This is a genomic window from Pseudomonas sp. HP_14 (assembly GCF_055283875.1).
This window is the reverse complement of the sequence record NZ_JBTOQI010000006.1, coordinates 57,672-115,342: the sequence shown is the minus strand read 5'-3', so window position 1 is coordinate 115,342 and position 57,671 is coordinate 57,672. Positions and strand designations below refer to the sequence as shown.

Here is a 57,671-nt window from a genome sequence, read left to right as displayed (position 1 = left end):
GTGGAAAAACATGTCCGGCATCTTACCGGGCCGAGGCGCAGGGTTCAAAGGCTGAAGAACGCCATCGACGGATGCTTTGCGCACTAATCGAAATAATCCTCAATTGGCTGTTGGCACGTTCAAAAAAAAGCGTTAAGGTGGCGTCACTGTGTTGCTTGTGTCACTGAGAATCTCTACACGATGTTGAATTTCGATCCAACCATCTCCAAGAATTTTTCCTGCTCTTTGCACTCAGTCTCGGCCAGGGCACTTCCTGAGTCGCAGTTAACTTTGTCCAAGGAGATACACCATGTCTAATCGCCAAACTGGTACCGTTAAGTGGTTCAACGATGAAAAAGGCTTCGGCTTCATCACTCCACAATCCGGTGACGACCTGTTCGTACACTTCAAAGCTATCCAATCCGACGGCTTCAAAAGCCTGAAAGAAGGCCAACAGGTTTCTTTCATCGCTACCCGCGGTCAGAAAGGCATGCAAGCTGAAGAAGTTCAAGTTATCTAACTTGTACTGAATCGCTTAAAAAACCCCGCTTCGGCGGGGTTTTTTTATGCCTGTAGAAAAGTCGAGGCCCTGTAGGCGCTGCCGAAGGCTGCGAAGGTGGCCTCCTGGCAAAGCGCGTTCGCAGCCTTCAGCAGCGCCTACAGAATCAGATTCAATCGTCGCTAACAGAAATACTCGGCATCGCCGGGCTGGCCGCTTCCTGCAATACGATCCGCGCACCGACGTGGCGGGCCAACTCCTGATAAACCATCGCAATCTGACTGTCCGGCTCGGCAATCACCGTAGGCTTGCCACCATCCGCCTGTTCGCGAATGAGCATCGACAGCGGCAATGAAGCCAGCAACTCGACGTCGTATTGCGAAGCAAGCTTCTCGCCGCCGCCCTCGCCAAACAAATGCTCCGCGTGACCGCAGTTCGAGCAAATGTGCACCGCCATGTTTTCCACCACACCCAACACCGGAATGTTGACCTTGCGGAACATCTCTACGCCTTTTTTTGCATCCAGCAAGGCCAGATCCTGAGGCGTGGTCACGATGACAGCTCCAGCAACAGGAACCTTCTGCGCCAGCGTGAGCTGGATATCGCCCGTGCCTGGTGGCATATCTATGATCAGGTAATCCAGATCATTCCACGCCGTCTGGGTGATCAACTGCAGCAATGCACCGGAAACCATCGGACCACGCCAGACCATCGGCGTGTTGTCATCGGTGAGAAAAGCCATAGACATCACTTCGACGCCATGCGCCTCGATAGGCACGAACCACTTCTGATCCTTGATTTTCGGGCGGGTACCCTCAGCAATACCGAACATCACGCCCTGACTCGGACCGTAGATGTCCGCGTCAAGAATCCCGACCCGCGCACCTTCACGAGCGAGTGCCAAAGCCAGGTTCGCGGCGGTGGTGGATTTACCCACACCGCCCTTGCCTGAGGCCACAGCAACAATATTCTTCACATTGGCAAGGCCAGGGATCTGCCCCTGAGCCTTGTGCGCTTCAATCACAGAGCTGATATCCACGCGGGCGGATGCCACACCCTCCAGGCCTTCAATGGCGATCTGCAGCATCTGCGCCCAGCCACTCTTGAACAACCCGGCGGCATAACCCAGCTCAAGCTGGACGCTGACGCGCTCGCCTTGAATCTCAATGGCGCGCACGCAGCCGGCACTGACCGGATCCTGATTCAAATAGGGGTCGATATATTGGCGAAGGACGGCTTCCACCGCTGCGCGGTTAACAGCGCTCATGGGCTACTCCCGAATAAAGACAGACTAAAACAGGCGGCTATCCTAACGCTTCTGCGTGCCACCGACATGGTTTCGCTGCCCCTGCGGCAACAACACCTATTAAACGTCCTACTGTAGGAGCTGCCGAAGGCTGCGAAAGCAGTATCACTGGCACCAAAGATTCGCAGCCTTCGGCAGCTCCTACAGAAACCCTTTGCACGCCTGCCAGACACCTCAGGGGAAATTCCTACAGTCAGCACGGGGTGAAAAAAATCCCTCAGACCTTTATAGTGGCCGATCTCCGTTTCACTTCAAGTAGCCGAGCCCCATGTCCGAGCCACGCAAGATCCTCGTTACCAGCGCCCTGCCCTATGCCAATGGTTCGATCCATCTTGGCCATATGCTTGAGTACATCCAGACCGATATGTGGGTGCGCTTCCAGAAGCACCGCGGCAATCAATGCATCTATGTCTGCGCGGACGACGCACACGGCTCGGCAATCATGCTGCGCGCCGAAAAAGAAGGCATCACCCCGGAACAACTGATCGATAACGTCAAGGCTGAACACAGCGCCGACTTCAGCGACTTCCTGGTGGACTTCGACAATTTCCACTCGACGCACTCGGATGAAAACCGTGAGCTGTCGAGCATGATTTACACCCGCCTGCGCGATGCGGGCCATATCGCTACGCGCTCGATCACCCAGTATTTCGACCCGGAAAAGAAAATGTTCCTGGCCGACCGCTTCATTAAGGGCACCTGCCCGAAATGCGGCACTGAGGATCAATACGGCGATAACTGCGAGAAGTGCGGCGCGACCTATGCGCCGACTGATCTCAAGGACCCGAAATCAGCGATTTCCGGCGCTACGCCGGTCCTGAAAGATTCGAAGCATTTCTTCTTCGACCTGCCCGCCTTTGACGCCATGCTCAAAAGCTGGACACGCAGCGGTACCCTGCAGGACGCCGTAGCGAACAAGATTGCCGAGTGGCTGGATGCCGGCCTTCAGCAGTGGGATATCTCCCGCGACGCGCCTTACTTCGGCTTTGAAATCCCGGATGAGCCAGGCAAGTACTTCTACGTGTGGCTCGACGCTCCTGTCGGCTACATGGCCAGCTTCAAGAACCTGTGCGCACGCCGCCCGGATCTGGATTTCGACGCATTCTGGGCCAAGGACTCGACCACCGAGCTGTACCACTTCATCGGCAAGGACATCGTCAACTTCCACGCCCTGTTCTGGCCAGCAATGCTCGACGGCGCAGGCCTGCGCAAGCCTACCGGTATCAATGTGCACGGCTACCTGACCGTCAACGGCCAGAAAATGTCGAAATCACGCGGTACGTTCATCAAGGCTCGCACCTACCTGGACCAGCTGTCGCCGGAATACCTGCGCTATTACTACGCGGCCAAGCTGGGCAAAGGTGTCGATGACCTCGACCTGAACCTCGACGACTTCGTCCAGAAGGTCAATTCGGACCTGATCGGCAAAGTAGTCAATATCGCCAGCCGCTGCGCCGGTTTCATCCATAAGGGCAATGCCGGTGTGCTGGTGGCTGAAAATGCCGCTCCAGAACTGACCGATGCATTCCTTGCCGCAGCCCCCGGGATCGCAGAAGCCTATGAAGCCCGCGATTTTGCCCGGGCAATGCGCGAAATCATGGGGCTGGCCGACCGTGCCAACGCCTATATCGCTGACAAGGCTCCGTGGTCGCTGGCCAAGCAGGAAGGCAAGCAGGATGAAGTCCAGGCGGTCTGCGCACTTGGCGTGAACCTGTTCCGGCAATTGGTGATTTTCCTCAAGCCGGTGCTGCCGCTGCTGGCTGCCGATGCAGAGAAGTTTCTTAATGTCGCGCCGCTGACCTGGGACGACCACAAAACATTGCTGAGCAATCATCAGCTCAACCCGTTCCAGGCCCTGATGAGCCGTATAGATCCGGTCAAGGTTGAAGCCATGACCGCTGCTTCGAAAGAAGACCTGACTGCCAGCGCTACCGACACCGGCGCCGCTCCCGAGGGTAACGGCGAGCTCACCAAAGACCCGCTCTCCCCGGAGATCGACTTCGATGCGTTTGCAGCGGTGGATCTGCGAGTGGCGTTGATTCTCAAAGCCGAGCACGTTGAAGGTGCAGACAAACTGCTGCGTCTGACACTGGACATCGGTGACGAACAGCGCAACGTGTTCTCGGGCATCAAAAGTGCCTACCCGAACCCGTCAGAGCTGGAAGGCCGACTGACCATGATGATTGCCAACCTCAAGCCACGGAAGATGCGCTTCGGCATATCAGAAGGCATGGTGATGGCCGCAGGTCCTGGCGGCGAAGAAATCTACTTGCTTAGCCCTGATAGCGGCGCCAAACCAGGCCAGCGCATCAAGTAAGATCCGAGACAAACCCGATAACAGCCTTAACCGCTGTTATCGGGTTTGTGCCGTTTGCGTAAACCGATTGCTCGCCAGACAGTGTCCCTGCCCACTTACCGTTTACTGCACGTTCGCCTCTTCGGCAAGATCATGAACCTCATTCAAAGCGTCGACGCTCTGCTCCCTCAGACCCAATGCGGCAAGTGCGGCCATCCAGGCTGCAAGCCTTATGCAGAAGGCATCGCTCAGGGCGAAGCAATCAACAAATGCCCTCCGGGCGGCGACGAGACCATTGCAGCATTGGCGCAACTGCTCAATGTCTCGGCAATGCCTGTGGACTCAGCCCGCGGCTCTGCCCCCGCGCAAATTGCATTTATTCGCGAGGCTGAATGCATAGGCTGTACAAAATGCATCCAGGCTTGCCCGGTCGATGCGATCGTCGGCGCGGCGAAATTCATGCATACCGTGATTGTTGATGAATGCACCGGCTGCGACCTGTGCGTGGCGCCCTGCCCGGTCGACTGCATCGATTTACTGCCACTGTCGCCAACGGTCATTCCGATTGTCGGTGGATATGCTGTCACCGTACAGGAGCAACAGGCCCGAAGCCGTAAGCGCAACCACGCCCGGCGTCGCTTCGAGTCCCGCAACGCACGATTGCGCAACGAAGAGGACCTGCGGCACGCAGAACGCGTGGCGCGCTTGCAAAAGCCCTCAGCGGCATCTGAAGGCTCACGACCGCCCACCCGAACAGCAATGGGGCAGGCTCGCGCGCAAGACAGTGCCATAGATGACGAAGCATTGAAAAAAGCCAGAATCACTGTGGCAATGAGCAGGGCACAACTCAATAAGTCGCTAAAGGCATTTGGTCACCCACCCATCGCCGAGCAAGCTGCACGCCTGGTTCAATTGCAGCAGGAATATGAGGTTGCGGAGAAAGCCCTGACCAGCCTTCAAGCCGCACAGGAAAAGACGACAACGACAACAACGCCGTTACCCAAAGTGGATAACAGCGGCGTCAAACGTGCAAAAATTCAGCTGGCCATGGCCCGCGCCGCCTTCAGCAAGGCTCAGACAGCTGAAGTCTCGCCCGAGCAGATAGCGAGCCTTGAAGTCGCCCTTCAGCAGGCAGAGCAAACACTGCAGGCCGCTGAGCAGGCACTTTTACTATCAACTAACCCGCACGCTATCACCCCCAAGGAAAGCCTCGGTCCATGAATGCCGCAAAACGCCTGGAAATCTTTCGTCGACTCCACGAGGACAATCCGGACCCGAAGACCGAGCTGGCGTATACCACGCCTTTTGAGTTGCTGATTGCTGTAATCCTTTCGGCACAGGCGACCGATGTCAGCGTCAACAAGGCGACCGCGCGACTGTACCCCGTCGCCAATACCCCCCAGGCTATTTACGAGCTCGGCGTTGAAGGCCTTTCCAAATACATAAAAACCATCGGTCTCTACAACAGCAAAGCAAAAAACGTCATAGAAACGTGCCGAATGCTGGTGCAATTGCATGACGGAGTAGTGCCGCAGACACGCGAGGCGCTTGAGGCCTTACCCGGTGTCGGGCGTAAAACTGCCAATGTGGTGCTCAATACCGCATTCCGCCAGGTGGCAATGGCGGTAGACACTCATATTTTCCGGGTCAGTAATCGCACAGGCCTGGCACCTGGCAAAAACGTGGTAGAGGTGGAAAATCAGCTCATGAAGTTTGTGCCCAAAAATTACTTACTGGACGCTCACCACTGGCTGATCCTCCATGGCCGCTATGTATGCCAGGCCCGCAAGCCACGCTGCGGCAGCTGCAGGATCGAAGATTTGTGTGATTACAAGCTCAAGACATCCGACGATTGAGCAATAGAGAATAAAGCGCTCAATCGATTGAAAAAATCTTTTTTACCCGCTCGCAGATACTCGCTATAAGGTGCGCCAACGACAGCCTAAGTCTGGAGTCACCTTTATGAGCACTGACAAAGAGCAATTGGACGTAGACGACGATTTCACTGCGGTTGAATCAGATGATACCGAGCCAGCGCCGGTTGAACCCGCCAAGACCAATCTCAGCAAACGGCGCACTATCGATAACCTCCTGGAAGAAAGACGCCTGCAGCGGCAACTGGCTGATTACGACTACGATCTCTGAACCGCCCGTCCGCGTCCATGCGCTGCCATTTAATAGAAAGCCTCTCATGCACGAGAGGCTTTAGTGATCAGCGCTAAAACTGTCGCCCCGCACACCAGAAAAAATTAGCACTCCCCTTCAGACCAGGCCATTGCGCTGAGCAAGCTCTATCAGGTCGACCAATGAATGAGCATTGAGTTTCAGCAACAGACGAGTCTTGTAGGTGCTGACTGTTTTGTTACTCAAAAACATTCCATCTGCAATTTCCTTATTGGTTTTCCCCCGAGCCAACTGTTGCAACACCATCATTTCACGTCCGGAAAGACGATCAACCATGTCAGCTTCGCTCGCATTACCCATGCTCGACCGCACCGTATGCAAAGCCTGATTAGGGAAATAACTGTAGCCAGATAACACGGCCTTGATTGCGCTCAACAGCTCAGTGAGGTCCTGCTGCTTGCAGACATAGCCAGCGGCCCCGGCCTGCATACAACGCATGGAAAAATGCCCGGGAGCCTGAGACGTAAGGATCAGTACCTTGAACGGCAGCGTCATGGCGGACAGCCGGGCAATGACTTCAAGACCGTCCAGCTTTGGAATGCCTATGTCGAGAATTACGATATCAGGCAAATGCTCACGAGCCAGTTGCAAGGCATCCACGCCATTATCCGTCTCCGCGATGACCTCGTAGCCATGGCGCTCCATCAGCATGCGTACGGCAAGGCGAATGACGGGATGATCGTCCACGATCAGCACTTTATTCATGGGCAGTCCAATTTTCGCTATTCGAAGTTTCAGAGTAAGCACAATAGCTTAGTCGTTTAGTGCTTTGCATGACGCCACCCCCTCAGGACTGGCAGCCAAAGACCGTTCTTACAGCCACAACAGAATGCTCCTACAAAAAGCAGTCTTGATGCCGCTACATTACAAGTCATCACAAGACCACCGTGTGGGAAGTGACGCGTTAATTGACCTGTGCAGAAGTGACCCAGAACAGCGCGAATGAACTAATAGAATTATTATGATTGGGTCAAGCATTTTTCAAATACCCCTTTGGACTAATAAATAGATACCACAGCGATTAAATTAACCCTCCTCCCTGACACCCTCGGCAATACGGGATAGCCTGTCCAGCTGGCTAGCATCTAGCCACCACCCAGCCTGAAATACGTGAATCTCTTCCTACCCGATCACCCGAGTCACGCGTACCCAAAAAACATCACCTGTTACATTTACGTTACACCGCCAGCAGAAAAACGGGCCATGGCTACCCCCAACATGTCAGCCCCTTTTTGATTAAGCACCAAGGTTGTGCCAACAGGATATTTCGGCCCACATAAGACGCCGTTTAAAAACTACACACTTTGCAGCCTCTCTTTTGTAAATATATATATTTTGCGAAAATTCCTACGCACTTTTCGGAACTCGCTGTACGCCTGCGATAACACAGTACGATGGCTAGATAATTTGGCGGTACTTATGCACCGCACATTCTTAAATTAAATACCCCACGAAAGACTGCTGAAAAATCTGCAGACAGCGAACGAAATTTCTGACACATCATGATTTAAAACGGCTAATCCCGCCGAAAGCAAATACTATATCCCGGTACAAATCCACCCTCCCATTATCGAACAGGAAATGTACTACAACACTAACGGACGACAAAAAATACCCATGTAAGAAAAGCCAACCCCTTGAAAGTCAATCCATGTAACAGCCATTTTTTTACTTGCAAATTTTATTACCAGTCGTTACTTTTTCAAGAAACACCCACATGCAGGCCCGCCTATGAAACCCACTTAACAAATGATGCCACTTTGACTGACTACAACACTGTTGCTTTATATGGACGCCCCTCCAATAGAGAGCCGAAGGGATTCGAACAATATGAACATGCCCCCCTCAGAATCAGCGTTTCGCTGAACGCGCCAGGCCTAGGCTCGACGATTCTTTTTGAATGGGTCATGTGAACAACCATGTTCAAAAAGGGATATATCATGAACACTAAAACCTCCAGCGCCTGCCTTAAAGACGCTGACTCTATGGACCTGGCAGCAGCGGTTGAACAATTCGTCGCGCTGGGCGGCGTTATTGACATCGTTTCAGGAGATGAACAGGGCGCCTTGGCAGGGAGTCAAGAAAGCGCGGCGCTGCACGATGAGAATAAGCCCCCTGAAAAACTCAGCAAGTTAGAACACCTCAAAATCCTGATCGCGAAAGGCGCTGGCATTAGCGCTCTGCAATATTCATTACGCATGAATAAAAAGGACATCAAGCAGCTGGCCATCGAGAACGGACTGAAAATTACGTTTAGCCGACCGGTGGGTGAAATCAGTAGAGCACACCGCGCTGAAACCTCTGATATCGATGACACGGTGGCAGGACACGCCATGCATTATTCCAGCTTGGGATACACCGCTCAGGAAATTGCCAGCATTCTTGATTTAAGCGTCCGTCAAGTATGGAACATCGGAAAAGCCTATCGTTTCGAATTCAAAACAGACGATCGGGATCCAGCCCTTTGAGGGATCGATACATCATGCAATCAAACTACTTAAGGGGGGTTTGCCGCCATCACGGCGTCAATCAGATGTACCACTGTTTAAGCATCTCCAACACCAGGCCCATTCTGAAGAACGCCATGAAGCTAAACACCCGATTTATCAACCCAATCAGTATCATCGCCCTGTTTGCCGCACTCTGTGAAGCGTCAGCCACCACCGTGCTTCCCCACCTCGATGAGGAGAACCGTCAAGTCTATATATGGTTTCTGATTGCATTCCCTTCGACGCTGGTCATCCTGTTTTTTTTGACCCTCAATTTCAACAGCAGGGTTCTGTATCCACCAGCGGACCGTGCCGCGGAACAGCAGAAGCCCCCTGACAAACAGCAGGACACTCAAGACCTGTAAGCGCACTGCCTATACAGGTTGCACAGATTCTTGAAGGGAGGACATCAGAGTAGCGGCCTAAACGTGATTTATAAAAATAAAGCAACGCCAGCCACGGTTAAACTGTATGACACGCTAAATAATAGTTATGGGCATCAACTAATGAGCAAATCGCTGATATCAAACTGAAGGCGCGGGGATATAACACGCTGACTTTTTGGCTCGCCAAGCGCAACGTATTTACCGCTCAGCATGAGCAAATCAAGGAAGTATAATTCCAACTAGAACTCATCCCGCTATTAAAACATCACGACAAGACACAGGAGGACTGTCGTTTTTACCGCAACACAGACTGTGCCCACCAGCGGGAGATGGACCTGCCAAGCTAAAAGCCATTATCTGGATTGTGGAAAACAAGCCTTACTCAGGTATCGCCTTACCGATCAGACGAAGGCTTACCCCTATTTCAGACGCAGCACCGTGAGGTGCTGCATCTTCATTTCAGGACCAGACGTTAAAACAGCTTCCGGCCTTTATTTGCAGCGATACGCATACGCAACGCATTGAGCTTGATGAAGCCCGCTGCGTCAGCCTGATTGTAGGCACCGCCATCTTCTTCGAAGGTTGCGATATTGGCATCGAACAACGACTCGTCAGACTTGCGACCGGTGACGATCACGTTGCCCTTGTAAAGCTTGAGGCGCACGACACCGTTCACGTGAGCCTGCGATGCGTCGATCATTTGTTGCAACATCTGACGCTCAGGGCTCCACCAGTAACCTGTGTAGATCAGGCTGGCGTACTTGGGCATCAACTCATCCTTGAGGTGAGCGACTTCGCGGTCCAGTGTGATCGACTCAATGGCACGGTGAGCGCGCAGCATGATGGTGCCACCAGGCGTCTCGTAGCAGCCGCGGGACTTCATGCCCACGTATCGGTTTTCAACGATGTCCAGACGACCAATGCCGTGCTCGCCGCCGATGCGGTTCAGCGTTGCCAGCACGGTGGCCGGAGTCATCTCAACGCCGTCCAGCGCGACGATGTCGCCGTTACGGTAAGTCAGTTCCAGATATTGTGGGGTGTCCGGAGCCTTCTCAGGGGACACGGTCCAACGCCACATGTCTTCTTCGTGCTCGGTCCAGGTGTCTTCCAGCACCCCGCCTTCATAGGAGATGTGCAGCAGGTTGGCATCCATGGAGTACGGGGATTTCTTCTTGCCGTGACGCTCGATCGGGATCGCGTGCTTCTCGGCGTAGTCCATCAGCTTCTCGCGGGACAACAGGTCCCACTCACGCCAAGGGGCAATCACTTTTACGCCAGGCTTCAGTGCGTAGGCACCCAGCTCGAAACGAACCTGGTCGTTACCTTTACCGGTAGCACCGTGGGAAATGGCATCAGCGCCGGTTTCGTTGGCAATCTCGATCAGACGCTTGGCAATCAGCGGGCGAGCGATGGAAGTACCCAGCAGGTACTCGCCTTCGTAAACGGTATTGGCGCGGAACATCGGGAATACGAAATCACGCACGAACTCTTCGCGCAGGTCGTCGATGTAGATCTCTTTGACGCCCATGGCTTTTGCCTTGGCGCGTGCTGGTTCAACTTCTTCGCCCTGACCCAGGTCAGCCGTAAAAGTCACCACTTCGCAGTTATACGTGTCCTGCAGCCACTTGAGGATTACCGAAGTATCCAGGCCACCGGAATACGCGAGAACTACCTTGTTTACGTCCGCCATGCCATCACTCCACCGGGTTGTACGGAAAACCGGTGATTCTACCGCTCAAATGACGTGATTTACAGTAGCGCGACAGCTTCTGACGATGAAGCGACAGATTATGTCGACCTGGCGACGAGTGGCGACCCGACGTCAGATCTTGGCAGGGGCGGAGTTTACGGCTACCGGAGCAGGTCTTTCATCGGGTGCGATACGCTCCAGATGGATGTTTACCCGGCGGTTGCGCGCACGATTGGCGTTGTTGGTATTGGGCACCAACGGGTAACGCTCGCCATGGAAGCGCAAGGTGATCTGCTCTTCGGGAATACCTTGAGCCTTCAGGAAATCCATGACGGCCAGGGCGCGACGTCGCGACAAGTCACGATTGGTCAGACGATTACCGCTGTTATCAGAGTGCCCGTCCAGTTCGATGTGATTGACCGTCGGATCGGCCTTGAGATAGGCCACGATCGTTTGCAAGCGAGCCTTGGCCTGCGCGTCCAGATCGATGCCACCGCCCGGGAAGCCCACTTCGCCTTGCTTGACCTGATCGTAATTCATTGGCAACAGCTTGGTGACGCACAATTGATAGTCGCTGAAGGCTTTGTTGAACTTGACCGGCAACAGACGCACTTCTGTAGTACCGCTCGCATCACGAGAATAATGACGGATAACCGGGCTGCGGCCTTCCATCAGACCACTGATCAGCCGACCGGCCTGTACCTGCGAGCTGCTGAACGGAAACTCACCGTTGTTGACCTTGACCGAACCCAGATTGATATCACCGCGCCCTGGCTGCCATGGCGCAGCGGCAGCCAGCAAAGTCGCCGAACCACCGCCCAACATGCCGCCAGCCGACTTGATCCGGAACGTCGCCTGCTCACCCGCACGGCGCACGAACTCACCCGCACCGAAATCGGTGATGGGCTGGCTGAGGCGACACTCGAACTGATCGCCTTCCACTTTCCATTCGATGCTCTCCAGACGTGTCTGGAAAGTCATGGCCATGGCGGGGAAGCTGGCGAACACGCTGAGCAGGGCTAGATATCGCTGGCGCACGGGAGGCTCCACTAAAAAATTACCGCATTACAAAAAAGACTTCCTACAACGGGCTATCGGTAACTTCCTACAAAACTTGATAGCGAGTGCCTGAGAGAGTCTTTTCCGGTAGCATTCCCAGCGAGTTTGACCCGCCTGGAATCCCCAATGTCCGACCTCCTGACCCTTTTGCGTCCCGACGACTGGCACATTCACCTCCGCGATGGAGCTGTTTTGCCCCACACCGTTGCTGACGTTGCGCGCACTTTTGGCCGCGCAATCATCATGCCTAACCTGGTACCGCCCGTTCGCAACGCTCAGGAAGCCGACGCTTATCGTCAGCGCATCCTGGCTGCACGTCCGGCAGGGAGCCACTTTGAGCCGCTGATGGTGCTCTACCTGACCGACCTGACACAGCCTGAGGATATCCGCACGGCAAAAGCCAGTGGTTTTGTCCACGCCGCCAAGTTGTACCCGGCCGGAGCGACCACCAACTCCGATTCTGGCGTAACCAGCATCGACAAGATCTTCCCGGTCCTGGAAGCCATGGCCGACGTTGGCATGCCGCTTCTGGTTCACGGCGAAGTGACCCGCAGTGAAATCGACGTGTTTGATCGCGAGAAGATGTTCATTGATGAGCACCTGACGCGTGTAGTGGAGCGTTTCCCGACGCTCAAAGTGGTGTTTGAACACATCACCACCGGCGAGGCCGTGCAGTTCGTCAATCAGGCATCGAGCAATGTCGGCGCGACGATCACTGCGCACCACTTGCTCTACAACCGCAACCACATGCTGGTGGGCGGGATTCGTCCGCACTTCTATTGCTTGCCGATCCTCAAGCGCAATACACACCAGACAGCACTGCTTGATGCTGCCACCAGCGGCAGCACCAAGTTTTTCCTCGGTACCGACTCGGCGCCGCATGCCCAGCACGCCAAGGAAAACGCCTGCGGATGTGCCGGCTGCTACACCGCCTATGCCGCCATCGAGTTGTACGCCGAAGCTTTCGAGCAACGTAACGCACTGGACAAACTGGAAGGCTTTGCCAGCGTCCACGGTCCAGCGTTCTACGGCCTGCCTGCACCTCAAGACACCATTACGCTGGTCCGTGAAGAATGGACCGCGCCCACCAGTCTGCCGTTTGGCGAGCTGTCCGTAATACCGCTACGCGCCGGTGAAAAACTGCGCTGGCGTCTGCTGGAGAAACACGCGTGAGTGAAGATCATTTCGACGACGAACAGGAAGGTCAAGGCGGCGGTTCGCGCCACCCGATGGCAGCCCGTTTTCGCGGCTACCTGCCTGTCGTCATCGATGTAGAAACCGGTGGCTTCAATAGTGCAACCGACGCCCTGCTGGAAATCGCCGCAGTGACGATTGGCATGGACGAAGACGGTTTTGTGTTCCCGGAACACACCCACTTCTTCCGTGTCGAGCCGTTCGAAGGTGCCAACATTGAAGCGGCTGCACTTGAGTTCACCGGGATCAAGCTTGATCACCCTTTGCGCATGGCTGTCAGTGAGGAAACTGCACTGAACGACATCTTCCGCGGTGTACGCAAAGCCCTGAAGGCCAATGGCTGCAAGCGTGCGGTGCTGGTTGGCCACAACGCAAGCTTTGACCTCGGATTTCTGAACGCCGCAGTTGCGCGACTGGACATGAAGCGCAACCCGTTCCACCCGTTCTCCAGCTTTGATACCGCCACGCTGGCCGGCCTTGCTTACGGCCAGACAGTGCTTGCCAAAGCCTGCCAGGCGGCCGGTATTGATTTCGACGGCCGTGAAGCGCACTCAGCGCGTTACGACACCGAGAAAACCGCTGAGCTGTTCTGCGGCATCGTCAACCGCTGGAAGCAGATGGGCGGCTGGGAAGACTTCGGCGATTGATTGGCGACACTGAAAATCCTGCGTTGATTTAACTGAGGCCATCGCGAGCAAGCTCACTCCTACAGAAGACCGCGGTCTTCTGTAGGAGTGAGCTTGCTCGCGATGGCCTCGTTACGTTCCAAGCATCGCTTAATGTATTTTTTGCCACTCGTCGGCACTGAGAGAAACCTTCTCAATGAGTTTTGACAAGCATTCTCATTAACATTAGTATCCCCGGCAACGAGAAATTACAGCGACGGTTCTCATATATGTATGTCTGCCTCTGCCAAGGTGTTACCGACGGTCAAATCCGAGATGCAATCTTCGAGGGTTGCTGCAGCTACAAAGACGTCCGTGAATCACTGGGTGTTGCCACCAAATGTGGAAAATGCGCCTGCCTCGCTAAAGAAGTTGTCCGCGATACGCTCACCGAGCTGCAGAGCAGCCAGGCAGCATTAGCCTATCCGGCAGAATTTTCAGCCGCCTGATTTAACCGAATTCAAAGAACCGGACCCGTGTCCGGTTTTTTTATGCCTGTAATTCAAATGCTTAGCACCAAGATGCGGAACACAAACATTCTTATTCCTATTTAATTTCACTTATTATTCAATAACTTAGGTTTGACAGACTAATAACCGGGGATCAAACTCGCCTTTTATATATACAAGCCATCGGCAGGACCTCAAAAATGAAAGGCGACATTACAGTCATCCAGCATCTCAACAGGATCCTCGGAAACGAGCTGGTCGCGATCAATCAATACTTCCTGCATGCCCGCATGTACGAGGATTGGGGCCTGAATAAACTGGGCAAACACGAATATCGCGAATCCATTGATGAGATGAAGCACGCTGACAAGCTCATCAAACGCATCCTGTTCCTCGAAGGTCTGCCTAACCTGCAAGATCTTGGCAAGATTTTGATCGGTGAGCACACCAAGGAAATGCTTGAGTGCGATCTGAAGATCGAGCAAAAAGGCCTGGCCGACCTCAAGGCTGCCATCGCTCACTGCGAAGTCATCGGTGACTTCGGTAGCCGCGAAATGCTGGAAGACATCCTTGAATCCGAGGAAGAGCACATCGACTGGCTGGAAACCCAACTGGGCCTGATCGAGAAAATCGGTATCGAAAACTACCTGCAATCGCAGATGGGCGAAGACTGATTCATCTGATCTGCCAGTAACGAAAAAGCCCCGCTCTCGAGAGAAAGCGGGGCTTTTCTTTATCGCTCCTACTGGCTACACGCAAACCGGCAGGAGCGAACTTGTTCGCGAAGCGTCAGGTCAGGCAATACGGCTGCCAACGGGCGAGCGGCCAAGGTGACGGTAACGAAAAAGCCCGCCTTCTCTCGTAGGCGGGCTTTTCTTTGTCGCTACGCTGATGCCGTATGCACACCAACCGGTAGGAGCGAACTTGTTCGCGAGGCGTCAGGTCAGGCAACACATCAGCAAACCGATCAATCGCCTCGCCAACAAGTTGGCTCCTACAGGTGAGCGACTCTTATCAGGCTTCAGTGTTACCCGCAGCAGCCTTGGCCGCTGCGCCTTTTACCAGCTCTTGCAGAGAGCCATCAGCCTGCATTTCGGTGATGATGTCGCTACCGCCGACCAGCTCACCGGCGACCCACAGTTGTGGGAACGTCGGCCAGTTGGCGTATTTCGGCAGGTTGGCGCGAATTTCCGGGTTCTGCAGAATGTCGACGTAAGCGAATTTTTCGCCACAGGCCATCAATGCCTGGGAAGCCTTCGCCGAAAAGCCGCACTGCGGGGCATTCGGAGCACCTTTCATGTAGAGCAGAATGGTGTTGTTGGCAATCTGGTCTTTGATCGTTTCGATGATATCCATGGAGCACCTCGGCTTAACTTTTCCGACTCAGTTGTCGACACGGTGGCGCATTGTAACGGAAACCCGAGCATGACGCTCTGCCTTCCCCATACACTCCAATCATGCCGCTGCGACCTGAACGCTGACGCCATTGAGCACCGCATTACCGGAAAGGCTATCAAGTTCTCGCTCGTCGGTCAGGTCATTGGCGCTCTCCCCCGGTTGATGAGCGGCAATGTCCATCTGCACGCCAGGTTTCGCATGCCCCCAGCCATGAGGCAGGCTGACCACCCCCGGCATCATGTCCAGACTTGCCAGCACCTGAACCTCAATCACGCCAACCCTGGAGCTGACTCGCACTTGCTGGCCATCATTCAAACCGCGGCTGGCCAGATCATCCGGGTGCATCAGGAGTTGGTGGCGCGGCTTGCCCTTAACCAGCCGGTGATAGTTGTGCATCCACGAATTATTGCTGCGCACATGGCGGCGGCCGATCAACAGCAGCTCACCCGCAGCGGGCGCATTAACAAGCGCGAATCGCGCCAGGTCGGCCATGACCACATCGGGCGCGGCCTGGATGCGCCCACTCGTCGTTTTCAGACGCGAAGCAAGATTAGGCTTCAACGCCCCCAGGTCCAGTCCGTGAGGGTGATCCAGTAATGTGTCCAGCGAAAGCTTGTAGTCTGAGGCTTCGCCATAACGGCCACTGCGCAAGCCCCGATCAATCATTTGCGCCGGAGCCATTGTCGGCTTCAACTCGCGTCCGGCTCTCTCGGCAAAGGCCTTTGCCAGGCCGACGAAAATCTCCCAGTCATGCAATGCCCCTTCTGGTTTCGCCAGAATGGCTCGATTGAACCGCGTGACATTACGGACGGCAAAGGTGTTGAACGTGGTGTCGTAGTGATCATTTTCCAGCGCAGAGGTAGAAGGCAGAATCAAATCGGCATGTCGTGTGGTTTCGTTGATGTAGAGGTCGATGCTGAGCATGAAATCCAGACCTTCCAGTGCCTGGTCCAGCTGACGCCCATTGGGAGTAGAGGACACCGGGTTACCCGCCACCGTCACCAACGCTTTGATCTGCCCTTCCCCTGCGCTGAGCATTTCTTCGGCTAACGCGGCGACCGGCAACTCGCCTGCGTACTCTGGCAAACCGGAGACCCGGCTTTGCCATTGATTGAAATGGCCGCCGGATGTTGACCCCACCAAATCAACGGCGGGCTCGGTGCACAGCACACCACCTACCCGGTCCAGATTACCGGTCACCAGATTGATCAACTGCACCAACCAATGACACAGCGTGCCGAACACCTGCGTAGAGATGCCCATGCGCCCATAGCACGCAGCCTTATCGGCGCCGGCGAAGTCTCGGGCCAATTGACGAATCTGCTCGGCAGGCACCCCGCAACGCGGGCTCATGGCTTCGGCAGTGAACGCCGCGATGGCCGAACGCACCTGGTCGAGACCGTCCACCGGTAAATGGCTTTCCCGGGTCAGCCCCTCCTCGAAGAGCGTATTCAGCAGCCCAAACAGTAATGCAGCGTCGCCTCCCGGACGAACGAAGATGTGCTGATCGGCAATCGCTGCCGTTTCGGTGCGCCGTGGATCGACCACCACTACTTTGCCACCCCTCGCCTGAATAGCCTTGAGCCGTTTTTCAACATCCGGGACCGTCATGATGCTGCCATTGGAGGCAAGAGGGTTGCCGCCCAGGATCAGCATGAAATCGGTGTGATCGATATCGACGATGGGCAGCAGCAGACCGTGGCCGTACATCAGGAAACTGGTCAAATGATGTGGCAGTTGATCCACTGACGTCGCCGAGTAGCGATTGCGGGTTTTCAGCAAGCCAAGAAAGTAGTTGCTGTGGGTCATCAAGCCGTAATTGTGAACGCTGGGGTTGCCCTGATACACCGCCACCGCGTTTTGCCCATGACGCTGCTGAATGTCCAGCAAACGCTCGGCGACCAGATCAAATGCGGCCTGCCATTCAATAGGCTGCCATTGGTTACCCACGCGCTGCATAGGCTGGCGCAAGCGGTCGGGGTCGTTCTGGATGTCCTGCAGCGCCACGGCCTTGGGGCAAATGTGTCCGCGACTGAAGGAATCCAGCGGATCACCCTTGATCGAAGTAATCGTCACCTCATCGTCTGCGCTGACGGTGGTCTCGATGCTCAGTCCGCAAATGGCTTCGCAAAGATGGCAGGCACGGTGATGGAGGGTCTTGGTCATGGCCAGCCTCATATTTTTGTCAGGGCGACCTGAAGCGATCGCTCAAACGAAACTATGGGGCGTGGCTGCCGACTGCGCCAGAGACGTTCGTCTCATGAATCGACAGGCATCAAGCGGGCCGATGGCGGAAGGGATTAGCCGCCGATAGGGGTGATTTTGCGCTGCAACTGGATTTCGTGGACCGTCTCGATCTGTTCCTGCGCCAGGTGCACACCGGTCAATTCGCCAATCAGACGCCAGTGCTCATCCAGACCGGAACTGATTGTAGCCATGCGATCAATCATGTGCCGCCCGGCAGCCCGGGTGACTTCGTCATTACTGCGCAACAGCTCGAAGGACATGGATGTCATTGAAGCAGTGAGGTGCGTCAAGGTGCGAGCCGTAAGCCCGAGCAGTTCCGTCAGCTGTTTTTCTTTCGATTCCATTCCCCAGACCCCTTGATACACGATGAGCAGTTATAACCTGCGCCGATTATTTATGGAACGGGCCACTAGCTCTCCGCGTGAAGCAGATCGCATAAGGGCAACGTTAATGACCACTCAACAGCTCAACTGTTGCAGGATCGGCAGTAATTGCAATGTCACACGAGGGCAGTGTACAAATAGCCCCCTCGGAAAATCCTCGAATGGCCAGTTGCCGCCACCTAGAGCATTGCTCAGCTTGAGATGTCAGGCAAGCTCCGAATGTAGAAAACAGCCTCTGTTGCGAATAAAAAACGTTCGGACATGAGCATCCTATTGGTAAGAGGCGACATTTTTTTATACCATCGCGCCTTCCCTATTCGTCGCCCCGTGCGGCTTCCGCCGCAGGTCTCGCCCGTTTTCCCGATAAAACCCGGCTTTGAGCATCTGCGGTCTGTTGCAAAAAAGGTAGTTAATAATGAACGCCAGGCACTTTCTCTCGATGATGGATTACAAGCCAGAAGAGCTCCTGCGCTTGATCCGTCGAGGCGTAGAGCTCAAAGACCTGCGAAACCGAAGCGTGCTGTTTGAACCGTTGAAAAGCCGGGTTCTGGGCATGATCTTCGAGAAATCTTCGACACGTACCCGTGTTTCGTTCGAAGCCGGCATGATCCAGCTGGGCGGTCAGGCGATCTTTTTGTCGCCTCGTGACACCCAATTAGGTCGTGGGGAGCCTATTGCCGACTGCGCAAAAGTTCTGTCGAGCATGCTTGATGCCGTGATGATCCGTACTTTCGCTCACAGCAACCTGACCGAGTTCGCTGCCAACTCCCGAGTGCCTGTGATCAACGGCCTGTCTGATGACCTGCACCCGTGCCAGTTGCTGGCCGACATGCAAACCTTCCTTGAGCACCGTGGCTCGATCAAAGGCAAAACCGTTGCCTGGATCGGCGATGGCAACAACATGTGCAACAGCTATATAGAAGCGGCGATTCAGTTCGACTTCAAATTGCGTGTGGCCTGCCCTGAAGGTTATGAGCCAAATCCTGAATTCCTGGCACTGGCCGGAGATCGCGTTACCGTACTGCGTGATCCCCGCGCGGCAGTGGCAGGCGCACATCTGGTGAGTACCGACGTCTGGACCTCCATGGGCCAGGAAGAAGAAACCGCCAAGCGCATCGCCTTGTTCACGCCTTTCCAGGTGACCCGCGCGTTGCTCGATCTGGCTGACAAGGACGTGCTGTTCATGCATTGTCTGCCAGCGCATCGCGGCGAAGAAATCAGCGTCGACCTGCTTGATGACCCGCGCTCGGTCGCGTGGGACCAGGCTGAAAACCGTTTGCATGCTCAGAAGGCGTTGCTGGAATTCCTCGTCGCGCCTTCCTGCCAACCGGCATGAGTTCGCCACTGCTGCTGAACCTGCGCAACCTGGCCTGCGGTTATCAGGATCAACGCGTGGTGCAGGATCTCAATCTGCACCTCAACGCGGGTGATATCGGTTGCTTGCTGGGTTCATCCGGCTGTGGCAAAACCACCACCTTGCGGGCCATTGCGGGATTCGAGCCGGTTCACGCCGGAGAAATCACGCTGGCAGGCGAAGTCATCTCAAAGCCTGGATTCACCCTGCCACCGGAAAAACGCCGGATCGGCATGGTGTTTCAGGACTACGCGCTTTTCCCGCACTTGAGCGTCGCTGAAAACATCGCTTTTGGCATTCGCAAGCACCCACGCCTCAAGCAAGTCACAGAGGAGCTGCTGGAGCTGGTCAACCTGGGTGCCTTGGGCAAACGCCTGCCCCATGAATTGTCCGGCGGCCAACAGCAACGAGTTGCGCTGGTACGAGCCCTGGCACCCGAGCCGCAACTGTTGCTGCTTGACGAACCGTTTTCAAACCTGGATGGCGAACTGCGTCGGCGCCTCAGCCATGAAGTGCGCGACATCCTCAAAGCACGTGGTACCAGCGCGATACTGGTCACTCACGATCAGGAGGAAGCCTTTGCCGTCAGTGACCATGTGGGCGTATTCAAAGAAGGCCGCCTCGAACAGTGGGACACCCCTTACAACCTCTATCACGAACCGCTGACACCTTACGTCGCGAGCTTTATAGGTCAGGGGTATTTCATTCGTGGCGTGATGAACGATCCACAATCGGTGCAGACCGAACTGGGGGTACTGCTGGGCAATCGCGCTTATCCCGGCATCAAGGGCAGCGCGGTGGACGTGCTGTTGCGCCCGGATGACATCGTCTTTGACCCAAACAGCGAACTCAAAGCCCGTGTCACCAGCAGAACCTTCCAAGGCGCAGCAACGCTGTATCGCCTTCAATTGCCTACCGGTAGCCAGTTGGAAGCGATCTTCCCCAGCCATGCGGATTATCAGCCAGGCGAACAAGTGAGCATCCGCGTGGCCGCCGAGCATCTGGTACTTTTCCCGACCTCCGGCAGCGTTGCGGTGCAGCAGGCGGTTTAGCCAAATGCATTCCAGCTATCGGCCGCGTGACTCAGCCAAGACTCACCATCAATTTCCCGCTCGCCACCAGCGTTGCGTGACCACCGATTTTCACCCGCTCCCCTTCCAGACGACAGAACAACGCCCCGCCGCGGTCCGAACACTGGTAAGCATCCAGCGCGTCCTTGCCCAGACGGCTGGCCCAGTACGGGATCAGCACACAATGCGTCGAACCGGTCACAGGGTCTTCAGGAATACCAATAGCCGGTGCGAAATAGCGCGAGACGAAATCATGCTGCTCGCCCCGGGCGGTGACTATCACGCCTGGCCAAGGCAAACGCGCCAGAGCCGACATGTCTGGCTTGCATTCACGTACCGCCTGCTCTGACTCAAGCACCACCATTAATTCCGCCGAACCCAACGCGTCAACAATACTGGTGCCCAAAGCACGCTCTAGCTCAACGGTCACGCCAACCTCGTGCGGGATCATCGCAGGGAAATCCAGCCACAATAATCCCTCCTCCCGAGTGACACTAAGAGCACCTGATTTACTGAGAAAATCGAGTTGCTGGGCTGGCTCGGCAAAAACAGTGAACAGCACATGGGCGGCGGCCAGGGTCGCATGCCCGCACAACGGGACTTCAGTCTTGGGCGTGAACCAGCGAATGTGCCAACCGTGCGTTTCACGTACCACGAAGGCCGTTTCCGCCAGATTGTGCTCAGCCGCTATACGCTGCATAAGCTCGTCGGCCAGCCACGTATCGAGGCGATAAACCATCGCCGGATTGCCGCTGAACGGACGATCACTGAAAGCGTCGACCTGATGAAATTCGAGATACATAAGTAACGCTCCAGTGCGATTGATACGTTGCACGATGCCTGCCTACAGCCGTGTACACCAGAGACAGATGGGTCGATTACCGAGCATACATCCACGGCGCGAGGCGATAGGCCAGGTCACTCCCTTCAAGCAAAATGCAATCTTCTGATATGACCCAAATCCTGTAGGAGTGACCGGGGTGGCGCTCCACCTTGCTCGCGATTTGATTTTCTGGTCGACGAATTTATCGCCTGAACTGACGCGATCGCGAGCAAGCTCACTCCTACAGATCCGCTGTTTGCAGCTACAAACCTGAGAGCCCCCTTCAGCCTCGCCCCACCGGCGCAAACAGCGCGCCGGTGTGTTCAGCAAGTACCGATGGCGCCAACTCCACCTCAAGACCGCGACGCCCGGCACTGACGTAAATCGTCGCGAACTGCTCGGCGCTTTGATCAATAAAAGTACGCAGTCTCTTCTTCTGGCCTAGCGGACTGATACCGCCCAACAGATAACCCGTCGACCGCTGAGCCGCAGCCGGGTCAGCCATTTCGGCTTTCTTCGCCTTTGCAGCCGTTGCCAGAGCCTTGAGGTCCAACGTGCCAACGACCGGCACCACCGCAACCAAAAGTTCGCCCTTTTCCGTGCTTGCCAACAACGTCTTGAACACTTGCGCGGGTTCCAGCCCCAGCTTTTCGGCGGCCTCCAGCCCATAGGAAGCGGCTTTAGGGTCATGTTCGTAACTGTGTATACGATGTTCAGCGCGATGTTTTTTCAACAGATCCAATGCAGGTGTCATGCAGCGCTCCAAAAGGCCAGGGCGACCGGTTCAAGCGAATTATTCTAGGCCATTGAGCGGCTGTATACCCCGTAAATAAAGGGCAGGTGAAGAAATTTCCGGACAGTACCAAACACCTTTTCTTAACCCCGATCAATGCGAGCAATAGCGCTGGCCCGCAAAATCCCTTCAGCGGTTAGATCCCCCCACAACATTCGTTCCTGTTTATTTTTTTTCGTTTGCGAAGATTCACTGGAACTTTAGTTCCATTTAAGGTCGAATTCAGAGGTCGAGGATGGGGTTTCCTCGAGCTCTTAAAAAGCCGCGCACTGGTGATTTCACACAGGGCCGCACAAGAACAAAAAATGAGGTTTTCATGACTAACGCACTGCAAGAACCAACGCTGAAAGGTCAATGTGTGGCCGAGTTTCTGGGCACTGCCTTGATGATTTTCTTCGGTACTGGGTGTGTCGCAGCGCTCAAGGTCGCGGGTGCCACATTCGGCTTATGGGAAATCAGCATCATTTGGGGCCTGGCAGTCGCCATGGCAATCTACTTGAGCGCAGGTGTATCAGGGGCCCATCTCAATCCGGCAGTCAGCATCGCGCTGAGTCTTTTCGCCGGTTTCGAAAAGCGTAAATTACCGTTCTACATTGCCGCGCAAATGGCTGGAGCCTTTTGCGGTGCTGGCCTTGTGTACCTGCTGTATATCAGCCTGTTCTTCGAATTCGAACAAACTCACCAGATGATTCGTGGTTCGGTTGCCAGCCTTGAACTGGCTTCTGCGTTCTCCACGTATCCCAACCCTGCCATTTCGGTCGGTCAGGCGGCACTCGTAGAGTGCGTGATCACTGCCATTCTGATGTGCGTCATCATGTCCCTCACGGATGACAACAATGGCCTGCCGCGCGGCGCCCTGGCACCGCTGCTGATCGGTTTGCTGGTTGCGCTCATCGGTGCCTCGACCGCCCCGCTGACCGGCTTCGCAATGAATCCCGCACGTGACTTCGGACCTAAACTGATGACATTCCTGGCGGGCTGGGATGAGATCGCGTTTACCGGTGGACGTGACATACCGTATTTTCTGATCCCGATTTTCGCGCCGATTCTCGGTGCGTGCCTCGGTGCCGCAGGCTATCGTGCGCTGATTGCGCGATATCTGCCGCGCGCCGTTCCTGTTGTAGAAAAGAAGGCTGACGCTGTTCCAGGCAAGGCCCAGATCTCATCTTGAACCTGCTCGCCTGTTTTTCACTTCACCCATTTAGCACAAGGCAATCGACATGACTGACTCCCAGAACAAGAATTACATCATTGCCCTCGATCAGGGTACGACCAGCTCTCGTGCAATCATCTTTGATCGCGACGCCAATGTGGTCAGCACCGCGCAAAGCGAATTCGTTCAGCATTACCCGCAAGCAGGCTGGGTTGAACACGATCCAATGGAGATCTTCGCCACTCAGACTGCATGCATGACCAAAGCATTGGCTCAGGCTGATCTGCATCACAATCAGATTGCCGCCATCGGCATCACCAACCAGCGTGAAACCACGGTAATCTGGGAAAAGGAAACCGGTCGGCCGATCTACAACGCCATCGTCTGGCAGTGCCGCCGCAGTACCGAAATCTGCCAGCAGCTCAAACGCGACGGCATGGAAGAGTACATCAAGGACACCACCGGCCTGGTCATCGACCCGTACTTCTCGGGCACCAAGGTCAAGTGGATCCTCGACCACGTTGAAGGCAGCCGCGAACGCGCCCGCAAAGGCGAGCTGATGTTCGGCACCATCGATAGCTGGCTGATCTGGAAATTCACCGGCGGTAAGGTTCACGTCACCGACTACACCAACGCATCGCGCACCATGCTGTTCAACATCCACACCCTGGAATGGGATCAGCGCATGCTCGACGTGCTGGATATTCCACGCGAGATGCTGCCGGAAGTGAAAAGCTCGTCCGAGGTCTACGGCCAGAGCAAAAGCGGCATTCCGATTGCGGGTATCGCAGGTGACCAACAGGCCGCGCTGTTCGGCCAGATGTGCGTTGAACCAGGCCAGGCCAAGAACACCTACGGCACCGGTTGCTTCCTGCTGATGAACACCGGCAAAAAAGCGGTTAAGTCGGCCCACGGCATGCTCACTACTATTGGCTGTGGCCCACGCGGCGAAGTGGCCTACGCCTTGGAAGGCGCTGTTTTCAATGGTGGCTCGACCGTGCAATGGTTGCGCGACGAACTGAAAATCATCACCGATGCCGTCGACACCGAATACTTCGCAGGCAAGGTGAAAGACAGCAACGGTGTCTACCTGGTCCCGGCGTTTACCGGTCTGGGTGCTCCGTACTGGGACCCGTATGCCCGAGGCGCGCTGTTCGGCCTGACCCGCGGTGTGAAAGTCGATCACATCATTCGTGCGGCGCTGGAATCCATCGCCTATCAAACCCGTGACGTGCTCGACGCCATGCAGCAGGATTCCGGCGAACGCCTGAAATCGCTGCGGGTTGACGGCGGCGCAGTGGCCAACAACTTCCTCATGCAATTCCAGGCCGACATCCTTGGTACCACGGTGGAGCGCCCGAAAATGCGTGAAACCACTGCACTGGGCGCCGCCTACCTGGCTGGCCTGGCGATTGGTTTCTGGAGCAGCCTGGACGAGCTGAAGAACAAAGCGGTCATCGAGCGCGAGTTCGAACCGCAATGTGCTGAAGAAGAGAAGGAAAAGCTCTATGCCGGCTGGCAGAAGGCAGTAGCCCGCACTCGTGACTGGGAACCCCACGAAAACAACGAGTAACCGTCACGCTTGCGACGGGGCGCAGGATCATCGGGATTGAGTTTCCGGCTGACAGGCAGTACACGCCTACGGCATCATGGACGCCATTTGGCAGCCTGAAGGACACTCAACAAAAATGAACCTGCCTCCCCGTCAACAGCAGATCCTCGAACTGGTCCGTGAACGCGGCTATGTCAGCATCGAGGAAATGGCCACGCTGTTCGTCGTAACCCCTCAGACTATCCGCCGCGATATCAATCAGCTTGCGGAATCGAACCTGTTGCGCCGTTACCACGGCGGCGCAGCCTATGACTCCAGCATCGAAAACACCGCCTACGCCATGCGTGCGGATCAGATGCGCGATGAGAAACAGCGCATTGGCGAAGCCATTGCTGCACAAATCCCCGATCACGCCTCGATATTCATCAACATCGGTACAACGACCGAGTCGATCGCCCGCGCCCTGCTCAACCACAACAACCTGAAGATCATCACCAACAACCTGCATGTCGCCTCGATGCTTAGCGCCAAAGAGGACTTCGACGTCCTGCTGGCGGGTGGCAACGTGCGTCGCGACGGCGGTGTGATGGGTCAGGCCAGTGTTGATTTCATCAACCAGTTCAAAGTCGACTTCGCGCTGGTGGGCATCAGCGGAATTGATGAGGACGGCAGCCTGCTGGATTTCGATTATCAGGAAGTGCGGGTCTCTCAGGCGATCATCGCCAACGCTCGCCAGGTAATCCTGGCCGCCGACTCCAGCAAGTTCGGCCGCAACGCCATGGTTCGCCTGGGGCCGATCACCCTGATCGACTGCCTGGTAACCGATCAGGCACCGGCTCCGGCGCTGGTACAGCTGCTGGCGCAGAACAAGATTCGGCTGGAAGTGGTTTAGAGCTCATCGCGCTCCGAAAGCCTCATCCGTAGCACCGGATTTAGCCGGGAGGGCGGTATTTCAGGCGATCAAATTCAGCGCCTGTACCGGCCTCTTCCCGACTAAAGCCGAACGCCACACGACCGGTCCCGGGACATCGTGCGGAACCTGTGGGGGCCGAGCTTGCTCGCGATAGAGACGTCGCAGATATCAGGTCAATCCGGTCCAGCCTTATCGCGAGCAAGCTCGGCTCCCACAGGAATAGCATCCTGCCTTCATGTTCACTTTTGTTCTTTTCCCCCTTCCCAATCAGTATTTTCAATGACAACTGACTGGAAGCCCCTGCGTTATTGAGCTATGATTTTCGGAAATGAACATTAATGTTCGAATTCGTTATCCGAACAATAAACTCAGGAGGCCACCGATGCCCCATTCCAACCTGTCTACACCGCCACTTTCCGAGGTCTACGACATCGCCGTTATCGGTGGTGGGATCAATGGTGTCGGGATCGCAGCGGATGCCTCCGGTCGCGGCCTGTCGGTTTTTCTGTGTGAAAAAGACGACCTTGCCAGCCACACCTCTTCTGCCAGCAGCAAATTGATCCACGGTGGCCTGCGCTATCTGGAGCACTACGAATTCCGTCTGGTACGTGAAGCGTTGGCCGAACGCGAAGTGTTGCTGGCCAAAGCGCCGCACATCGTCAAACCCATGCGTTTTGTCTTGCCGCACCGCCCGCATCTGCGCCCGGCGTGGATGATTCGTGCAGGTCTTTTTCTTTATGACCACCTGGGCAAGCGCGAAAAACTGCCAGGTTCGCGCAATCTGCGTTTCGGTAGCGAAAGCCCGCTGAAATCGAACATCACCCGTGGGTTCGAATACTCTGATTGCTGGGTCGATGACGCCCGCCTCGTCGTGCTCAATGCCATGGCCGCCCGCGAACACGGCGCCCACATTCATACCCAGACGCGCTGCCTGAATGCTCGTCGCAGCAACGGTTTGTGGCACCTGCACATGGAGCGCGCCGACGGCACGCTGTTCTCGATCCGCGCCAAGGCACTGGTCAACGCAGCCGGTCCATGGGTTGCCAAGTTCATTCGTGACGACCTGAAGCTGGATTCGCCATATGGCATCCGCCTGATTCAGGGCAGCCACTTGATCGTGCCGAAACTGTATGAGGGCGAAAACGCTTTCATCCTGCAGAACGAAGACCAGCGCATCGTATTCGCGATTCCCTACCTGGAACGCTTCACCATCATCGGCACCACTGACCGCGAGTATCAAGGCGATCCGAGCAAGGTCGAGATCACCGATGGCGAAATGGACTACATGCTAAAAGTGGCCAATGACCACTTCAAGAAGCAGTTGAGCCGTGACGACGTAATCAACACCTATTCCGGCGTGCGCCCGTTGTGCAACGACGAATCGGACAACCCGTCGGCCATTACCCGCGACTACACCCTGTCGCTGTCCGGTGGCGCTGATGAAGCACCGATTCTGTCGGTATTCGGCGGCAAGCTGACCACCTATCGCAAGCTGGCAGAGTCAGCAATGGCGCAACTCGCACCGTTCTTCAAACAGATGAAGCCGAGCTGGACCGCCACAGCTACCCTGCCAGGCGGCGAAGACATGAACACCCCGGCCGAGTTGGCCAGTGCGTTGAGCAGCCGTTTCGTCTGGCTGCCAAGCGACATCGCACAACGCTGGGCACGCACATACGGCAGCCGCAGCTGGCGCTTGCTGGAAGGCGTACAGAGCGTCGCAGACCTGGGTGATCACTTGGGTGCTGGCCTGTACACCCGTGAAGTCGATTACCTGTGCAGCACCGAATGGGCAACGGCCGCCGATGACATTCTGTGGCGCCGCAGCAAGCTGGGCCTGTTCATGACCGCAGAAGAACGCGAAGGCGTTCAGCAGTATCTGGACACCGTAGCGCGTAACAAAGGTGCTTTCGCAGCGGCTTGATAGTCTGGCCCTTGTAGGAGCTGCCGAAGGCTGCGATGCGATTTTCCTGATACACCGCTTCGCAGCCTTCGGCAGCTCCTACAACACCTGGTCCCTGCTCCATACGCGGTGTGTCTGAACCAGATGTTTTTATGGGTTGCCCGCTTCGCGAATGAATTGGCTCTCACGTTTTTTTGTATTTCTGAGGTCATTGCATCATTCGGATTTCCGAACACCCCTCCCCGATTAGTTCGGCATCCCGGACGCCGCTCACCCCGCCTTGATGCTCGCCAGCAATTTATACCCATAAAAATCAGCAAGTTAGCCACTTACCACCCGCTTGGCACGCCTCCTGCTCTACACATATCAGTCGATTGCTTCGACTGCAGCCTGTCTCCTGTCGGCCGCGGTTGAAACATGGGCCGAAGAGCGGGCCGACTCAGTGCAGGCCCCATAAAAAAAACAATCCGAGGTATACCCGATGCGCATCGTTCCCCATCTTCTGGGCGCAGCAATTGCTGCTGCTCTGATCAGCTCTCCAGTTTCTGCCGCCGAACTGACCGGCACACTGAAGAAAATCAAAGAGTCCGGCACCATCACCCTCGGTCACCGCGACGCTTCGATCCCGTTCTCTTATATCGCTGACGCCTCTGGCGTACCGGTTGGCTACTCACACGATATCCAGCTGAAAATCGTTGAAGCCATCAAGAAAGACCTGGACATGCCAGACCTGAAGGTCAAGTACAACCTGGTCACTTCGCAAACCCGTATTCCACTGGTGCAGAACGGCACCGTTGACGTTGAATGCGGCTCGACCACCAACAACGTAGAACGTCAGCAACAAGTAGACTTCTCGGTCGGCATCTTCGAAATCGGTACACGCCTGCTGTCCAAAGCGACCTCCGAATACAAAGATTTCGACAACCTGAAAGGCAAAAACGTGGTGACTACTGCGGGCACCACGTCCGAGCGCATCCTCAAGGCCATGAACGCTGACAAGCAAATGGGCATGAACGTGATCTCGGCCAAAGACCACGGTGAATCCTTCCAGATGCTGGAATCGGGTCGCGCAGTGGCTTTCATGATGGACGACGCACTGTTGGCCGGTGAAATGGCTAAAGCCAAGAAGCCAACTGACTGGGCCGTAACCGGCACACCGCAGTCCTACGAAATCTATGGCTGCATGGTGCGTAAAGGCGACGAGCCGTTCAAGAAAGCCGTCGATGACGCCATCGTTGCGACGTACAAATCGGGCGAGATCAACAAGATCTACGACAAGTGGTTCCAGGCTCCAATCCCGCCAAAAGGCTTGAACCTGAACTTCCCGATGAGCGACGAGCTGAAAAAACTGATCGCTGAACCGACTGACAAAGCGGCTGACGACAAAAAGGCTTGATAGCCAAACACCTTGCTCGTCAATAAGACAGCCTGAGACCGCCCCGCGCGGTTTCAGGATGCCGTGCATGCATCTGGATCGATCAGAGGGGAGACCCTGATGAATTACAACTGGGACTGGAGCGTTTTCTTCAAGTCCACTGGCGTTGGCAGCGAAACCTATCTGGACTGGTATATCTCAGGTCTGGGCTGGACTATCGCTATTGCTGTCGTTGCCTGGATCATCGCCTTGCTGCTGGGCTCCGTGCTTGGTGTCATGCGCACCGTGCCGAACCGTCTGGTTGCAGGCATCGCCACGGTTTACGTGGAAATCTTCCGTAATGTGCCGCTGCTGGTGCAGCTGTTCATCTGGTACTTCCTGGTACCGGACCTGCTGCCTGAAGGCTTGCAGGAGTGGTACAAGCAAGACCTGAATCCAACCACATCCGCGTTCCTCAGCGTGATCGTCTGCCTTGGTCTGTTCACCGCTGCCCGGGTTTGCGAGCAGGTGCGTACCGGTATTCAAGCATTGCCTCGCGGCCAGGAATCTGCGGCGCGCGCCATGGGTTTCAGTCTGTCGCAGATCTACTGGAACGTACTGCTGCCACAGGCATACCGGATCATCATTCCGCCGCTCACCTCCGAATTCCTCAACGTGTTCAAGAACTCGTCGGTGGCGTCGTTGATCGGCCTGATGGAGTTGCTCGCGCAGACCAAACAGACCGCCGAGTTTTCCGCCAACCTGTTTGAAGCTTTCACTTTGGCGACGCTGATTTACTTCACCCTGAACATGAGCCTGATGTTGCTGATGCGCTTGGTCGAGAAGAAAGTCGCTGTGCCCGGACTGATTTCCCTGGGGGGCAAATAATGGATATGGACTTCTCTGGAGTCGTTCAGGCCATTCCCGGCATGTGGAACGGCATGGTCATGACCCTGCAACTGATGGTCATGGGCATCATCGGCGGTCTGGTGCTGGGTACCATTCTGGCCCTTATGCGCTTGTCGTCGAGCAAGCTGCTGGCCAACGTGGCCGGCGCTTACGTCAACTACTTCCGCTCCATTCCGCTGCTGCTGGTCATCACCTGGTTCTATCTGGCGGTGCCGTTCGTGCTGCGCTGGATCACCGGCGAAGACACGCCCATCGGTGCGTTCACCTCCTGCGTCATTGCATTCATGATGTTCGAGGCGGCCTACTTCTGCGAAATCGTGCGCGCCGGTGTGCAGTCGATTTCCAAGGGCCAGATGGGCGCAGCCCAGGCACTGGGCATGACCTATGGGCAAATGATGCGCCTGATCATCCTGCCTCAGGCCTTTCGCAAGATGACCCCTCTGCTGCTGCAACAAAGCATCATTCTGTTTCAGGACACCTCGCTGGTTTACACCGTAGGCCTGGTGGACTTCCTCAACGCCTCGCGGGCCAGTGGCGACATCATTGGCCGCGCCAATGAGTTCCTGATCATCGCCGGTCTGGTGTATTTCACGATCAGCTTTGCCGCCTCGTTGCTGGTGAAGCGTCTGCAAAAAAGGTTCGCCGTATGATTTCCATAAAAAACGTTAACAAGTGGTATGGCGACTTCCAGGTGCTGACTGATTGCAGCACCGAGGTCAAAAAAGGCGAAGTGGTCGTGGTCTGCGGCCCGTCGGGCTCCGGCAAATCGACCCTGATCAAATGCGTGAACGCCCTGGAACCGTTCCAGAAAGGCGACATCACCGTAGACGGCACTTCGATCGCCAATCCGAAAACCAACCTGCCGCAATTGCGCTCCCGGGTTGGCATGGTGTTCCAGCATTTCGAGCTGTTCCCGCACCTGAGCATCGTTGAAAACCTGACCATCGCGCAGATCAAAGTACTGGGCCGTAGCAAGGAAGAAGCCACCAAAAAAGGCTTGGCCTTGCTGGATCGCGTTGGTCTCTCCGCTCACGCCAACAAGCATCCGGGCCAACTGTCCGGTGGTCAGCAACAGCGTGTGGCGATTGCCCGTGCGCTGGCCATGGACCCGATCGTCATGCTGTTCGACGAACCGACCTCGGCGCTTGATCCGGAGATGGTCAACGAAGTGCTCGACGTGATGGTGCAACTGGCTCACGAGGGCATGACCATGATGTGCGTGACCCACGAAATGGGCTTCGCCCGCAAAGTGGCCAATCGCGTGATCTTCATGGATCAGGGTCAGATCGTTGAAGACTGTGAAAAAGAAGAGTTCTTCGGTGACGTCAGTGCGCGCTCAGAACGTGCGCAGCAGTTCCTCGCCAAAATTCTTCAGCATTAAGTGAGACTCGACAGCGGCCCGGCTCTTTTAAGAGTCGGCCGCTGTTCGGCTCAGGACGACTGTGATGAAATGCGACCCCAACCTTTATCGCGCCGCGCCGCCATCACTTGCCGTGAAACCCCGTCTGATCCGCCACCTGTTTCTGCCGCCACTGATTATCGTGCTGATGTTCGGCCTGGGTTACGTCGCCTACCTGATCAGTGAGCATTACGGCATCCGGACCCTGAGCGAGAGCGGCGAACGCCAGCTTGAGCTGCACGCCCGCACCCTCGAAAGTGAAATCAACAAGTACACTTATTTGCCCAGCGTGCTGGAGCTGGAGTCCAGCGTCTCAGCCCTGCTCAACGACCCTACGCCCGAGCTGCGCAGCGAGGTCAACGATTACCTTGAAGGCCTGAATCGCCGCAGCCGTAGCCGCGCTATCTATGTGCTCGATACCTCTGGCCGGGTACTGGCTACCAGTAACTGGCGCGATGCCGACAGTTATCTGGGTGAAGACCTGTCATTCAGGGCTTATTTTCAGGATGCGGTGCGGGGTTTGCCGGGACGCTTCTACGGTATCGGCAGTACCACCGGTGAGCCCGGTTATTACCTGGCGCACGGCCTGGAAGAGAAAGGCAAGATCGTCGGCGTCGCGGTGATCAAAGTTCAGCTGGAAGCGTTGGAGCAACGTTGGCAACGTGCACGACTGGAAGCCTTCGTCAGCGATGAGAACGGCATCATCATTCTCTCCAGCGATCCGGCCCGCCGCCTGAAATCGGTACGCCCGCTCACGCCGGAAATCAAAGAACGTCTGGCCCGCAGCCTGCAATATTACTGGTGGCCGCTCAACGAGTTGGTGCCGCTGGAACGCGAGTTGCTCTCGGAGGGAGTGGAGAAGCTGACCTTCCCGGCTAACGTCAGCGTCGATCTTGAGCACAAACAGGTCAGCTATCTGGCGCAGACCCGCCAGCTCAGCGATACACCCTGGCACCTGACGCTGTTGACGCCACTCGAAGACCTGCGCCGTGAGGCAGGCAGCCAAGGCATGCTGGTAGCCGTAGCCTGCGCACTGGTGGCGTTTCTGCTGATCGCCTGGAATGAGCGCCGCAAAGTGCTTTCAACCCGCCTCGCGGCGCGGGAAGCCCTGCAAGCTGCCAATGACGAACTGGAGCGCAAGATCGCCGAGCGCACTGAACACTTGCGCGCCAGCAACGAACGTCTCAAAGGGCAGATTCGCGAACGTCGGCAGGCTGAAGACACCTTGCGCAAGGCTCAGGACGAACTGGTTCAAGCGGGCAAGCTGGCGGCTATCGGGCAGATGTCGACCAGCATTGCCCATGAACTGAACCAGCCACTGGCGGCCTTGCGAACATTGTCCGGCAACACCGTACGCTTTCTTGAGCGCGGTGCACTGGATACCGCCAGCACCAACTTGCGCACCATCAACGATCTGGTCGACCGCATGGGCCGCATCACCGCCAGCCTGCGCGCTTTCGCCCGTCGTGGCGATGACAAGGGCCAAGCAAGACTCAGCAAAGCCGTCGATGCTGCGCTGCAGTTACTGACCCCTCGCCTGGAGAACTTTTCCCTTGAACTGCATCAGCAGTATGCCGACGCTGAACTGATGATCGACCAGACTCGCCTTGAGCAGATTCTGGTGAATCTGATTGGCAACGCGCTAGACGCTATGCACGCGCAGCCCTTGCCGGAAATCTGGCTTGAAGGTTCGGTGATCGAAGGCCGTTATTGCTTGCGGGTTCGGGACAACGGGCACGGCATTGATGACGAGACACGCAAGCATCTGTTCGAACCGTTCTTCACCACCAAACCCGGCGAACAAGGTCTGGGGCTGGGTCTAACCCTCTCCGCCAGCCTCGCAGCCGCAACCGGTGGTAGCCTGAGCGCTGAACAGCCCGAGAGTGGCGGTACCGAGTTTGTGTTGTGGTTGCCGGTGGTGAAAGAAGTATGAGGAAACGACTTGTGGGAGCAGAGCTTGCTCGCGATAAGGCTGGATGCAATGGACGTGACATATGCAGTGTCCTTATCGCGAGCAAGCTCTGCTCCCACAGGGGCGTATTTCAATTCAAAAACTGATGGCGTGCGATGAGACCTTCAAATGACCACTGACCTGACCGTACTCATCGTCGAAGACGACCCTCACGTCTTGCTTGGCTGCCAGCAGGCGCTGACGCTGGAGGACATTCCCAGCGAAGGCGTGGGCAGTGCCGAAGAAGCATTGGCACGGATCGGCGATAACTTTGCCGGAATTGTGATCAGTGATATTCGTCTGCCGGGCATCGACGGCCTGGAGTTGCTCAGCCGCCTCAAGGCCCGTGACCGCAGCCTGCCGGTGGTGCTGATCACCGGTCACGGCGATATCTCCATGGCGGTCAACGCTATGCGCGACGGTGCTTACGATTTCATGGAGAAACCCTTCTCCCCTGAACGTCTGGTCGAAGTCACCCGTCGAGCCCTTGAGCAGCGAGGTCTGGCGCGAGAAGTCTGGTCATTGCGCAAGCAACTGGCCGAGCGCGATTCACTTGAAGGCAAGATCATTGGCCGCTCGCCCGCCATGCAAAACCTGCGCGCCCTGATCGCCAACGTCGCCGACACGTCGGCCAACGTATTGATCGAAGGTGAAACCGGCACCGGTAAAGAACTGGTCGCCCGTTGCCTGCACGACTTCAGTCGCCGTCATCAGCAACAGTTCGTCGCGCTCAACTGCGGCGGCCTGCCGGAAACCCTGTTCGAAACCGAAATCTTCGGCCACGAATCCAACGCTTTTACCGGCGCAGGCAAGCGGCGGATCGGCAAGATCGAACACGCGCACAATGGCACGCTGTTTCTCGATGAAGTGGAAAGCATGCCGATCAGCCTGCAGATCAAGCTGCTGCGGGTTTTACAGGAGCGCACGCTGGAGCGCCTGGGCTCCAATCAGAGTGTCGAAGTGGATTGCCGGGTGATTGCCGCAACCAAGTCAGACCTCGATGAGCAAAGCAAAGCCGGACAGTTTCGCAGCGACCTGTATTACCGACTGAACGTGGTCACGCTGGAACTGCCACCGTTGCGAGAGCGTCGTGAAGACATCCTGCAACTGTTCGAACACTTCCTTCAGCTGTCTGCGTTGCGTTTTGATCGCGAGCCACCGGTACTGGATCCGCAAACCTTATCCAGCCTGATGAGCCACGACTGGCCGGGCAACGTACGTGAACTGCGTAACGTCGCCGAGCGCTATGCCCTGGGTTTGCCCGCCTTCAAAAAAACCAACGCCATCACTGAAGAAAGCCAGAGCCTGGGCTTTGCTGAGGCCGTGGAAGCCTTCGAAAAAAACCTGCTGACCGAGGCTCTGCAACGCAGCGGTGGCAACCTCAGCCAGGCCAGTCAAGAGCTGGGCATGGCCAAGACCACGCTGTTTGATAAGGTCAAAAAGTATGGCCTTGGTTGAGTGTTTACGTTTGTTAGCCTACGCAACTGTAGGAGTGAGCTTGCTCGCGATTACGTAGGGCCAGCCAACAATATCATCGCCTGTCACACCGCGATCGCGAGCAAGCTCACTCCTACAGAGCATGCATAAGCCTGGGAAGATATTCCGTGGACCTGTTTTTCAAAGCCCTGATCGGCGCCGCCGTCGTGGTCATCCTTGCCGCGCTGGCCAAGACCAAAAACTACTACATCGCAGGCCTGGTGCCACTGTTCCCGACCTTTGCCCTGATTGCCCACTACATCGTTGGCAAGGGCCGCGCCCTGGACGACCTCAAGACCACCATCCTGTTTGGCATGTGGTCGATCATCCCCTACTTCGTTTATCTGGCGGCGCTTTACCTGTTGGTTGATCGCTGGCGGCTTGAGGTTTCCCTCGCATTGGCCGCCGTTGCGTGGCTGGTGGCGGCGACATTGCTGGTGACATTGTGGGTAAGATTTCATGGCTAGCAGCTCCTGCAGGTTCCGTTTGCAGTGAGGCAGCGCGGTGTTCACCAGGGCCGCTTCTACCGGGATAACGCAACCAACTCCTCCACTTCCCGTGCATCCGGCGATGTCGCCGGGCCCCAGCGAGTCACTGCAATGGCTGCCGCAGCATTAGCCCGCAAAGCCGCCTGACCCCATGAAAGCCCTGCCGCCAGGTTAGCCAGCAGCACGCCCGCGTGAGCATCACCCGCACCATTGGTATCGATGGCCTTGACCGGAAAACCGCTCACATTCTGCGTTTGTTGACGATGCCGAACCCAGCACCCTTTCGGTCCGTCGCGCACCACAATCAAGGCGTCATCCGGCAGTAATTCAGCCAGCCGGTCGAGCGCCTGAGCGATGTCCTCGCATTGAGTAAAACGCAGCGCTTCTTCGCAATTACTGCTCCACAGATCAAGCCGCGGCAGCAACGCCCTGACCTGCGGCGCATCGGGCGAATGCACCAGCGGCCCCGGGTCGAACGCCACGGTCACACTCGCCGGCAACGACCCCAGCCAATCCAGCAGACTTTGCACCTTGCCTTCGTGCAGCAAGCTGTAGCCACTGACGTAAACGTAGTCATCGGCTTGCACCGTCACGCTGTTCAAATCCTGCGCCGACAAACCGCCTTCGGCCCCCACGTAAGAAATGAACGAGCGCTCTGCCGACGGTTCGATCAGCGCCACCGACAGCCCCGTGTCCTGTTTCTCGTTGCAGACTGCGCTGAACTGAATACCTTCATCAGTCATGGCCTGACGCGCCAGGTCACCGAACTGACCTTTGCCATGGCGCCCCAGATAAACCACCGGCATGCCGTTGCGCCGGGCGGCAGCCATGACATTGAAACCGCCACCCGCTTCAAACCGGGCAGAACTGGCCAGCACGTCACCGCCAGAGGCTGGCAGCTTATCCAGCGCCATGACCAAATCGATAACGACCTGGCCGGTGTGCAGTAATCTAGCGGGCATGTTGGGCCTCTTCGGAAAACGCTCGGCGATCACGAGCACCGCCCAGAATCGCATAAACACCACCCGCCACCAGGAAGGTCACGATCCAGCCCAGGCCGTTATGACCCAGCCAGGAGTCGGACAGGAAACCAGTGAACAACACGTTGTCAGCGGTAGTAGCGACAGTGGTAAAGCTGAAGCCCAGCACGATTGCCAACGCCCACGCCCCCAGCGCACGCCACTCCACCCCGCCGCTGTACCAATAAGCACTGCTCGACGAAACGTCCATCAGGTCTTTGCCCGAGTAAACGTGACGGTGGATCAAGTCGACAATGAAGATCCCGACCCACGCCGTAATCGGCACGGCCAGTAGCGAGATGAACGTAATGAACGGGCCGTAGAAACTCTCGGCGATCAGCATGAAGTAGATCGAACCAATGAAGATCGCAACGATATCGACGATGACGGCGTGAACTCGTTTGACCTTCAAACCCAGGGTCAAGGTGGTCAACCCGGCCGAATAAACGGAGAGGTTATTCGACAGCAGCAAGCCACCAAACGCAGTGATCAGGTACGGCACGGCCATCCAGTTCGGCAGGAGTTGGCGGATCGCGATGATCGGATCGGTGGCCGAAGCCAGGTGATCGTTACCCACCGACAGCAATCCGCCAAGGGTGATCAGCAAGACCAGTGGAATACCTGCACCAAACGCCGCCGAGGCCACCAGTCGCGTGGCTTTGACGCTGCGGTGCTGATAGCGGGACATGTCCGCACCGGCGTTGGCCCAACCAATGCCGGTACCTGCTGCCATGATGCCCACGCCAATGATCATCGCGCTCAGCGGTGCAGGCGCCGCGCTGAACACAGCGCTCCAGTCGATATGGGCAATCAGGAAGCCGCCAACCACCACGTTCAGCGCGCCAAAGATGTAGGTCGCCCACTTCTGGATAACCAGCAACGTCGCGTGGCCAAGGCCGGAAACGCACAGCGTCATCAGCACGAAAATAGCGATGAACACCAAGGTCAGGGCTGGTGTGTTTTTCGCTTCAACCGGGGTGCCGAACAGAATCGCGGACAATGACAACAAGACAAATGCTGCGGTGGTGGTGTTGACTGTTTCCCAACCCAGGCGCGACATCAGCGACACAATGGTCGGACCAATATTGCCGCGCACACCGAAGATGGCACGGGATAACGTCAGGCTTGGCGCACGTCCACGGCGACCGGCGATGGAGATCACCCCAACCACGGCAAACGAACCCGCCGCGCCAAGAATGGCCACGATGATTGCCTGCCAGATCGACAGCCCCCGGAAGGCCACCAACGTCGCCCCCAATGGTAAGCCGAGGATGCTGATGTTGGCGGCAAACCACACCCAGAACAGCTGCAATGGATGGCCATTGCACTCGTTTTCCGGGACCGGCTCGATGCCGCGTGTTTCCAGTTGTCCTGCGCTTTGCGTCGTGTTTGATGAGCTCATGAGCCAGGCTCCAATGCCGTTTATTTTGGTTGTGGGCAATGCAGAATCGATAACACATCTGTCCGATGTGGATCATCGGAACAGCTGAACACGCCTGCGCCACGGCGGTTAGCCACCGCGGCATCAGCGTTTGTCCCTGATTCAGTTTTTAAGCAGACAGCCTCAGGCTGAACGCAGGGCCAGTAATTCCTCGACCAGCGCGGTCAGCTCCAGCGTGTTGACCTGTTTAACCTGCTCGATCAGCACCGGCGGCCAGGCGTGCAGCCCTTGGCTGGCACCCAGAATTGCGCCAAGAATCGCCGCAATGGTGTCGGTGTCACCGCCCAGGCTCGCCGCCATGCACAGCGCTTCAAACGCCGACAGACGATCCGCCGCGACGTGTTGAGCCAGAGCGAAGGCTGCGACCACCGATTCCTGCGATGCCACTGACGTGCCGATCACGTCATAGAGCAAATCCGGCAGTGCCTCGGTTTCGCAATCAGCGCACAACTGCTGCGCCCATTCGATACGTGCACCAATACGCCCGCCGGCCACCCAATGGCCGTGCTGTTCGCCCAGTCTGGCGGCGACCACACCGAGCTTGAGTGCCTCGCTCAGGCTTGCACCGTTGATACCGGCTGAAACCGCACCGGCGACTGCGGCAGCACTGGCGATGCCCAATGTCGTGTTGTGAGTCACCTGGCAGGCCTGCACGACCGATGCGATAAAACGCTGCGGATCGGCGATATCAGCCGCAATGCCAACCGGGGTAATGCGCATCGCTGCGCCATTGGTGGTACCGAAACGGCCAGCCTCTTCCGGACTGTGCCCGGCGAGGATCATTTCAATGGCTCGTTTGGTTGAAGGGCCCAACAAATCCTGGGAGCCCTTGGCCTGCATCACCGCCTCCCAATCGATCAGACGTTGAGCCAGGTCGGACGGGTCGATGCGCCCTGATCCGGCTACCAGCAGTTCGGCGACCAATACGGCTTGCTCGGTGTCATCGGTAATCGACCCGGCAGGCATGTTCGGCGCAATCGGCTGATCCGCACCGGCGGCCATAAACGTCAGGATTCGACCGAAACGCGCCTGAATCTGATCGCGGCTCAACGACTGGGTCGGCATGCCCAGAGCATCGCCCAACGCCAGCCCATAAAAAGCGCCCAAGGCGCGGTCGCGGCGGCCTAGAAGACTCATGACAGACCTCCAAACGCCAGGTGCATGCGGAAATGCAGCGGGTCGAGCAAGCTTTCCACATGCTCCATAAAGCGCTCGCGTCGGTCGTAGGTGGTGCGAATGGCCTTGAGAAATACGCTGCCGGGTTCACGCATCATCAACAATGCATCATCAGCAGTCAGCGGCTCGGCACCGATCCATTGATCACCGCGATCCCCGACGAAGCCATGCGCCGCCAGGGTAAGCGTCAAGGAATCCTCGATAAGCCCCGTTGCAGGCAGGTTTTCCAGGCCTTCAACGGCAGGAACCAGGGCTCGCTCAAGGGAAACCACGCTGCCATCGGCAGCCGTGCGGCGACGGTCGATGGCGATGAAGTGGACAGTACCGAAACGGCTTTGCAGGTCAGTGCGCTCAACCTCCATTACGCGCAGGATTTCGGTAGTTACCCTCGCCCCGGTATCAGCCAGCGCCTGCGCCCAGCCACTGCGCTGGTCGAGGCTGATGCCGTCGTAGGTCACAATCGAACCGACACCCGACTGAGTGGCGATGTAATTGCGCCGCTTGAGCTCGGACAAGGCTTCACGCAGGGTGCCCCGGCTGACATCGAATTCCTGCGCCAGCAAATGCTCGCCCGGCAACAGATTGCCCGACTCCAGCTGGCCACTTTCGATGCGTCGTGCAAGCTCATCCACCACGCGTTGTTTTTTATCAAATCGAACATGTCTAATCATGTACAAATTGATAACCGATAGTGGCCTGGGTCAGCAACACATATTTCACTGAAGGAGCTGGATCAATTGTGGGAGCAGAGCTTGCTCGCGATAAGGTCCTTGCGATTCCAAGGCGAATCGCTGCTGCCCAGAACAAGCTCTGCTCCCCACTGGAGGTCAGCCCAGGGACGGGCGGGTTATCTCCCCTCCGCCACTATCTGACGAATGGCCCCTACAAACACCTCAACCGGCTGCCCGCCCGAGACTGCATATTGGTCGTTGAAGACAATGGTCGGCACCGAGCTGATGCCCCTTGAAACCCACAATTGCTCCTGCTCGCGGACTTCGGCGGCAAATTGATCGCTGCTCAGAATCGCCTCTGCCCGCACACGATCAAGGCCGACTTTCTGCGCAACATCGGCCAACACGCGGTGGCTGGACGGATCGGCAAGGTCTGTGAAATAAGCCGCGAACAAGGCTTCCTTCAAGGCTTTTTGCTTGCCTTCAAGCTCGGCCCAATGCAGCAACCGATGGGCGTCAAAGGTGTTGTAGATACGTCGATCGCCCTGAGTGAAGGTAAACCCCAGCTCAGCGCCCCGCTGGCGGATATTTTCCCGGTTGGCGGCGGATTGCTCGGGCGTCGAGCCGTATTTCTCGAAAATGTGTTCGTTCAGGTCCTGCCCTTCGGCAGGCATATTCGGGTTCAGTTCGAACGGCTGGAAGTGAATCTGCGCCTGAACTTCACCGCCCAGCTCAGCCAGCGCTTCATTCAGCGCCCGCAGGCCGACCACGCACCAGGGGCAGGACACATCGGAGACGAAATCAATTTTCAACGGAGTGCTCATGGCAGGCTCACTCTAAATAAAGAAAGCCACCACGATACGCCTAAGTCCGGTGCTGTTTCAAAGCTGCGCCATGCTCCGGCCATCGTCATGCTGCGCACGCAGGTAAGGCAACACCGCCGCAAGCAGCGGAGCCTTGAACGCCTCCTGAAAGCGGTGAGCCAGGCCCGGTATCAGCCGCAACTGGCTACCACGGATGTGCGCCGCTACATGCACGCCATGCATCACAGGCAATAGCGGATCAGCTGTTCCGTGGACGACCAGCACCGGCAGACGCAGACGATCAAGCAATTGCACCCGGCTCGGCTCAGCCAGAATCGCGAGAATCTGACGCTTCACCCCTTCCGGATTAAACGCACGGTCGTAGGACGCCGCCGCCTGCTGCAAGAGCATGGCCCGATCGTCTTTCACTTCAGGACTGCCCAGTGCTGCGAGCAGATCGGCCTGCTGCTCCAGCGCGGCTGCTCTGTTCGGGGCGCCACGCTTGGCCAGCAATTGCAGCAAAGCGGCGTTAGGCATGGGTAAGCCCCCAGCACCGGAACTGGTCATGATCAGGGTCAGGCTTTCGATACGCTGAGGGGCCAGATCCGCCAGATGCTGCGCAATCATGCCGCCCATGCTCGCACCTAACACGTGAAACTGCTGGACGTGCAGAACGTCCATCAATCCCAGCGCATCGTCTGCCATATCGGTCAGTGAATACGGAGCGGAAACCGGCAGGCCGAGTTTGTAGCGCAGCACTTCATAGGTGAGATTGGCATTGGCCGGTGGAGCGTTCCAGGTGGACAGGCCAACGTCTCGGTTGTCGTAGCGAATGACCCGATACCCCTGCTGACACAGCGCCGCCACGACCTCGTCAGGCCAGTGAATCAACTGCCCGCCCAACCCCATGACCAGCAGCAAAGCAGGATCGGATTCGTTGCCGATACTCTGATAAGCCAGTCGCACTTCTTTGAGCTCGGCTATCTGAACAGGAACATTGACATCACATTTGGAGGCCGCAAAAGACGGCAAGCCGCACAAGAGTGCGGCCAGAAAAAGAAGAACGCGCATTAAGAAACACCGACAAACAGATCCCCAGTAGGCAACGAGTGTGATGAAGTTTTCTCAAGCGCGCTGCCACAGTTGCGTGACAGTTTGATGAAGGTGGCTGAGCGGTCGTGTAAATGTTGTGATGAGTTCCAGTGGGAGCGGTGCATGCCCGCTCCCACTGGAACTCATATCAGGCTAACTGAGCTCTCAACTGCCGTGCCGCCGCCACCATGTTCACCAGCGCCGCCTCGGTCTCCGGCCAGGCGCGGGTTTTCAGGCCGCAATCCGGGTTGACCCACAAGCGCTCAGCAGGCACATGTTGCACCGCTTTGCGCATCAGTTTCACCATTTCCTCAGTGCCCGGTACACGTGGTGAATGAATGTCATATACCCCGGGACCAATATCGTTCGGGTAATCGAAAGCCTTGAAAGCCTCCAGCAGTTCCATGTCCGAACGCGACGTCTCAATGGTGATCACATCGGCATCCATCGCCGCGATGGAGTCGATCACATCATTGAATTCGCTGTAGCACATGTGAGTATGAATCTGCGTTTCGTCCCGCACACCACTCGCGCACAGGCGGAACGCTTCCACGGCCCAGTCCAGATATTCCTGCCATTGCGCCCGGCGCAGCGGCAAGCCTTCGCGGAACGCGGCCTCATCAATCTGCACAATCTTGATGCCAGCTGCCTCCAGGTCCACCACCTCATCGCGAATCGCCAGTGCCAGCTGCTGCGCCTGGATCTTGCGGGACACGTCCTCTCGCGGGAACGACCACATCAACATGGTCACCGGGCCGGTCAGCATGCCCTTCATCAGCTTGTCGGTCAGACTTTGCGCATAGCTGATCCAGTCCACTGTCATCGCTTGAGGGCGACTTAGATCACCAAATATCACTGCTGGCTTCACGCAACGCGAACCGTAACTCTGCACCCAGCCAAAACGGGTGAATGCGTAACCGTCCAGTTGCTCGGCGAAGTACTCGACCATGTCATTACGCTCCGCCTCGCCGTGCACCAGAACGTCCAGCCCGAGGCGTTCCTGGATTTGTACCGCATGGCGAATCTCATGGCGCATGGCGTCGTGATAGTCATTGGCCGACAACTTGCCCAACTTGAACGCCTGACGTGCCAGCCGGATCGACGCAGTCTGCGGGAACGAGCCAATAGTCGTGGTCGGAAACGCTGGCAAATTCAACCGGTCACGCTGTTGCCCGATACGCTCGGCAAAGGCCGATTGGCGCTGGCTGTCCTGCGTGGTGATCGCCGCCAGCCGCGCCTGCACCTGCGGTTTGTGGATACGCGGTGACTGCAAACGGCTGGCCTGAATCGCGCGGCTTTCGCCCAGCGCACGCTGGACGTGAGCAGCCTGGGGATCGTTCAGGGCAGTGGAAAGCAGCGAGATTTCACCGCACTTCTGTACAGCAAAAGCGAGCCAGCTCTTCAGTTCAGCGTCGAGCTTGTCTTCACGCCCCAGATCAACCGGACTGTGCAACAAGGAGCATGAACCGGCGACCCAGAGATTGTCGCCAAAGCGCTGCCGCGCTTCCTGCAACTGGCCCAATGCCTGTTCGAGATCGCAACGCCAGACGTTGCGCCCGTTAACCACGCCCAGCGACAACACCTTATAGCTCGGCAGACGATCCAGCACGGCAGCCAGTTGATCCGGCGCACGCACAAGGTCTATGTGCAGACCGTCTACCGGCAGAGAAACCGCCAAGCCAAGGTTGTCTTCAAGACCACTGAAATAAGTCGCGATCAGTTTTTTCAGCGGGGAATACTGCAGGCTGTGATAGGTGCGCTCGAATGCGTTTTTCCAGTCTTGAGGCAAATCAAGCGTGAGGATTGGCTCATCAATCTGCACCCACTCCACACCTTGCCCGGCCAGACGACCAAGGATTTCGCCGTACACCGGCAACAAACGGTCCAACAGCTCCAGCTTATCGAAATGATGCCCCTTGGCCTTACCCAGCCACAGATACGTCAAAGGACCGATCAGTACCGGTTTGACCTTGTGCCCCAGAGCGCGGGCTTCATCCACCTCTTCGAATAACTGCTCCCAGCTCAACTGAAAACGTTGATCCTGAGAAAACTCAGGGACCAGATAGTGGTAGTTGGTGTCGAACCACTTGGTCAGTTCCTGAGCGTACTGCTGCTGACCCGACGCCTGAGCATGCGCACCGCCGCAGCAGCTTTCAGCGCCCCTTGCCATCGCGAAAAGGGTGTCCAGAGTTGGCAGGCCCTGAGCGTCACGGGTACCGGCGAAACGCTCGGGGACTACGCCGAAAGCAAGCGAGTGGCTCAACACCTGGTCATACCAGACGAAGTCACCCACGGGCAGCAGCTCGATACCAGCGTCTTTCTGTAGCTGCCAATGAACCGCGCGCAGTTCCCGACCAACATCGCGCAGGCCTTGCTGATCAAGCTCGCCCCTCCAGAACGCTTCCAGCGCTTTTTTTAGTTCACGATCAGCGCCGATGCGCGGGAATCCAAGATTGTGGGCCAAGGCCATGATGAAAAGCTCCTGTCGAAATATGACGCTATTGTCGACAGCCGACCCAACGTGAGACAAACTCATTGTTTTCGTGTTGTTCACAAAATTCATTCATGAAGCACTGACAGGTCTGCGAGACGAGATGCTTGAGATACGCCACCTGAAAACCCTGCACGCTTTGCGTGAAGCCGACAGCCTCGTGGAAGCTGCCGAGCGCCTGCATCTGACCCAGTCGGCCCTGTCTCATCAGTTCAAGGAACTGGAAGAACGCATGGGCATGCCGTTGTTCGTGCGCAAAACCAAACCGGTGCGTTTTACCAGCGCCGGGCTGCGCCTGCTGCAACTGGCGGACGCCGTGCTGCCGCAACTGCGGGGTGCCGAGCGTGATATCGCACGGCTCGCCGGGGGTACAGCAGGTCGTCTGCACATGGCGATCGAATGCCACAGCTGCTTTCAGTGGCTGATGCCAACCATAGACCAGTTCCGCGACGCCTGGCCGGAAGTCGAACTGGACCTGGCCTCGGGGTTTGCTTTCGCGCCTCTGCCTGCTCTGGCCCGTGGCGATCTTGATCTGGTGGTGACGTCTGATCCGCTCGAACTGGTCGGGATCACATATGTGCCACTGTTCACTTACGAAGCCATGCTCGCTGTCGCCAACCAGCATCCATTGGCCAGCAAGCCGTACATCGTGCCGGAAGACCTGATCAAGGAAACCCTGATTACTTATCCCGTGGAGCGGGACCGGCTGGACATTTTCACCCGTTTCCTTGAACCGGCAGACATTGAGCCTGCGCAGGTGCGCACGTCGGAACTTACCGTGATGATGATGCAACTGGTCGCCAGCGGCCGTGGCGTGTGCGGCATGCCCCATTGGGCACTGCATGAATACAGCTCGCGTGGCTACGTGAAAGGCAAGCGACTGGGCGAAAAAGGATTGTTCGCTACACTCTATGCCGGAGTGCGAACCGACATGCTGGATGCGCCCTACATGCGCGACTTCCTGCTCACCGCCAAGGACACTTCGTTCTCGACCCTGGATGGGGTGAGTGCCGTGCGGTGATGGTGTGATTGACGCAATACATCGTGGGAGCTGGGCTTGCCCGCGATAAGGCTGGATGCGATGGGCCTTAGACCTGTGGTGTTTACATCGCGAGCAAGCTCGGCTCCCACAGGATCGCCTAATCCGTTAGAGCGAGGCTTGCCCGCGAATCAGTCGCTGCGGTGTGTCATCCATGCCGCGTTATCGTTCTTCGCGGGCAAGCCTCGCTCCAACGGGTGAATTAAAACTGGCGCGCACCCGTATCGATATCGATACACCGTAACGATTTCAATACGACATTGGCATGCCCGCCGCCGCCAAGGCTCTGATCCGCCGAAAGTTTGTAACCGGATACAGACTGTATCGATTTCGCTACACGGCAAATCAATGCTAGATACTCAATGCCATCTAACTAGTTGATTTATATAACAAAAATAAAACTGGCCGCATATTTGCTAAGTGATTGTCATCAATGTTCGCGCGTCCCGCGAGCGCTAAGTCACCTTAGGAGTATCTATGAGCGAGTTGCGATTCACTGTCGATCACGAATGGCTGCGTGCAGAAGCCGATGGCAGTGTCACGGTAGGCATCACGCCTTACGCGCAAGAATCTCTCGGTGATGTGGTTTACGTGCAACTTCCTGAGCTGCAGACCTACACCAAGGACGCCGAAGCTTCGGTAGTGGAGTCGGTAAAAGCAGCCAGCAGCATCAACATGCCGCTCGATGGCGAAGTGGTTGAAGTCAACCAGGCCCTCGACGCCACTCCAGAACTGGTCAATGAGGACGCCCTTGGCGCTGGCTGGTTCTTTCGCTTCATTCCCCAAGACGCCAGCGCTATCGATAGCCTGCTTAATCAGGACGCCTACGACCGTCTGATCAAAGCCAACGCCGAAGCCTGAGGAGCAGACCATGACTGACCGTATTCAATTGAGCACCGCCAACGAATTCATTGCCCGTCACATCGGCCCGCGCGCCGCTGACGAGCAAGCCATGCTGCAAACCCTGGGCTTTGATTCGCTGGAAGCGTTGAGCGCCAGCGTCATCCCGGAAAGCATCAAAGGCACCAGCGTTCTGGGCATGGAGCCCGGTCTGAGCGAAGCCGACGCCCTGGCGTCAATCAAAGCCATTGCCAGCAAGAACCAACTGTTCAAGACCTACATCGGTCAGGGTTACTACAACACCCATACGCCTGCGCCGATCTTGCGCAACCTGCTGGAAAACCCGGCCTGGTACACCGCCTACACGCCTTATCAGCCAGAAATTTCCCAAGGCCGCCTGGAATCACTGCTTAACTTCCAGACCCTGATCAGCGACCTCACCGGCCTGCCGATCGCCAACGCTTCGCTGCTCGACGAAGCCACTGCCGCTGCCGAAGCCATGACCTTCTGCAAACGCCTGAGCAAGAACAAAAGCAGCCACCAGTTCTTCGCCTCCAGCCATTGCCACCCGCAAACCCTCGATGTGCTGCGCACTCGCGCCGAGCCACTGGGCATCACTGTAGTCGTCGCTGACGAAGCAGAGCTGAGCGACGTCAGCCCGTTTTTCGGCGCCCTGTTGCAATACCCTGCCAGCAACGGCGACCTGTTCGACTACCGCGAACTGGTTGAACGCTTCCATGCTGCCAACGCTCTGGTGGCCGTCGCGGCCGACCTGCTGGCCCTGACCTTGCTGACCCCACCCGGTGAATTCGGCGCAGACGTCGCCATCGGCAGCGCCCAGCGCTTTGGCGTACCACTGGGTTTCGGCGGCCCGCACGCGGCTTACTTTTCCACTAAAGATGCATTCAAGCGCGACATGCCAGGCCGTCTGGTTGGCGTCTCCGTAGACCGCCATGGCAAGCAGGCCCTGCGCTTGGCCATGCAGACCCGCGAGCAACATATCCGTCGCGAGAAAGCCACCAGCAACATCTGCACCGCCCAAGTGCTGCTGGCCAATATCGCCAGCATGTACGCCGTTTACCACGGTCCACGTGGCCTGACGCAAATCGCCAACCGCGTGCACCACCTGACTGCAATCTTCGCCAAAGGCTTGAGCCAGTTGGGCCTGAACGTCGAGCAGGAATTCTACTTCGACAGTCTGTCGTTGAAGACCGGCGCAGACACCGCAGCGCTGCACGCCAAGGCTCGTGCCCAGCAGATCAACCTGCGGGAGATCGACGGCGAGCGTCTGGGTCTGTCCTTTGACGAAACCACCTCGCAAGCGTCGGTTGAAACCCTGTGGGCAATCTTCGCAGGCGAAGGCCAGCAACTACCTGACTTCGCCGCACTGGAGCAAAGCGTTGAATCGCGCCTGCCGCAAGCATTGCTGCGTGAATCAGCGATCCTCAGCCACCCGGTGTTCAACCGTTATCACTCAGAAACCGAGCTGATGCGCTACCTGCGCAAACTGGCCGACAAGGATCTGGCGCTGGATCGCACCATGATCCCGCTGGGCTCTTGCACCATGAAGCTCAACGCAGCCAGCGAAATGATCCCGGTCACCTGGGCTGAATTTGGCAACCTGCATCCGTTTGCACCTGCCGAACAAAGCGCGGGTTATCAACAACTGACCGACGAGCTGGAAGCGATGCTCTGCGCCGCCACCGGCTACGACTCGATCTCGCTGCAGCCTAACGCCGGTTCCCAAGGCGAGTACGCCGGCCTGTTGGCTATCCGTGCCTATCACCAGAGCCGTGGCGATGAGCGCCGCGACATCTGCCTGATTCCACAATCGGCCCACGGCACCAACCCGGCCACCGCCAACATGGCTGGCATGCGCGTAGTCGTGACTGCGTGCGATGCGCGTGGCAACGTCGACATCGAAGACCTACGCGCCAAGGCCATCGAGCACCGCGACCATCTGGCCGCGATCATGATCACCTACCCGTCGACCCACGGCGTGTTTGAAGAAGGCATCCGCGAGATCTGCGCCATCGTTCACGACAACGGCGGCCAGGTTTACATCGACGGCGCCAACATGAACGCCATGGTCGGCCTCTGCGCACCGGGCAAATTCGGCGGCGATGTTTCCCACCTGAACCTGCACAAAACCTTCTGCATCCCGCACGGCGGTGGTGGCCCGGGCGTGGGTCCGATTGGCGTCAAGTCGCACCTGACCCCATTCCTGCCGGGGCACGCCACCATGGCACGCAAGGAAGGCGCGGTCTGCGCAGCGCCATTCGGCAGCGCGAGCATCCTGCCAATCACCTGGATGTACATCAGCATGATGGGTGGTGAAGGCCTCAAACGCGCTTCGCAACTGGCCATTCTCAACGCCAACTACATCTCTCGCCGCCTCGAAGAACACTACCCAGTTCTCTACACCGGCAGCAGCGGTCTGGTGGCGCACGAATGCATCCTCGACCTGCGCCCGCTGAAAGAAACCAGCGGCATCAGCGTTGATGACGTCGCCAAGCGCCTGATCGACTTCGGCTTCCACGCCCCAACCATGTCGTTCCCGGTAGCAGGCACGTTGATGATCGAGCCGACCGAAAGCGAATCCAAAGAAGAGCTGGACCGCTTCTGCGACGCGATGATCAAGATCCGCGAAGAAATCCGCGCGGTCGAAAACGGCGTACTGGACAAAGAAGACAATCCGCTGAAAAACGCACCGCACACTGCGGCGGAAATCGTCGGCGAATGGACCCACCCTTACAGCCGCGAGCAAGCGGTGTATCCGGTCGAATCCCTGATCGACGGCAAGTACTGGCCACCGGTAGGTCGCGTCGACAACGTGTTTGGCGACCGCAACCTGATCTGTGCCTGCCCGTCCATCGAGAGCTATCAAGAGGCGTGATTCGTTGCGCAACTCCTTGGTAGGAGCTGCCGAAAGCTGCGAAAAGACCGGAACGGTCTTCGACCCATTGGCACCTGCTCCGCAGGTCATCGCAGCCTGCGGCAGCTCCTACAAGGATTTCATTAGCCTCTTCAAAAGGATTGAACCATGACCACCGAACAACTGCTCACCACCCCGCTCCACGCTCTGCACCGCGAACTCGGCGCAAAAATGGTGCCTTTCGCGGGCTACGACATGCCTGTGCAATACCCGGCTGGCGTGATGAAAGAACACCTGCACACCCGGGAAAAAGCCGGGCTGTTTGATGTGTCGCACATGGGCCAGATTCGCCTGACGGGTGCCGATGCGGCCAAAGCGCTGGAAGCACTGGTGCCGGTGGACATCATCGACCTGCCCGTCGGCATGCAGCGTTATGCAATGTTCACCAACGAGAACGGGGGCATCCTCGATGACCTGATGGTCGCCAACCTGGGCAACGATCAACTGATGCTGGTGGTCAATGCCGCCTGCAAGAACGAAGACCTGGCTCACCTGCAAAAACACCTGGGCAACCATTGCGCAATCCAGTCACTGTTTGAAGAGCGGGCATTGCTCGCCTTGCAAGGTCCACAAGCCGTAACCGTGCTGGCGCGCCTTGCTCCTGAAGTCGCCAAAATGACATTCATGCAGTTCGCCAGCGTCCAGCTACTGGGCGTCGACTGCTACGTCAGCCGCTCGGGCTACACCGGCGAAGACGGTTACGAAATCTCCGTCCCGGCTGATCAGGCTGAAGCCCTCGCACGGCGTCTGCTGGCCGAACCGGAAGTCGCTCCGATTGGTCTCGGCGCGCGAGATTCACTGCGCCTGGAAGCGGGTCTGTGCCTTTACGGCCACGACATGAATACCGAGACAACCCCCATCGAAGCCAGCCTGCTGTGGGCAATATCCAAGGTTCGCCGCGCAGATGGCGCACGTGCTGGCGGTTTCCCGGGAGCCGAGCAGATCTTCGCTCAGCAACAAACAGCCCCTGCACGCAAGCGGGTTGGCTTGCTACCACAAGAACGAACGCCGGTACGTGAAGGCACCGATATCGTCGACGCCGCCGGTAACGCTGTCGGTACTGTTTGCAGCGGTGGTTTCGGACCGACATTGGGCGGTCCGTTGGCGATGGGCTATGTAGACAGTTCATTGACTGCACTCGACACAGAAGTCTGGGCGGTAGTGCGAGGCAAGCAAGTACCTATGCGCGTTAGTAAAATGCCTTTCGTTGCACAACGTTACTTCCGCGGTTGAATAACGGCGTCAAAAAAAATGCGGCGGCAGAGTTCATCAGCTCGCCGCATCTCTTATCGCACTAAACAGCGGCGAAAGTGCCAAAACAGCGCACTCGAAGAGTGCGCTCAACAGTAAAAAACTATCGATTCTGCGCAACTGGTAAATATTTTAAAACAGCCCCAAACCTCGTGAATACGGGCACTGGACAGGGGCTTGTGTTTGTAACAAGAGTTAGCGTAGAGTTTCTCAACTGTGTTTGCATGGGTCGCTGAATCGGGACCTGGGCAGTAGCGCTAAGCTTTGCTACAACCCGCTCTACGCTTCTTACTTCCTGCAACCAGCCCAGTACTCTTTCAGGTGAGGGAGGCTGTCATTAATTCAAGTTCCAAGGAAATAAGAAAATGTCTACACGTCAGAGCGGTACCGTCAAGTGGTTTAACGACGAGAAAGGGTTTGGTTTTATCACTCCAGAAAGCGGTCCGGATCTGTTTGTGCACTTCCGCGCTATTCAGGGCAATGGCTTCAAAAGCCTGAAAGAAGGTCAGAAAGTGACCTTCGTTGCAGTGCAAGGCCAGAAAGGCCTGCAGGCCGACGAAGTACAAGCCGAAGCGTAAGCCTTGGAACAAAAAGCCCCCTGGTATTGATATCAGGGGGCTTTTTTATGCCTGCGAGTTAGTAAAATGTGTTCTTTCGATCGATGAGCGAGAACCACCACCATGTCCCGACACATGCTTCGCCCGCAAGGTGAGTTCCCTCCCGCAAGCCTCGGCCGCCGTTTCGCTGCGATCTGCTACGACGCACTGCTGTGCTTTGCCCTGCTGCTAGTCACCGCTTTTATTTACAAGTTGGTGCTGATGGCCTTTATGGGTGAGGCGCGCTTAAAGGCGTTGTCGGAATCAGGCTCGCTGGACGGCGACCCCTTCCTGTCCACGATTTTGCTGCTGGTGGTATTTGGTTTCTTCGCCAAATTCTGGACTCACTCCGGGCAAACGTTGGGCATGCAGGTCTGGGGCATCCGGGTACAAAATGCCGACGGCAGTGGCATCAGTCTGCTACAGGCACTGCTGCGGTTCATGGTGTCCATAGCATCGTGGCTGTGTGTAGGCCTGGGGTTCATCTGGGCGCTGTTTGATAAGCAGAATCGCAGCTGGCACGACAGGTATTCCAACAGCCAGTTGGTGCGAGTGCCGAAGCAGAGGTAGAGCAACTCATCTTTGCGGCTGGGTGATCGTGTCATTAGATCCTACAGTTGGATCTCGATCCGGTAGGAGGCAACTTGTTGGCGAGAGGGCCTGAAGCGGCGACTCAGGTCTGCCGCCTGGCGAACAAGTTCGCTCCTACCGGACCGCTACCTTATGTAGGAGCGCGCTTGCCCGCGATAGCTGTAGTACGTTCCCAACAGTACTTAACAGCGCATACAAAAAAGCCGACACGAAGTCGGCTTTTTCACAGCAGCAAAACCTTACCCGGCCCTGCGCAACAACAGCACCCCAGCCAATGCGCAGACAGCGGCAGGCACCAACACGGCAAACAGGGGCGAGAAGCCGAACACGAGGCTTGATGGGCCTAGCAGGTCTTGCACGATGCGGAAGGTGAACCCTACCAGCACACCGGTAAATACCCGCTGCCCCAACGTCACAGAGCGCAGCGGACCGAAGATAAACGAGATCGCCATCAACACCAGCGCCACCGTTACCAGCGGCTGCAGAACCTTGGTCCAGAATGCCAGCCAGTAGCGGCCATTGCTCAGGCCCTGATCAGCCAGATAATGCGCGTATTGCCACAACCCGGTAATCGACAAAGAGTCAGGCGGCATGATGACCGTACTAAGCAGCTGTGGACTCAGTGCTACGTCCCAACGCTCGTCCGCCGTCTTGATAACTTCAGTGCTGCCATCACGGAAGAAGGTGGTGGTGATGTCTTTCAGCGCCCAGGAGTCGGTGTTGAACGTTGCCTGTTTGGCGAAGCTGGCACTGAGCATGTGTCGCTCGTTATCGAAACGATAGCGGGTTACACCATACAAAATACCGTTAGGCTGCACCGAGTTGATGTGGATGAACTCATCACCTTGGCGGTGCCACATACCATGACGGGCACTTTGTGCATCACCACTGCCCTGCGCCAGTGAGCGGTTGGCCTGCGCCTGATTCTCGGCAGCCGGAGCCACGTATTCGCCGATCAGTACACCGGCGATCATCAGCACCAGCATCGGCTTCATGACCGCCCAGACGATGCGGCCGATGGAGACACCGGCGGCCCGCATGATTGTCAGTTCGCTGCTGCTGGCCAGGCTGCCCAGGCCTATCAGGCAGCCAATCAGCGCCGCCATTGGCAGCATTTCATACACACGCCGTGGCGCAGTCATCAATACGAAGCTGCTGGCATCGAGCAAGGTGTAGCTGTCGCTGACGTCACCCATTTCATCGATAAAGGCGAACAACGATGCCAGACCGAGAATGATCCCGAGAACAGCGAGAATGGCGACAAAAACGCTTTTGCCAATGTAACGATCGAGCTTAACCATGAGCCACCTCCGACGCGCTGCGGCGACTCGCCATCTTCAAGCGCAACGGCTCCCAATACAAAAGCCCGAGGCCGATCAACAGAAACAATACATGCACCCACCAGATACCCAGCGCCATTGGCAGCTTGCCTTTCTCAAGTGCGCCACGCACCGCGATCAGCATGGTCAGGTAAGCCATGTAAAGAAGGATGGCTGGCAGCAATTTCAGATAACGACCCTGGCGTGGATTGACCCGCGACAGTGGCACTGCCATCAAGGTCACGATAAAGACCAGGATCGGCAGCGAGATACGCCACTGCAGCTCAGCCTGATTGCGGCGCACATCACTGCCGAACAGGTCGGATGTCGGAATGGCTTCGCGGTCGGTGATTTCGTCACTGATGTCCGGCTTGGGCAGCATCGCACCATAAGTGTCGTACTTGATTGCACGGTAGTTGGCTTCGCCCGGGTTGCCGTCATAGCGATAACCGTTTTCCAGAATCAGGAAGCGGTTGCCGTCAGGTTTGATCTCCTGGTGGCCTTTTTCTGCAACCAGAACCGTAATCCCGCGATCCTTGCTCTTGTCGGAGGACACGCGTTTTTCCGAAATGAAGACACCGCCCAGATTAGAACGGTCATCGGAAAGCTCTTGGGTGTACGTGACGCGAGTACCGTCGCGCAGGGCCTGGAAACGACCTGGCACCAAAGTGTCGAACTCGGTCATTGCATCCTGCTTGTTGATCAGCAGGGAAAACTGCGTCGCCCCCTGAGGCGCGAGGCTGAAGCTCAACCAGGCAACCAGCAGCGCAACCAGGGTCGCCGGGGCCATGGTCATCCACAACAAACGCTGCTGGCTCATGCCTGTAGCGGCTAGAACCGTCATTTCGCTTTCAAGATAAAGCCGACCGTAAGCCAGCAGAATCCCCAGAAACAGCCCCAGTGGCAGGATCAGTTGCAGGAAGCCGGGCATACGAAAACCCATGATCATGAACAGCACGCCAGGATCCAGTGCCCCGGACGCGGCCTGCGCGAGGTACTTGATGAAGCGTCCGCTCATGATGATTACCAACAACACGGCGCTCACAGCGCTCAAGGTAACCAGCACTTCTCGGGACAGATAACGAAAGACGATCAAACCAGACACTCCAGGGTCGCCAGGCTCAGGCAGCCAGACAAGAAAAGGTACTAGCAGTGGCGGCAGACTCAACACGGCTCTGCCAAAAAATATGCGGCATTATCCTGTGAATGATGCCCTCTGTCACTGCGTGCTCCGGATAGTTCTCACGGAAAGGTCCTGCACAGAGCCGCATTCGCATGTTTTCCGGGGTTGTCAGCGGTCCCGTGGCGGGGTCAAACTGCGGGCCTTGTCGTTGGCATGTTGATGCGAAACACCCGCTCCCTGCCGCGCACGTCATTCATTTCGCGAAAGCTCATCGTTTATTCGGGGACCCCGACATGGAATTGGTTGTTAAAAGCGTAAGCCCAGAAACCTTGAAGACCGCGACCCTTGTGGTCGCCGTGGGCGAAGGTCGCGCGCTCAGCGATGCCGCAAAAGCCGTAGATGCGCTCAGCGGTGGCGCCATCAGTGCAGTGCTCAAACGGGGCGATCTGACCGGCAAAGTGGCTCAAAGTCTGCTCCTTCACAATCTGCCGAACTTGAAAGCCGAGCGTGTTCTGCTGGTCGGCACGGGTAAAGAAGCGGAATTGTCTGACCGTCAATTCAAGAAAATCGTCAGTGCCGTGCTGTCAATTCTTAAAGGCCTGGGCGGCAGTGATGCTGCCATCGCCCTGGATCAGGTAGCCGTTAAAAACCGTGACACCTACGGTAAAGCGCGTTTGCTGGTCGAAACCCTGGCCGATGGCGAATACGTCTTCGACCGTTTCAAGACTCAGAAAGCCGAAGCACGGGCGCTGAAGAAAATCACCCTGCTGACCGACAAGATCAGCGTTGCCGACGTAGAGCGTGCAGCCTCTCACGCCAAGGCCATCGCTACCGGTATGGCCTTGACCCGCGATCTGGGCAACATGCCACCGAACATCTGCCACCCGACTTACCTGGGCGAGCAGGCCAAGGCACTGGGCAAAGCGCACAAAAACCTCAAGGTTGAAGTTCACGACGAGAAAAAACTCGCGGAGCTGGGCATGGGTTCGTTCCTTGCTGTGGCACAGGGCAGCGCCCAACCGCCACGCCTGATCGTCATGAACTACTCCGGCGGCAAGAAAAGCGAGAAGCCTTTCGTGCTGGTCGGTAAAGGCATCACGTTCGATACCGGCGGTATCAGCATCAAGCCTGCCGCTGGCATGGACGAGATGAAGTTCGACATGTGCGGCGCTGCCAGCGTATTTGGCACCCTCCGCGCCGTGCTGGAACTGCAACTGCCGATCAACCTGGTGTGCGTCATCGCCGCCGCCGAGAACATGCCAAGCGGCACCGCGACACGCCCTGGCGACATCGTCACCACCATGAGCGGCCAGACCGTAGAAATCCTCAATACTGACGCCGAAGGCCGTCTGGTGCTGTGTGACGCCCTGACCTACGCCGAGCGCTTCAAGCCTCAGGCCGTGATCGACATCGCCACCCTGACCGGCGCTTGCGTCGTGGCATTGGGCGGTCACACATCCGGCCTGCTGGGCAACAACGATGCGCTGATCAATCAGTTGCTGGACGCTGGCAAATTTGCCGACGACCGTGCATGGCAGTTGCCGTTGTTCGACGAATATCAGGAACAACTGGACAGCCCGTTCGCCGACATCGCCAACATTGGCGGCCCGAAAGGCGGCACGATCACCGCAGCCTGCTTCCTGTCACGCTTTACCAAAGCCTACGAGTGGGCACACCTGGACATCGCTGGCACAGCATGGCTGAGCGGCGGCAAGGACAAGGGCGCCACTGGCCGTCCGGTTCCGTTGCTGACCCAATACCTGCTCGACCGCGCTGGTGCGTAAGGAACACGGGGGCGTTTGCATCACGCAGCCCCGGTAGGAGCGAACTTGTTCGCGAGGCGATAGACCTGCAGACGCGGTCATTACGCCTCGCGAACAAGTTCGCTCCTACCGGAAGCTGCGTTTCATGTGATGTTTGACAAGCACCCCGCGACCTGGAACCCACATGACACAAGTCGACTTCTACATTCTCCCAAGCACCGATCCCTCAGCTCGCCTGGACTTCGCCTGCAAGCTCACGGAAAAAGCCTGGCGCATGGGTCACCGTATTTACCTGCACTGCAGCGATGCCGCGCAGCGTGAAGATCTGGATGCCCGGCTATGGCGGTTTAAAGGCGAAACCTTCATACCCCATGGTGACGCGGAAGACGATCAGGTCGCGCCCGTGGTGCTGGGCCTGGGTGAAGACCCGGGGCAACATCAGGATCTGCTGGTCAATCTTGACCTGCGCATCCCCGTTTTTTTCAAACGTTTCGCCCGCGTGGCGGAAATAGTGGTGGAAGACCCCGCCATACGACTGGCCGCACGAGAGAGTTTTCGTTTCTATCGTGAACAGGGCTATCCTCTGCAAGATCACCGACTACAGCGGCTTTGAGCACACGATGGATAATTCAAACCCTCTGAAAAACTCCGCCCACTTGCTGGACGACCTCGAGTCGATCCGCCAACTGCTCGGCGATGACTCCCAGCAACCACCGGCTCATGGCGAGGGGCAAATCCCTCTGCTGTTCGATGTGGTGGGTGCAAAACCGGCATTGAGCCAGGAACTGGATTTCGGCGATGAAGATGATGCCGACATTCCGACCCTGACACCCGAGCCTGCACAGCCTGTCGAGGCTCCCGTGGCAGCAGCCCCGGCGCAAGCCAAATCAAAAGAAGACGCGCTGCTTTATCTCGACTCCGAGCTGCGCGCCGCAGCCCAGTTGATCATGCAAGACGTCATCGACGACTTCGCGCCGCACATCGAGACCGAAATCAAACGCCGTCTTGAAGCGCGGATGGAAAGGCTGCTGAGCCAGTATCAGAATTAACGCCCCTGTGGAGTCGCGCTAGCCGATGACTTGCGTGATCTCCTGTGGGAGCCTAGCTTGCTCGCGATGAACGATGACGCGGTGTATCTGAGCCCTCGCTGCGCCTGCATCGCGAGCAAGCTCGGCTCCCACAGGTATCTACACAAGGCTTGCAGGTCAACATCGAATCCCCACAGTTTTTGGCAGTCCGATAGATTTTGCGCGAGCCTGTCCCACAGGGATATGCCTACCTCCTACAGCTAATCATCGCCCCGCTCTACGCCCAGCCGTTCATCCCCGCTATACTTGTCGGCTTTCCTGAATTACAGCAATAGGTTCCCGCCGCGCATGGACAAGACCTACCAGCCGCACGCTATTGAAACTTCCTGGTATCAAACCTGGGAATCCGAGAATTACTTCGCCCCGCAAGGCGCTGGTGACTCGTACACCATCATGATCCCGCCGCCGAACGTCACCGGCAGCCTGCACATGGGCCATGGTTTCAATAACGCGATCATGGACGCCTTGATCCGCTTCCGTCGCATGCAGGGTCGCAACACCCTGTGGCAGCCGGGCACCGACCATGCAGGTATCGCGACGCAGATGCTGGTAGAGCGTCAGATCGAAGCGCAGGGCCTGAACCGTCACGATCTGGGCCGCGATAAATTCCTCGAGAAAATCTGGGAATGGAAAGATCAGTCCGGCGGCAACATCAGCCGTCAGATCCGTCGCCTGGGCTCGTCTGTAGACTGGAGCCGTGAGCGCTTCACCATGGACGACGGCCTGTCGGACGCGGTTAAAGAAGCTTTCGTGCGCCTGCATGAAGATGGCCTGATCTATCGCGGCAAGCGTCTGGTCAACTGGGACACCAAACTGCACACCGCGATTTCCGACCTGGAAGTGGAAAACCACGACGAGAAAGGCTTCCTGTGGAACCTGCGTTATCCACTGGCTGACGGCGCGAAAACCGCTGACGGTCTGGATTACCTGATCGTTGCCACGACGCGCCCGGAAACCATGCTCGGTGATGCCGCCGTGGCCGTTAACCCGGAAGACGAGCGTTACAAGGCACTGATCGGCAAGTTCGTTGAGCTGCCACTGGTTGGCCGCCGCATACCGATCATTGCAGATGAA

52 protein-coding genes (1 of these 52 only partly in view) are annotated in these 57,671 nt (G+C 56.9%); 34 read left to right on the top strand and 18 right to left on the bottom strand.

The window, feature by feature from the left end; genetic code table 11:
• Positions 1-289 precede the first annotated feature (289 nt).
• A complete protein-coding gene (locus tag ACYASS_RS06485; RefSeq protein WP_002554837.1) occupies positions 290-499 on the top strand; it encodes a cold-shock protein in 210 nt (69 codons plus the stop codon).
• Positions 500-650: 151 nt separating this feature from the next.
• Here the strand turns inward: ACYASS_RS06485 and apbC are convergent, their stop codons facing one another.
• Positions 651-1,745: an iron-sulfur cluster carrier protein ApbC gene (gene apbC, locus ACYASS_RS06480; RefSeq protein ID WP_463585520.1), complete on the bottom strand. Its 1,095-nt coding sequence runs from the start codon at positions 1,743-1,745 to the stop codon at positions 651-653.
• Between the two features lie 307 nt (positions 1,746-2,052).
• On the opposite strand from apbC, the gene metG reads away from it, so the two are divergent.
• From metG to ACYASS_RS06460, 4 genes are all read left to right on the top strand, one after another.
• Positions 2,053-4,101 carry a methionine--tRNA ligase gene (gene metG / locus ACYASS_RS06475; protein WP_243245486.1) on the top strand — a complete coding sequence of 683 codons (2,049 nt, stop codon included), beginning with the start codon at positions 2,053-2,055 and terminating at the stop codon, positions 4,099-4,101.
• A gap of 132 nt (positions 4,102-4,233) precedes the next feature.
• Entirely contained in the window at positions 4,234-5,301 is a 1,068-nt protein-coding gene (gene rsxB, locus ACYASS_RS06470) for an electron transport complex subunit RsxB (protein ID WP_463585560.1), read from the top strand.
• Positions 5,298-5,936, top strand: a complete 639-nt coding sequence (gene nth, locus ACYASS_RS06465) for an endonuclease III (RefSeq protein WP_463585519.1) — start codon at positions 5,298-5,300, stop codon at positions 5,934-5,936. Before rsxB ends, nth begins: the two co-directional genes overlap by 4 nt.
• 106 nt (positions 5,937-6,042) lie before the next feature.
• Positions 6,043-6,225: a PA3496 family putative envelope integrity protein gene (locus tag ACYASS_RS06460; protein ID WP_122666034.1), complete on the top strand. Its 183-nt coding sequence runs from the start codon at positions 6,043-6,045 to the stop codon at positions 6,223-6,225.
• Positions 6,226-6,342: 117 nt separating this feature from the next.
• Here ACYASS_RS06460 and ACYASS_RS06455 read toward each other — a convergent pair whose 3' ends face one another.
• Complete coding sequence (locus ACYASS_RS06455) at positions 6,343-6,969, bottom strand: response regulator transcription factor (RefSeq protein WP_025261490.1); 627 nt, start codon at positions 6,967-6,969, stop codon at positions 6,343-6,345.
• A 1,235-nt stretch (positions 6,970-8,204) separates the two neighbouring features.
• Between ACYASS_RS06455 and ACYASS_RS06450 the strand changes: the two genes are divergently transcribed.
• A complete protein-coding gene (locus ACYASS_RS06450; protein ID WP_463585518.1) occupies positions 8,205-8,732 on the top strand; it encodes a hypothetical protein in 528 nt (175 codons plus the stop codon).
• Between the two features lie 116 nt (positions 8,733-8,848).
• Complete coding sequence (locus tag ACYASS_RS06445; RefSeq protein WP_463585517.1) at positions 8,849-9,118, top strand: hypothetical protein; 270 nt, start codon at positions 8,849-8,851, stop codon at positions 9,116-9,118.
• A 493-nt stretch (positions 9,119-9,611) separates the two neighbouring features.
• Here ACYASS_RS06445 and ACYASS_RS06440 read toward each other — a convergent pair whose 3' ends face one another.
• Both ACYASS_RS06440 and ACYASS_RS06435 read right to left on the bottom strand, forming a co-directional pair.
• Positions 9,612-10,829 (bottom strand): argininosuccinate synthase, encoded by a 1,218-nt coding sequence (locus ACYASS_RS06440; protein ID WP_027898440.1) that lies wholly within the window; start codon positions 10,827-10,829, stop codon positions 9,612-9,614.
• Between the two features lie 132 nt (positions 10,830-10,961).
• On the bottom strand, positions 10,962-11,867 hold the full coding sequence (locus tag ACYASS_RS06435; RefSeq protein ID WP_463585516.1) for a flagellar protein MotY: 906 nt from the start codon (positions 11,865-11,867) through the stop codon (positions 10,962-10,964).
• Between the two features lie 147 nt (positions 11,868-12,014).
• On the opposite strand from ACYASS_RS06435, the gene pyrC reads away from it, so the two are divergent.
• The 4 genes from pyrC to bfr all read left to right on the top strand — a co-directional run bounded on the left by pyrC (position 12,015) and on the right by bfr (position 14,870).
• Positions 12,015-13,061, top strand: a complete 1,047-nt coding sequence (gene pyrC / locus ACYASS_RS06430) for a dihydroorotase (protein WP_463585515.1) — start codon at positions 12,015-12,017, stop codon at positions 13,059-13,061.
• Entirely contained in the window at positions 13,058-13,729 is a 672-nt protein-coding gene (gene rnt / locus ACYASS_RS06425) for a ribonuclease T (RefSeq protein WP_243245494.1), read from the top strand. The genes pyrC and rnt overlap by 4 nt, the downstream gene beginning before the upstream one ends.
• Before the next feature lie 248 nt (positions 13,730-13,977).
• Positions 13,978-14,196: a bacterioferritin-associated ferredoxin gene (locus ACYASS_RS06420; protein ID WP_463585514.1), complete on the top strand. Its 219-nt coding sequence runs from the start codon at positions 13,978-13,980 to the stop codon at positions 14,194-14,196.
• 200 nt (positions 14,197-14,396) lie between these two features.
• Entirely contained in the window at positions 14,397-14,870 is a 474-nt protein-coding gene (bfr, locus tag ACYASS_RS06415) for a bacterioferritin (protein ID WP_122666039.1), read from the top strand.
• A gap of 340 nt (positions 14,871-15,210) precedes the next feature.
• On the opposite strand, the gene grxD is transcribed toward bfr, so the two are convergent.
• The 3 genes from grxD to ACYASS_RS06400 all read right to left on the bottom strand — a co-directional run bounded on the left by grxD (position 15,211) and on the right by ACYASS_RS06400 (position 18,185).
• On the bottom strand, positions 15,211-15,552 hold the full coding sequence (gene grxD, locus ACYASS_RS06410) for a Grx4 family monothiol glutaredoxin (protein WP_087269113.1): 342 nt from the start codon (positions 15,550-15,552) through the stop codon (positions 15,211-15,213).
• Between the two features lie 99 nt (positions 15,553-15,651).
• Positions 15,652-17,760, bottom strand: a complete 2,109-nt coding sequence (locus ACYASS_RS06405; RefSeq protein WP_463585513.1) for a molybdopterin oxidoreductase family protein — start codon at positions 17,758-17,760, stop codon at positions 15,652-15,654.
• A gap of 134 nt (positions 17,761-17,894) precedes the next feature.
• Positions 17,895-18,185 (bottom strand): hypothetical protein, encoded by a 291-nt coding sequence (locus tag ACYASS_RS06400; protein WP_027900758.1) that lies wholly within the window; start codon positions 18,183-18,185, stop codon positions 17,895-17,897.
• Positions 18,186-18,639: 454 nt separating this feature from the next.
• On the opposite strand from ACYASS_RS06400, the gene argF reads away from it, so the two are divergent.
• Positions 18,640-19,560 (top strand): ornithine carbamoyltransferase, encoded by a 921-nt coding sequence (argF, locus tag ACYASS_RS06395; protein ID WP_122666041.1) that lies wholly within the window; start codon positions 18,640-18,642, stop codon positions 19,558-19,560.
• Positions 19,557-20,630, top strand: a complete 1,074-nt coding sequence (locus ACYASS_RS06390) for an ABC transporter ATP-binding protein (RefSeq protein ID WP_463585512.1) — start codon at positions 19,557-19,559, stop codon at positions 20,628-20,630. The genes argF and ACYASS_RS06390 overlap by 4 nt, the downstream gene beginning before the upstream one ends.
• 31 nt (positions 20,631-20,661) lie before the next feature.
• On the opposite strand, the gene ACYASS_RS06385 is transcribed toward ACYASS_RS06390, so the two are convergent.
• Positions 20,662-21,450, bottom strand: a complete 789-nt coding sequence (locus ACYASS_RS06385) for a PhzF family phenazine biosynthesis protein (protein ID WP_463585511.1) — start codon at positions 21,448-21,450, stop codon at positions 20,662-20,664.
• 304 nt (positions 21,451-21,754) lie between these two features.
• Positions 21,755-22,225 carry a Cys-tRNA(Pro) deacylase gene (ybaK, locus tag ACYASS_RS06380; RefSeq protein WP_463585510.1) on the bottom strand — a complete coding sequence of 157 codons (471 nt, stop codon included), beginning with the start codon at positions 22,223-22,225 and terminating at the stop codon, positions 21,755-21,757.
• A 355-nt stretch (positions 22,226-22,580) separates the two neighbouring features.
• On the opposite strand from ybaK, the gene ACYASS_RS06375 reads away from it, so the two are divergent.
• From ACYASS_RS06375 to ACYASS_RS06325, 11 genes are all read left to right on the top strand, one after another.
• Complete coding sequence (locus ACYASS_RS06375) at positions 22,581-23,435, top strand: MIP/aquaporin family protein (RefSeq protein ID WP_463585509.1); 855 nt, start codon at positions 22,581-22,583, stop codon at positions 23,433-23,435.
• 49 nt (positions 23,436-23,484) lie between these two features.
• Positions 23,485-24,990 (top strand): glycerol kinase GlpK, encoded by a 1,506-nt coding sequence (gene glpK, locus ACYASS_RS06370; protein WP_243245501.1) that lies wholly within the window; start codon positions 23,485-23,487, stop codon positions 24,988-24,990.
• A gap of 115 nt (positions 24,991-25,105) precedes the next feature.
• Entirely contained in the window at positions 25,106-25,861 is a 756-nt protein-coding gene (locus tag ACYASS_RS06365; RefSeq protein WP_027900765.1) for a DeoR/GlpR family transcriptional regulator, read from the top strand.
• Positions 25,862-26,264: 403 nt separating this feature from the next.
• Positions 26,265-27,803 (top strand): glycerol-3-phosphate dehydrogenase, encoded by a 1,539-nt coding sequence (gene glpD, locus ACYASS_RS06360; RefSeq protein ID WP_463585508.1) that lies wholly within the window; start codon positions 26,265-26,267, stop codon positions 27,801-27,803.
• Between the two features lie 460 nt (positions 27,804-28,263).
• Positions 28,264-29,178 (top strand): glutamate/aspartate ABC transporter substrate-binding protein, encoded by a 915-nt coding sequence (locus tag ACYASS_RS06355; RefSeq protein WP_463585507.1) that lies wholly within the window; start codon positions 28,264-28,266, stop codon positions 29,176-29,178.
• A gap of 99 nt (positions 29,179-29,277) precedes the next feature.
• Entirely contained in the window at positions 29,278-30,024 is a 747-nt protein-coding gene (locus ACYASS_RS06350; RefSeq protein ID WP_243245504.1) for an amino acid ABC transporter permease, read from the top strand.
• The gene (locus ACYASS_RS06345; protein ID WP_049826995.1) at positions 30,024-30,695 is read left to right on the top strand and encodes an amino acid ABC transporter permease; all 672 of its coding nucleotides are present in this window, start codon (positions 30,024-30,026) and stop codon (positions 30,693-30,695) included. The genes ACYASS_RS06350 and ACYASS_RS06345 overlap by 1 nt, the downstream gene beginning before the upstream one ends.
• On the top strand, positions 30,692-31,426 hold the full coding sequence (locus ACYASS_RS06340) for an amino acid ABC transporter ATP-binding protein (protein ID WP_463585506.1): 735 nt from the start codon (positions 30,692-30,694) through the stop codon (positions 31,424-31,426). Before ACYASS_RS06345 ends, ACYASS_RS06340 begins: the two co-directional genes overlap by 4 nt.
• A 64-nt stretch (positions 31,427-31,490) precedes the next feature.
• Positions 31,491-33,377 carry a two-component sensor histidine kinase AauS gene (gene aauS, locus ACYASS_RS06335; protein ID WP_463585505.1) on the top strand — a complete coding sequence of 629 codons (1,887 nt, stop codon included), beginning with the start codon at positions 31,491-31,493 and terminating at the stop codon, positions 33,375-33,377.
• A 147-nt stretch (positions 33,378-33,524) separates the two neighbouring features.
• Positions 33,525-34,853, top strand: a complete 1,329-nt coding sequence (gene aauR / locus ACYASS_RS06330) for a two-component response regulator AauR (protein WP_463585504.1) — start codon at positions 33,525-33,527, stop codon at positions 34,851-34,853.
• Positions 34,854-34,999: 146 nt separating this feature from the next.
• The gene (locus ACYASS_RS06325) at positions 35,000-35,338 is read left to right on the top strand and encodes a GlpM family protein (RefSeq protein WP_463585503.1); all 339 of its coding nucleotides are present in this window, start codon (positions 35,000-35,002) and stop codon (positions 35,336-35,338) included.
• A 56-nt stretch (positions 35,339-35,394) separates the two neighbouring features.
• On the opposite strand, the gene ACYASS_RS06320 is transcribed toward ACYASS_RS06325, so the two are convergent.
• The 7 genes from ACYASS_RS06320 to metE all read right to left on the bottom strand — a co-directional run bounded on the left by ACYASS_RS06320 (position 35,395) and on the right by metE (position 44,031).
• Positions 35,395-36,321 carry a PfkB family carbohydrate kinase gene (locus ACYASS_RS06320; protein ID WP_463585502.1) on the bottom strand — a complete coding sequence of 309 codons (927 nt, stop codon included), beginning with the start codon at positions 36,319-36,321 and terminating at the stop codon, positions 35,395-35,397.
• Positions 36,311-37,780: a purine-cytosine permease family protein gene (locus tag ACYASS_RS06315; protein ID WP_463585501.1), complete on the bottom strand. Its 1,470-nt coding sequence runs from the start codon at positions 37,778-37,780 to the stop codon at positions 36,311-36,313. Before ACYASS_RS06315 ends, ACYASS_RS06320 begins: the two co-directional genes overlap by 11 nt.
• Positions 37,781-37,942: 162 nt before the next feature.
• The gene (locus ACYASS_RS06310; RefSeq protein ID WP_463585500.1) at positions 37,943-38,956 is read right to left on the bottom strand and encodes an ADP-ribosylglycohydrolase family protein; all 1,014 of its coding nucleotides are present in this window, start codon (positions 38,954-38,956) and stop codon (positions 37,943-37,945) included.
• Entirely contained in the window at positions 38,953-39,666 is a 714-nt protein-coding gene (locus ACYASS_RS06305) for a GntR family transcriptional regulator (protein ID WP_463585499.1), read from the bottom strand. The genes ACYASS_RS06310 and ACYASS_RS06305 overlap by 4 nt, the downstream gene beginning before the upstream one ends.
• Before the next feature lie 176 nt (positions 39,667-39,842).
• Positions 39,843-40,490, bottom strand: a complete 648-nt coding sequence (locus ACYASS_RS06300) for a DsbA family oxidoreductase (RefSeq protein WP_463585498.1) — start codon at positions 40,488-40,490, stop codon at positions 39,843-39,845.
• Positions 40,491-40,547: 57 nt separating this feature from the next.
• Positions 40,548-41,540: an alpha/beta fold hydrolase gene (locus ACYASS_RS06295; RefSeq protein WP_463585497.1), complete on the bottom strand. Its 993-nt coding sequence runs from the start codon at positions 41,538-41,540 to the stop codon at positions 40,548-40,550.
• 169 nt (positions 41,541-41,709) lie between these two features.
• The gene (gene metE / locus ACYASS_RS06290) at positions 41,710-44,031 is read right to left on the bottom strand and encodes a 5-methyltetrahydropteroyltriglutamate--homocysteine S-methyltransferase (protein WP_463585496.1); all 2,322 of its coding nucleotides are present in this window, start codon (positions 44,029-44,031) and stop codon (positions 41,710-41,712) included.
• A gap of 124 nt (positions 44,032-44,155) precedes the next feature.
• Here metE and metR point away from each other — a divergent pair, with 124 nt between their 5' ends.
• The 6 genes from metR to ACYASS_RS06260 all read left to right on the top strand — a co-directional run bounded on the left by metR (position 44,156) and on the right by ACYASS_RS06260 (position 51,283).
• A complete protein-coding gene (gene metR, locus ACYASS_RS06285) occupies positions 44,156-45,073 on the top strand; it encodes a transcriptional regulator MetR (RefSeq protein ID WP_243245514.1) in 918 nt (305 codons plus the stop codon).
• Positions 45,074-45,568: 495 nt separating this feature from the next.
• Positions 45,569-45,952, top strand: coding sequence for a glycine cleavage system protein GcvH (gene gcvH / locus ACYASS_RS06280; RefSeq protein ID WP_463585495.1), 384 nt, complete (start codon positions 45,569-45,571; stop codon positions 45,950-45,952).
• Between the two features lie 10 nt (positions 45,953-45,962).
• On the top strand, positions 45,963-48,827 hold the full coding sequence (gene gcvP / locus ACYASS_RS06275; protein ID WP_463585494.1) for an aminomethyl-transferring glycine dehydrogenase: 2,865 nt from the start codon (positions 45,963-45,965) through the stop codon (positions 48,825-48,827).
• 147 nt (positions 48,828-48,974) lie between these two features.
• Positions 48,975-50,099 (top strand): glycine cleavage system aminomethyltransferase GcvT, encoded by a 1,125-nt coding sequence (gene gcvT / locus ACYASS_RS06270; protein ID WP_463585493.1) that lies wholly within the window; start codon positions 48,975-48,977, stop codon positions 50,097-50,099.
• Positions 50,100-50,482: 383 nt separating this feature from the next.
• Complete coding sequence (locus ACYASS_RS06265) at positions 50,483-50,695, top strand: cold-shock protein (RefSeq protein ID WP_243245517.1); 213 nt, start codon at positions 50,483-50,485, stop codon at positions 50,693-50,695.
• 102 nt (positions 50,696-50,797) lie between these two features.
• Positions 50,798-51,283 (top strand): RDD family protein, encoded by a 486-nt coding sequence (locus tag ACYASS_RS06260; RefSeq protein WP_463585492.1) that lies wholly within the window; start codon positions 50,798-50,800, stop codon positions 51,281-51,283.
• Between the two features lie 260 nt (positions 51,284-51,543).
• Here the strand turns inward: ACYASS_RS06260 and lptG are convergent, their stop codons facing one another.
• The gene (lptG, locus tag ACYASS_RS06255; RefSeq protein ID WP_243245519.1) at positions 51,544-52,605 is read right to left on the bottom strand and encodes an LPS export ABC transporter permease LptG; all 1,062 of its coding nucleotides are present in this window, start codon (positions 52,603-52,605) and stop codon (positions 51,544-51,546) included.
• The gene (gene lptF / locus ACYASS_RS06250) at positions 52,598-53,719 is read right to left on the bottom strand and encodes an LPS export ABC transporter permease LptF (RefSeq protein WP_243245520.1); all 1,122 of its coding nucleotides are present in this window, start codon (positions 53,717-53,719) and stop codon (positions 52,598-52,600) included. The genes lptG and lptF overlap by 8 nt, the downstream gene beginning before the upstream one ends.
• Positions 53,720-54,039: 320 nt before the next feature.
• Here lptF and ACYASS_RS06245 point away from each other — a divergent pair, with 320 nt between their 5' ends.
• The 4 genes from ACYASS_RS06245 to ACYASS_RS06230 all read left to right on the top strand — a co-directional run.
• Positions 54,040-55,530, top strand: coding sequence for a leucyl aminopeptidase (locus ACYASS_RS06245; protein ID WP_463585491.1), 1,491 nt, complete (start codon positions 54,040-54,042; stop codon positions 55,528-55,530).
• A gap of 163 nt (positions 55,531-55,693) precedes the next feature.
• Positions 55,694-56,122, top strand: coding sequence for a DNA polymerase III subunit chi (locus tag ACYASS_RS06240; protein ID WP_463585490.1), 429 nt, complete (start codon positions 55,694-55,696; stop codon positions 56,120-56,122).
• Between the two features lie 7 nt (positions 56,123-56,129).
• Positions 56,130-56,558, top strand: a complete 429-nt coding sequence (locus ACYASS_RS06235; protein ID WP_463585489.1) for a DNA polymerase III subunit chi — start codon at positions 56,130-56,132, stop codon at positions 56,556-56,558.
• A 327-nt stretch (positions 56,559-56,885) separates the two neighbouring features.
• On the top strand, positions 56,886-57,671 hold the 5' end (the start) of the coding sequence (locus ACYASS_RS06230; protein ID WP_463585488.1) for a valine--tRNA ligase. It continues 2,061 nt past the right edge of the window; only the first 786 of its 2,847 coding nucleotides appear in the window; the start codon lies at positions 56,886-56,888; its stop codon lies off the right edge, out of view.

Excerpts from the sequence above, each read along its gene's own strand:
- ACYASS_RS06485 (WP_002554837.1), top strand. The coding sequence starts at position 290 with ATGTCTAATCGCCAAACTGGTACCGTTAAGTGGTTCAACGATGAAAAA.
- apbC (WP_463585520.1), bottom strand. The coding sequence starts at position 1,745 with ATGAGCGCTGTTAACCGCGCAGCGGTGGAAGCCGTCCTTCGCCAATAT.
- metG (WP_243245486.1), top strand. The coding sequence starts at position 2,053 with ATGTCCGAGCCACGCAAGATCCTCGTTACCAGCGCCCTGCCCTATGCC.
- rsxB (WP_463585560.1), top strand. The coding sequence starts at position 4,234 with ATGAACCTCATTCAAAGCGTCGACGCTCTGCTCCCTCAGACCCAATGC.
- nth (WP_463585519.1), top strand. The coding sequence starts at position 5,298 with ATGAATGCCGCAAAACGCCTGGAAATCTTTCGTCGACTCCACGAGGAC.
- ACYASS_RS06460 (WP_122666034.1), top strand. The coding sequence starts at position 6,043 with ATGAGCACTGACAAAGAGCAATTGGACGTAGACGACGATTTCACTGCG.
- ACYASS_RS06455 (WP_025261490.1), bottom strand. The coding sequence starts at position 6,969 with ATGAATAAAGTGCTGATCGTGGACGATCATCCCGTCATTCGCCTTGCC.
- ACYASS_RS06450 (WP_463585518.1), top strand. The coding sequence starts at position 8,205 with ATGAACACTAAAACCTCCAGCGCCTGCCTTAAAGACGCTGACTCTATG.
- ACYASS_RS06445 (WP_463585517.1), top strand. The coding sequence starts at position 8,849 with ATGAAGCTAAACACCCGATTTATCAACCCAATCAGTATCATCGCCCTG.
- ACYASS_RS06440 (WP_027898440.1), bottom strand. The coding sequence starts at position 10,829 with ATGGCGGACGTAAACAAGGTAGTTCTCGCGTATTCCGGTGGCCTGGAT.
- pyrC (WP_463585515.1), top strand. The coding sequence starts at position 12,015 with ATGTCCGACCTCCTGACCCTTTTGCGTCCCGACGACTGGCACATTCAC.
- ACYASS_RS06420 (WP_463585514.1), top strand. The coding sequence starts at position 13,978 with ATGTATGTCTGCCTCTGCCAAGGTGTTACCGACGGTCAAATCCGAGAT.
- bfr (WP_122666039.1), top strand. The coding sequence starts at position 14,397 with ATGAAAGGCGACATTACAGTCATCCAGCATCTCAACAGGATCCTCGGA.
- grxD (WP_087269113.1), bottom strand. The coding sequence starts at position 15,552 with ATGGATATCATCGAAACGATCAAAGACCAGATTGCCAACAACACCATT.
- ACYASS_RS06405 (WP_463585513.1), bottom strand. The coding sequence starts at position 17,760 with ATGACCAAGACCCTCCATCACCGTGCCTGCCATCTTTGCGAAGCCATT.
- ACYASS_RS06400 (WP_027900758.1), bottom strand. The coding sequence starts at position 18,185 with ATGGAATCGAAAGAAAAACAGCTGACGGAACTGCTCGGGCTTACGGCT.
- argF (WP_122666041.1), top strand. The coding sequence starts at position 18,640 with ATGAACGCCAGGCACTTTCTCTCGATGATGGATTACAAGCCAGAAGAG.
- ACYASS_RS06390 (WP_463585512.1), top strand. The coding sequence starts at position 19,557 with ATGAGTTCGCCACTGCTGCTGAACCTGCGCAACCTGGCCTGCGGTTAT.
- ACYASS_RS06385 (WP_463585511.1), bottom strand. The coding sequence starts at position 21,450 with ATGTATCTCGAATTTCATCAGGTCGACGCTTTCAGTGATCGTCCGTTC.
- ybaK (WP_463585510.1), bottom strand. The coding sequence starts at position 22,225 with ATGACACCTGCATTGGATCTGTTGAAAAAACATCGCGCTGAACATCGT.
- ACYASS_RS06375 (WP_463585509.1), top strand. The coding sequence starts at position 22,581 with ATGACTAACGCACTGCAAGAACCAACGCTGAAAGGTCAATGTGTGGCC.
- glpK (WP_243245501.1), top strand. The coding sequence starts at position 23,485 with ATGACTGACTCCCAGAACAAGAATTACATCATTGCCCTCGATCAGGGT.
- ACYASS_RS06365 (WP_027900765.1), top strand. The coding sequence starts at position 25,106 with ATGAACCTGCCTCCCCGTCAACAGCAGATCCTCGAACTGGTCCGTGAA.
- glpD (WP_463585508.1), top strand. The coding sequence starts at position 26,265 with ATGCCCCATTCCAACCTGTCTACACCGCCACTTTCCGAGGTCTACGAC.
- ACYASS_RS06355 (WP_463585507.1), top strand. The coding sequence starts at position 28,264 with ATGCGCATCGTTCCCCATCTTCTGGGCGCAGCAATTGCTGCTGCTCTG.
- ACYASS_RS06350 (WP_243245504.1), top strand. The coding sequence starts at position 29,278 with ATGAATTACAACTGGGACTGGAGCGTTTTCTTCAAGTCCACTGGCGTT.
- ACYASS_RS06345 (WP_049826995.1), top strand. The coding sequence starts at position 30,024 with ATGGATATGGACTTCTCTGGAGTCGTTCAGGCCATTCCCGGCATGTGG.
- ACYASS_RS06340 (WP_463585506.1), top strand. The coding sequence starts at position 30,692 with ATGATTTCCATAAAAAACGTTAACAAGTGGTATGGCGACTTCCAGGTG.
- aauS (WP_463585505.1), top strand. The coding sequence starts at position 31,491 with ATGAAATGCGACCCCAACCTTTATCGCGCCGCGCCGCCATCACTTGCC.
- aauR (WP_463585504.1), top strand. The coding sequence starts at position 33,525 with ATGACCACTGACCTGACCGTACTCATCGTCGAAGACGACCCTCACGTC.
- ACYASS_RS06320 (WP_463585502.1), bottom strand. The coding sequence starts at position 36,321 with ATGCCCGCTAGATTACTGCACACCGGCCAGGTCGTTATCGATTTGGTC.
- ACYASS_RS06315 (WP_463585501.1), bottom strand. The coding sequence starts at position 37,780 with ATGAGCTCATCAAACACGACGCAAAGCGCAGGACAACTGGAAACACGC.
- ACYASS_RS06310 (WP_463585500.1), bottom strand. The coding sequence starts at position 38,956 with ATGAGTCTTCTAGGCCGCCGCGACCGCGCCTTGGGCGCTTTTTATGGG.
- ACYASS_RS06305 (WP_463585499.1), bottom strand. The coding sequence starts at position 39,666 with ATGATTAGACATGTTCGATTTGATAAAAAACAACGCGTGGTGGATGAG.
- ACYASS_RS06300 (WP_463585498.1), bottom strand. The coding sequence starts at position 40,490 with ATGAGCACTCCGTTGAAAATTGATTTCGTCTCCGATGTGTCCTGCCCC.
- ACYASS_RS06295 (WP_463585497.1), bottom strand. The coding sequence starts at position 41,540 with ATGCGCGTTCTTCTTTTTCTGGCCGCACTCTTGTGCGGCTTGCCGTCT.
- metE (WP_463585496.1), bottom strand. The coding sequence starts at position 44,031 with ATGGCCTTGGCCCACAATCTTGGATTCCCGCGCATCGGCGCTGATCGT.
- metR (WP_243245514.1), top strand. The coding sequence starts at position 44,156 with ATGCTTGAGATACGCCACCTGAAAACCCTGCACGCTTTGCGTGAAGCC.
- gcvH (WP_463585495.1), top strand. The coding sequence starts at position 45,569 with ATGAGCGAGTTGCGATTCACTGTCGATCACGAATGGCTGCGTGCAGAA.
- gcvP (WP_463585494.1), top strand. The coding sequence starts at position 45,963 with ATGACTGACCGTATTCAATTGAGCACCGCCAACGAATTCATTGCCCGT.
- gcvT (WP_463585493.1), top strand. The coding sequence starts at position 48,975 with ATGACCACCGAACAACTGCTCACCACCCCGCTCCACGCTCTGCACCGC.
- ACYASS_RS06265 (WP_243245517.1), top strand. The coding sequence starts at position 50,483 with ATGTCTACACGTCAGAGCGGTACCGTCAAGTGGTTTAACGACGAGAAA.
- ACYASS_RS06260 (WP_463585492.1), top strand. The coding sequence starts at position 50,798 with ATGTCCCGACACATGCTTCGCCCGCAAGGTGAGTTCCCTCCCGCAAGC.
- lptG (WP_243245519.1), bottom strand. The coding sequence starts at position 52,605 with ATGGTTAAGCTCGATCGTTACATTGGCAAAAGCGTTTTTGTCGCCATT.
- ACYASS_RS06245 (WP_463585491.1), top strand. The coding sequence starts at position 54,040 with ATGGAATTGGTTGTTAAAAGCGTAAGCCCAGAAACCTTGAAGACCGCG.
- ACYASS_RS06240 (WP_463585490.1), top strand. The coding sequence starts at position 55,694 with ATGACACAAGTCGACTTCTACATTCTCCCAAGCACCGATCCCTCAGCT.
- ACYASS_RS06235 (WP_463585489.1), top strand. The coding sequence starts at position 56,130 with ATGGATAATTCAAACCCTCTGAAAAACTCCGCCCACTTGCTGGACGAC.